Genomic DNA, 57,671 nt, shown 5'->3' with positions numbered 1-57,671 from the left:
AATGCCTCGTTTCCAAGTGACCACGCGACTGCCGCATTCGTAATCGCGACGGCCATTTGGATTTGGAAAAAACGTGACGGCTGGATGTGGTTGGTCTTAGCAGCAGGCATTGCTCTGTCCCGTGTTTGGACAGGAGTCCATTATCCGTTAGATGTGGTAGCAGGAATGCTCATAGGGACAAGTGTAGCTTTTGCCATCCATTTCTTACTAGTTCGATTCGAGGAAATAAACAAAGTAATCCTTTGGTTAATTGAGTACTATGAGAAAATTGAGAGTAATCTTTTAAAAAAGACCAATCTAGTCAGAAAAAGATAGGCAACTAAACGGACGGGAGGGAGTGATAAATGTTTCTCTCCTATTGCCTGTCTACCTTTCCAGGGAATTCAGGTGGGATTCTTTTTTGTAATAATTCACACATTTTGACATAAAATCTAAAGTTAGTTTCATTGGCTGTAAGGGTTATTTTCTGAAGTCTAAGTGTCCTGAGTGGAAGGAGGATTTCATGTTTTATGCGATGTGGTTGGAAGGTCAATCGTTGTGGAATACCCCATTACTAGCTTGCCTCATTTGTATAGCGGTTGTATATGTAGTCTTAGTACTTTCTTTTACAAAAATAAAGCTTCATCAAAAAAAAACCCTGCTTTTTTTCCTCAGTTTAATCATTATGTACGGAACTTTTGGCAGTCCATTTGAAACCATAAGTCACTTGTCGTATAGTTTGCACATGCTGCAAATGAGCATTTTATACTTTATCATCCCACCTCTATTTTTACTAGGAATTCCAGATGCATTTCTACAGCAAATTCGTCATCTCTCCCTCTTTGTAAGAGTAAGCAAGTTTTTCTTACCGCCAATTGCTGCGCTTTATGCTTTTGGAGCAATGTTCTTGATGTACCATTTTCCAGTTGTTTTAACGACTCTCTCTCAAAATTCGTTTGTCCATAATGGGTACCTATTTGTGCTGTTTGTCCTATCTTTTAGGATGTGGGGGCCAATAGCAACTCCTGACTCGAAGAAGTATGGTTCAAAGGAGAAGAATAAACGTTATCTATTTTTGAGCGGGCTTGTATTAATGCCTGCCTGTTTGCTTTTCATATTAACTGCCTTTATTGGTGGAATGAATAATCCTCTTCTTACACAACTAACCGCAAACCTTTGTATCTCACCTTCCCAATTAAGTTCTCTCAATATACTGCCATCACCATTTAATACAAGACTTGATCAATTGTTTGCGGGAATCCTAATGTTGGGAATGCATAAATTTGGATTAACCTTGACCGTTCGTCTTGGTAAAAAAATGAATAGTGGGAATGTGGTGGGGATTGTTGACTGACCACCACTTCTCACTATTTTTTCTGTGTGCGGATACTTTCCAGTGCAGTTAAATATATTCCGCCATAATTTTGGGAATGGTATGTAAGAAGTGTGCTTAATTAATTAAATTAGCCAAAAGTTAGGTGGGGTTTTTATTTACAAAAAACAAGAGCGAAAGCTCATTTGGCTGGCTTTTATTGTTGCATCCATAATGGGACTGTCAATCATTGGACGGCTTTTTTCAGGATAAGAAAGGGGGGAGTTAAATGGGTAATGAGGAAGCAGTATTTTTTAGTCGTGTCCTAACAGAATTGACCTTGTCTTTTCACATCATTTACGCAACCATTGGTGTTGGGATTCCACTAATGATTATGATTGCTCAATGGGTTGGGATAAAGAAACAGGATGAACACTATATTTTATTAGCTCGAAGGTGGACAAGGGGATTTGTGATTACCGTGGCAGTTGGCGTTGTGACCGGAACCGCGATAGGGTTACAACTCTCACTCCTATGGCCCAATTTTATGCAGTTAGCGGGAAATGTGATTGCCCTGCCGTTATTTATGGAGACATTTGCGTTTTTCTTTGAAGCGATTTTTTTAGGTATTTACATATATACTTGGGATCGGTTTAAGGACCAGAAAAAACATCTGCTCCTGCTGATTCCAGTTGCGTTGGGAGCCTCTTTTTCAGCCGTTTTTATTACCATTGTCAATGCATTTATGAATGCGCCCCAGGGCTTTGATGTCGTTAATGGCCAATTAGTGAATGTCAGTCCAATTGTAGCCATGTTTAATCCGGCGATGCCGACAAAGGTAGCCCATGTGGTTGTCACCGCCTATATGACGTCAGCGTTTGTCCTGGCTGCGATTGGTGCCTTTCGTTTACTTAAAGGGTCAAACCATGCGTATCATAAAAAAGCTTTGTTTTTAACAATGAAACTTGGATTCGTCTTTTCCGTAGCAACCGCTCTTTTAGGAGATTTCTCAGGAAAGTATTTGGCCGAATATCAACCAGAAAAATTAGCTGCTGCTGAGTGGCACTTTGAAACAGGGAAAGGTGTACCGCTTGTCTTATACGGTGTCCTTGATAATGGCGAAGTAAAATATGCACTGAAAATTCCCTTTGCACTCAGCATTCTGGCTCATGAAGTTCCTAATGCAGAAGTGATAGGACTTGATCAGTTTCCGAAGGATGAAGTGCCGCCCCTGTATATCCACTATTTATTCGATACGATGGTGACGATTGGGATGTGGATGACCGTTTTGTCCTTGGTATATGTAATAGGTACCTGGCGCCACTGGCGTTTCGTTTTATCCAAATGGTTTCGTTGGCTGCTTGTGCTCGGCGGCCCTCTCTCCATTCTTGCGATTGAGGCGGGGTGGTGGTTGGACGAGGTCGGCCGTCAGCCATGGGTTCTGCGTGGAATTTTACGAACTAAAGATGCAGCGACGACAAGCGGTCAAGTGGATATCATGTTGGTTTTATTTGCGGGGCTTTATCTTGTCCTCGGGGTTGGCAGTGCAGTTGTACTCTGGCGAATGTTCCGGAAGAACACAGTGGAACAGGAATTGGCCGATAGAGCCTCCGAGAAAGCGGGTGATGTGCTATGACACTGGAAATCGTCGGAATAAGCGCATTGGGGGTGTTTCTCTTTGGATATATTATCATTGCGTCCATTGATTTTGGGGCAGGATTTTTTAACGCGTTTAGTACATTAACCGGGAAACAGCATATTTTGACGAAGATTATTCAACGCTATTTATCGCCAGTTTGGGAAGTCACCAATGTCTTTTTAGTATTTTTCTTCGTCGGGATGGTTGGTTTTTTTCCAAAAACGGCTTATTACTTCGGCACAACTTTACTTGTGCCGGCAAGCATTGCGATTATTTTGCTAGCGATTCGGGGAGCTTATTATGCCTTTACAACCTACGGAGGACTCAAACATAAGCGCTATACTATCTTGTATGGGTTGACGGGATTATTTATTCCAGCATCGCTGTCGAGTGTCTTGACGATTTCAGAAGGCGGCTTTGTGTCAATGGAAAGTTCTGCGCCTGTGCTTGATTATTGGGCTTTGTTTACCAGTCCTTTATCGTGGAGTATTGTGGTCCTTAGTCTGACTGCCGTATTATATATCTCCGCTGTTTTCTTGACATGGTATGCCCATCATGCAAAGGATGAAGCTGCAACGAACCTTCTACGTAAATATGCGCTTAGTTGGGCAGGACCTGCCATTATCACAGCTGCGGGTATTATCATAGAAATGAGGACGCACAATCCGGAACATTATCAGCGCTTACTCGACCTTTGGTGGTTGTTCGGATTGTCCGTCGTTTTCTTTGTTGGAACCGTTTATTTGATCTGGAAGCGGCGTTCATACGGTCTTGCTTTCTGGTTATTAGTCGGGCAATTTGCGGTTGCCTTTTTGGCCTATGGTGCTTCCCATTATCCCTATTTGTTGTATCCCTATCTCACCTTATATGATAGTTTTACAAATCAATCGATGGCGATTGCCCTGATTGTTGCCTTCATTGCAGGGTTAGGATTACTCCTGCCATCGCTGTATCTACTGCTAAAATTGTTTCTGTTTAACAAGGAATATGTACAAGGGAATCGAAATGATGAACATGCATAGGGGGGATGAACGTGGATGATTTCTTACTCTTTTATGCCCCGTTTCTTGTGATGATTGTGACGATTGTAGTGGCGTTCTGGATAGCTCCGAAAGATGATTCTGTGGATAAATAACAACTGACTGCAAGATCGGTATGGAGTGTTCATAAGGACAATACTAAGGATGAAAAAGTAAAAACTGTCCTCATGGAGTGTTCATGAGGACAAAACTCAGCATGGAAAAGTGAAGATTGTCCTCATGAAGCTTCGATGAACTCCGAAACCCGCATTTATTATCCAATCATACTCTTATAAGCTACGCTTCAAGAAAGCCTTCGTTCGTTCATTCTTAGGGTTTGTAAACAACTCGGCGGGCGAACCAGATTCCACAATCTCCCCATTGTCCATAAAAATAACCCGGTTTGCTACTTCCTTGGCGAAGCCCATCTCATGTGTCACAACAATCATCGTCATGTGTTCTTCGGCCAGATCCTTCATCACTTGTAATACCTCACCAGTTAATTCGGGGTCCAATGCAGAAGTAGGCTCATCAAAAAGCAGAATTTCTGGGTTTAACATGAGCGCTCTGGCAATGGCGACTCGTTGTTTTTGCCCGCCTGAGAGATTGGCTGGATAGGCTGATGCCCGGTCAGTAAGCCCGATTTTCTCGAGTAGTTCATTACTTCGTTGCTGAATTTTAGCGGGCGCTTCCTTCTTCAGCATTTTTGGAGCAAGTTCCAAATTTTCTTTCACCGTAAGATGCGGAAAGAGGTTAAAATGCTGAAAGACCATCCCCATTTTTGCATTGATCTCTTTTATCTCCAGGGGTTTTGCATAGACGCCGTCCTTTACTAAATGCTTACCGGAGACACAAATCGTGCCACCGTCTATTTTTTCAAGATGGACCAAACTGCGGAGCATCGTACTTTTCCCGGAACCAGAGGGACCAATGACGGCTACCACATCATTTTTATTTACATCAAAGCTAATCTGTTTTAGGACATCCAAATTCCCATACGATTTTTTGAGGTTAGCTATTTCCATGATAGGCATAGTTACCACTCCTTCTTATTCAAATTTGAACCGTTTTTCGAGCCATTTAAACACCATCGTTAAGAGGAGCGTCATGATCAAGTAAATAATACCGGCGACGAAGAAAGGAACGATGGTAAAGTCGCGGTTTACAGCTGTCTGCGCAAAATGTAACAATTCCGGTACGGCAACCGCATAGAGCAGTGCGGTATCTTTGACCAATGTCACGGATTCGTTCGCGACAGCGGGAAGGGCGATCCGGAACATCTGCGGAAGGATGACCTTTGTTAACGTCTGCCATTTATTCAGGCCGAGCACTTGCGATGCCTCAAATTGACCTTTATCAATCGCAAGAAGCCCGCCGCGAAAGATTTCTGCGAAATAGGCAGCATAGTTCAAGATAAAACCTAAACAGGCAGCGACAAAGCGGTCCAAAACTAAGTATTCTCCAACTACTGGTATCATCGGCAGCCCGAAACAGATAAATAACAGCTGAAGCAAGAGCGGTGTACCGCGCATCACGTAAATATATCCTTGTGCAAGCAGGGACACAGGCTTAAAACGGCTGCCGACAGCTAGCGTTAATATAAACCCAAGTGGAATCGAAACCACAATCGCAATGACAAACAAGAGGACTGTCATCTGGGCGCCTTCGAGCATTGGTTTAAGTATGGAAATCAGATAATCAAAAGACATATAAGTTCCTCCAAAAGCAAAACAGGGTTCCCAATGGAAATCCTGTTCGCCTTATATTCGGTATTAGTTTAATACTTTATTTTCGCCAAACCACTTTTCAGAGATACCTGCTGCTGTGCCATCCTCATTCATCTCATCGAGTGCTTTTTGCAGCTTTTCAAGTAATGCTTCATTCCCTTTTTTAACTCCAATTCCGTATTCTTCGGGAGCAAGTGATTCTTGAAGTACTTTAAAAGACTCTTTTTCCTTTTTCATATAATAATCGATAACAACTTCATCAATTACTACTGCATCCAAACGACCGCTTTTTAAGTCAGTTAAGGCCTGGACATTATCTGCAAATTCGGTAACCGTCTTAATTTTAGTTTTAATAGGTGCGGCATCCAAAGCATCAGCTGCAGAAGATAGTGTTTGCAGTCCAACAACCTTCCCGTTTAAATCATCTAATTTAGTAAGCTGTGAATCAGCCAATGTAACAACCACTTGTGCATTTTTTAAATATGGCTTCGTGAAAAGAACTTTCTTTTTACGTTCATCCGTAATAGTGTATCCGTTCCAAATTAGGTCAATCCGTCCACTGCTTAATTCCGCTTCTTTTGTGCTCCAATCAATTGGTTGAAACTTGACCTTTTTCCCCATCTTTTTAGCAGCAGCATTCGCGTAGTCAATGTCAAAACCAACAATTTTATTGTTCTCATCGCGAAAACCCATCGGGGCAAATTTATCATCAATCCCAATCACGAGCGTGTTGTCCTTTGCTCCTGATGATTTAGACGAACATCCTGTAAGGATCGAGAATAGTGCTGCTATTACTAGAATCATAGGTATTAACCGTTTCATAATAGAACTACCACCTTAGCAATTTATTTTAATTCCCTTTAGTACGTTAACGAATTATCACACTGCCATATTATAACGCTATAATATTATTTAATACAATAGCATTATAAATAATATGAAAATTGAAATTCCTTTTAATTGAGGAAATTCCTTGAATAGACTAAAAAACATTCAAATAATCATTTGACCATTTTTTTGAACCAACATATACTAATAATCAAATAGACATTTGAATAATGGGCGGTGAAAAAATGAAGCACGATGATGTATGTGAAGTAACCTGCGTGGATGAAGACAAAGTAAAACGTTTAAAAGGTTCTATTTCACAGCAAGATACTCTGTCTGTATCACAAATATTCAAAGCCTTATCTGATGATACTAGAATTAAAATTGCCTTTGCCTTAAGTGAAGAAGATGAATTATGTGTATGTGACGTGGCAAACATTGTAGGAAGTTCAACGGCTACTGCTTCCCACCATTTACGACTTCTTCGAAATTTAGGATTAGCGAAATATCGAAAAGAGGGCAAATTAGTTTTCTATTCATTGGATGATGATCATGTAAAACAATTGATTAAGACTGCATTTGAACATCAACAGGAGGTGAAATCTCATGAGTAACGCTTTAGAACAAACCAATGAAAAAACCGTTTACCGTGTACAGGGATTCACCTGAGCGGGCTGTGCGACAAAGTTCGAAAAGAACGTACAACACCTGGATGGTGTTGCTAATGCAAGTGTAAATTTCGGTGCTTCTAAACTTACAGTTTATGGTGAAACGACTATAGAGGAAATAGAGAAAGCAGGGGCCTTTGAAAAGATAAAAGTCATACCTGAAAAACAAAAATTTGAAGAGAAAAAAGAGCCGTTTTTGAAAAAACATTCATCTGTTATCGCCTCATTGGTTTTCTTGATCATTGGCTGGATGTCAGGACAAATGTATGGTGAAGAGAGTACCTCATCGATTTTAGCGTTTGGGGCTTCTATTTTAGTAGGCGGTCATCGACTGTTTACGACAGGATTGAAGAACTTATTCCAATTAGAGTTTGATATGAGAACCTTGATGACGATCGCCGTTATTGGAGCAGCAATTATCGGTGAGTGGGGAGAAGGAGCAACGGTTGTCATCCTGTTTGCCATTAGTGAGGTTCTAGAATCCTATTCAATGGATAAAGCCAGACAATCGATACGTTCCCTAATGGATATTGCTCCAAAAGAGGCCTTAATACGAAGAGGTAATCAAGAATTTACAGTAGAAGTGGACGATATTCGGATTGGGGATATTTTAATTGTAAAACCAGGACAAAAAATTGCCATGGATGGAAAAGTAGTTAAAGGATTATCCGCTGTGAATCAAGCTGCGATTACAGGTGAATCTGTTCCAGTTTCGAAAACCATAGATGATGAAGTGTTCGCAGGAACACTAAATGAAGAAGGATTGCTTGAAGTAAAAGTTACTAAACATGTGGACGATACGACTATTGCAAAAATTATTCACCTTGTAGAGGAAGCTCAAGCAGAAAGGGCTCCATCTCAAGCATTTGTCGATCGCTTTGCTAAGTATTATACACCTGTAATCATGTTCATATCGCTGTTAGTGGCCGTACTTCCACCACTTTTATTTGATGGGGACTGGAGCAAATGGGTTTATCAGGGTCTTGCTGTATTAGTGGTTGGTTGTCCTTGTGCTCTTGTCATTTCCACTCCAGTGTCCATAGTTACTGCGATCGGTAATGCTGCACGAAACGGTGTTCTGATCAAAGGTGGGATTCATTTAGAGGAAATGGGAGCCATTAAAGCCATTGCCTTTGACAAAACGGGTACCTTAACAGAAGGAATACCTGTTGTAACGGATTATCTACCTCAACCAAATGCAAATTCGAATGAACTTCTTTCCATTATCGCAGCTTTAGAAAAGGGTTCTCAGCATCCTTTGGCTTCAGCAATCATGAAGAAAGCAGAGTCGGTAAACTTACCTTATCAAGATTTAGTGATTGAAGACTTTACTTCCATTACAGGTAAAGGCATCAAAGGTAGGGTCAGCGGTAAAATGTATTATGTAGGAAGCCCTAATTTATTCGATGAAATCCTATCAAATAAAATTCCATCGAATCTAAAAGCAACCATTTCTGACTTGCAAAATAAAGGTAAAACAGTGATGGTTGCAGGTACTTCAACTGAAATATTGGGACTACTCGCAGTTGCAGACGGAGTGAGAGGGAACAGTAAATCAGTGATACAGAAACTTCACTCATTAGGTATTCAAAAAACCATCATGTTAACGGGTGATAACAAAGGGACCGCCAATGCGATAGGAAAGCAGGTAGGGGTTTCTGATATACAAGCGGATCTTTTACCTCAAGATAAATTAACACTTATTAAAGAACTCAGAACCAAATTTGACCGTGTGGCAATGGTCGGAGACGGTGTAAATGATGCACCAGCTTTAGCTGCATCGACAGTCGGAATAGCGATGGGTGGGGCTGGAACGGATACAGCTATAGAAACAGCTGATATAGCTTTAATGGCAGATGATTTAGGGAAACTACCATTTACGTTAAAACTAAGCAGGAAAGCATTATTTATCATCAAGCAAAATATCACTTTCTCATTAGGAATTAAACTTTTAGCATTATTATTAGTGATTCCAGGTTGGTTAACCCTGTGGATTGCGATATTTGCAGACATGGGAGCAACTCTTATTGTGACTCTTAATGGTTTACGACTTCTCCGAGTAAAAGACAAATAAAATTGGGCTTCCTCAAGTGGGAAGCCTCTTAATGGAAGGGTACAACAAGCAATTGAGCATGCTTGTCATAATAAAATTTAAGTAGGAGAGATCGGAATGGGACATAATCATAGCCATGGTCATAACCATGGTCACAGTCACGGTCATGGACATAGCCATAGTCATGCACCAGCCAACTATGGCTTTGCATTTGGATTTGGGATTATTTTAAATACCATTTTTATTATTGTTGAAATTATATACGGTATCCTAGGGGATTCTTTAGCACTGCTTGCGGATGCAGGACATAACATAAGTGACGTTCTAGGTTTAATTATTGCTTGGATTGCCGTTTGGTTAGGAAAAAAAGCACCTACTAAAAAGCGGACTTATGGATATAAAAGAAGTTCCATCTTAGCTGCGCTATTCAATGCTGTTTTTTTATTAGTAGCAATTGGTGCTATTGCCTGGGAGGCTATCCAACGATTTTCTTCTCCAGAACCAGTTGCTGGAAAAACGGTTATCATCGTAGCAATCATTGGCATTGTGATTAACACTATTACAGCTTTACTTTTTATGTCAGGAAGAAAAAACGATTTAAATATCCGTGGGGCTTTCATGCACATGGCTGCAGATGCATTAGTTTCACTTGGTGTAGTGATCGCAGGGTTTATAATTCTTTGGTCAGGATGGCAATGGCTTGACCCTCTAGTAAGTCTTTTAATTTCCATTGTCATTCTATTTGGAACTTGGGGATTATTAAAGGAATCCATTAACTTATCACTTGATGCCGTACCAGAAGGCATTGATATTAGTAAAATTAAGGATTACTTAAGGGGTTTACCAACGATTTTGGAAATTCATGACCTGCATGTTTGGGGAATGAGTACGACAGAGGCTGCCCTAACCGTTCATATAATTCGATCTGAAATAGATGATAATGATGAGCTGCTTCAAAAATTAACAAAGGAATTGCATGACCAATTCGGCATTGAACATGCCACTATTCAAATTGAAAAAGGAACTTATAGTTGTTCCTTGCAACCTGAAGGTACAATATAACGACTAAGCCAAAACAGCTGTGAAAATCCATTCGGTTCTTTTATGTTAGGATTTAGTTTTTCACTAGCATTCTGTCCGACTATGTTTCTACTATTCTTTGTTACATTAACTTATTGGTCTTTATAACCCTGATACAAAACAAAAAACAACGAATGAGAATCGTTGTTTTTTTGTTTTGTAAGTATTATTAAATAAAGAAGTTTATTACTATTTAGGATTGTTGCATCATTCCCAAATTTACCTATGGCATCCCTTATTTTCTAATAGGACGGAAACTTTACGCAAGGGGATAGATTATTATATGATATTTTGATTGTTTTCAATTGGTTATTTTTTCATTATTGGGTAAAATAACTTGATGATGTTAGAGAGAATTTTCACCCTGGAGGAATCAAATGAAAAAAAGCAGCAATCCACTGGACAAGCGTTTCAAGATCGCTCACAGAGAAGCCCTAATTGGAATTATTCTTGTTTTGATTAATTTTATCTGGTGGTACGGTTTTGCGTATGGGCTTGGTTCGGCCAAAGTAGAACAATATTCGTACATATATGGTTTGCCAGCATGGTTTTTTTACAGCTGTATTCTTGGCTTTATTGTTATGGTTATACTCGTTATTTTTGCCGTAAGAGTTTTATTCAAGGATGTTCCCTTTGAAGTGGAAGAGGGGGAAATCAAGTGAACTGGGCCGTCATTACACCATTACTTATTTTCTTATTGATTATCTTCGCTGTTGGGATGTGGTCAAACAAATTTGTTATTAAATCCAATTCTTTCTTGGAGGAGTACTTTTTAGGGGAACGTCAAATGGGCGGATTCATCCTGGCAATGACGATGGTTGCGACGTATGGAAGTGCCAGCAGCTTTATCGGAGGGCCCGGGGTTGCTTATACGCAAGGATTAGGCTGGGTCCTGCTTGCTATGGCCCAGTTAGCAACCGGTTATTTTACATTAATGGTATTGGGGAAGAAATTTGCGATTATATCCCGTCAGTACAAGGCAATCACCTTAATTGACTTTCTAAAAGAGCGCTATAAAAGTAAAGCGGTTGTGTTATTCTCAGCCGCAAGTATTATCATCTTTCTGTTTTCATCGATGACCGCCCAATGGATTGGCGGAGCACGTTTGGTAGAAAGTTTAACAGGTTTGCCATATACGACTGCTTTATTAATCTTTGCTTTTTCAGTCCTCGTCTTTGTTATTGTAGGCGGCTTTCGTGCGGTTGCGATCACAGACACCATCCAAGGTGTAGTCATGTTTGGGGGAACGTTAATCCTTCTCATTGCAACGATTAAAGCAGGCGGTGGAATTCCGAAGATCATATCAGATTTAGCAGCGGAAAATCCTAATTTAATCAGTCCCTATGGTGCAGAACGTAGTTTAACGCCATCCTTTGTCTCTTCTTTTTGGATTTTAGTAGGAATTGGCGTCGTCGGCTTGCCGCAAATTGCTGTCAGAGCGATGTCTTATAAAAATTCAAAGGCCATGCATAGTGCGATTATTATTGGAACTATTGTCGTCGGTTTTATCATGCTGGGTATGCATCTCATTGGCGTGTTCGCAAGACCGGTTCTGCCAGGTGTGAAAATCGGCGATACTGTTATGCCTTTGTTATCGATGAAAGTACTGCCGCCCTATGCTGCGGGCATCGTTCTCGCTGCACCGATGGCAGCCATCATGTCGACGGTGGACGCTCTATTAATTTTGGTTAGCTCTGCTATTGTAAAAGATGTCTATTTAAATTACATTAAGCCGGATGCAGGGAACGACCTTGTGAAAAAGGTTAGTTTCAGCGTGACGGCGATTATTGGAATTGTAGTCATTCTGTTCTCGTTAAGTCCACCTGATTTAATCGTTTGGTTGAATCTGTTTTCTTTTGGGGGACTCGAGTCGGTCTTTATTTGGCCGGTTATTTTAGGATTATATTGGAGTAAGGGCAATAAATATGGAGCAATCACTTCGATGGTTTTAGGGATGGGGTCTTATATTTTATTAGATCAATTTTATCCAAATGCATTTGGGTTTCATACGGTGGTCCTCCCTATTCTGCTTTCTCTCCTGGGATTCGTGGTAACTAGTTTATTTACACAGCAAAACGAAGGTATAATCAATGTTAGAATGGAAAAATAAGCCAATACGCTTCGGAAGGCAGTTCATGTATCATTTTTGTTGCAATTATGTGCAATAATTTCTAGAATGAATTAACAGAGATTAATGTATGAATGAGGTGTACTCATTGGAAACCGTTATTCGATATTTTTCAGCACTTATTCTTCCAGGGCTGCTGGTCTTGCTTTTTACAAGGGTTACTTACAACCGGGTCATCGGGCTAATTTTAACCGTTGCCCTGATTGCTACTTCTGTATATAAAGGGTATACCAATACATTTATGCTCATTGTAGTGGATGCCTTTTCGTTAACAGCAGGGTTTTGGATGGCTGAAAAAATGAAGCAGAGGGTCATTAATAAGAGTTAATACATTCGAAGTTTTAGTGAGTCTGTCAGGAAACTGGCAGGCTTTTTGTGTTGAAATTTTAAAAAAACGAATATTCGTTCGCATATTATTGGTTTGTTTTTAGGGGAATGTGGTAAAATGTTAATATGAATTTTATGGATACACTTGAAAGCAACCATCCCGGTCCATAACAAGGTACATATGCTGAAAAGTGATTGATATTTCGGGAGGGGGAATATTTGTGAAAGACCAATTTGAATTAGTTTCAAAGTACTCGCCACAAGGGGATCAGCCCGAGGCAATCAGACAATTAGTCGAGGGTATTCGAAACAATAAACGCCAGCAGACGCTGCTTGGCGCTACAGGTACGGGTAAAACATTTACGATTTCCAACGTGATTAAAGAAGTAAATAAACCTACCCTTGTCATCGCCCACAACAAAACACTAGCTGGACAGCTCTACAGTGAGTTTAAAGAATTTTTCCCAAACAACGCAGTCGAGTATTTTGTCAGTTATTATGATTACTTTCAGCCAGAGGCTTACGTCCCACAGACCGATACCTTCATTGAAAAAGATGCTAGTATCAACGATGAAATTGATAAACTGCGGCACTCAGCGACATCTTCCCTATTCGAACGGAAAGATGTGATTGTGATTGCGTCTGTTTCCTGTATTTATGGATTAGGTTCTCCTGAAGAATATAGTGAAATGGTGTTATCGCTCAGAACGGGAATGGAAGTGGAACGCAATCAACTATTGCGCCGATTAGTCGATATCCAATACGACCGAAACGATATCGATTTCAAGCGCGGAACTTTCCGTGTCCGTGGCGATGTTGTTGAGATTTTCCCTGTTTCTCGTGATGAGCACTGCATGCGTGTCGAGTTTTTTGGTGATGAAATTGATCGGATTCGAGAGGTCGATGCATTAACCGGAGAAATCATTGGGGAACGAGAACATGTAGCGATTTTTCCAGCATCCCACTTCGTTACAAGGGAAGAAAAGCTGAAAATTGCGATTGAAAATATTGAAAAAGAACTGGAAGGTCGTCTGGAAGAACTGCGAGATGATAATAAATTGCTCGAAGCACAGCGACTTGAACAGCGCACCCGCTATGACCTGGAAATGATGCGTGAAATGGGTTTTTGCTCTGGGATTGAAAATTACTCGCGCCATTTAACCTTAAGGGATGCGGGCTCGACACCTTATACACTGCTTGATTATTTTCCAAAGGACTTTTTGATGGTGATTGATGAGTCGCATGTTACCTTACCGCAAGTGAGAGGGATGTTTAACGGGGATAAAGCGCGGAAACAAGTGCTTGTTGATCATGGCTTCCGTCTGCCATCGGCGCTTGATAACCGGCCGTTAATGTTTGATGAGTTTGAAAAGCATATCGAGAATATCATTTTTGTTTCGGCTACACCTGGACCATACGAGCTTGAGCATACGCCGGAAATGGTTTCGCAGATTATCCGCCCGACAGGACTTTTGGATCCAACACTTGAGGTCCGTCCAATTGAGGGGCAAATCGATGACTTGATTGGTGAAATTCACGAACGGGTTAGGAAAAATGAACGTGTCCTGGTTACCACTTTGACGAAAAAAATGTCCGAGGACCTAACCGATTATCTAAAGGAAATCGGTATCAAAGTTCAATATTTACATTCGGAGGTTAAGACACTCGAACGAATTGAAATTATCCGAGAACTACGTCTCGGCAAATATGACGTTCTCATCGGAATTAACCTGCTCCGAGAAGGACTGGATATACCAGAGGTTTCGCTCATCGCGATTCTGGATGCCGACAAGGAAGGATTCCTTCGTTCCGAACGGTCGTTAATCCAAACGATTGGCCGTGCCGCCCGGAATGCCCATGGACACGTCATAATGTATGCAGACAAAATCACAAACTCGATGGAATTAGCAATAAGTGAAACGAAACGCCGTCGTGCCATCCAGGAAGAATATAATCGCAAGCATGGAATCACGCCAATGACGATTCAGAAAGATATTCGCGATGTCATCCGTGCCACCCATGCAGCAGAAGATCAGGAAGATTACAAACCAGCGGCATCATTTAGTAAAATGTCGAAGAAAGAAAAAGAAAAACTAATTGCCACGATGGAAAAAGAAATGAAGGTCGAAGCCAAGGCGCTAAATTTTGAACGCGCAGCTGAGCTTCGTGATTTAATATTGGAACTTAAGGCGGAAGGATGACGTTACAATGGCAATGGAAAAACTGATTGTGAAAGGCGCCAGAGCCCACAATTTGAAAAATATAGATGTCACCATTCCGAGAGATAAGCTTGTTGTACTGACGGGACTTTCCGGCTCAGGAAAGTCCTCGCTTGCCTTTGATACGATTTATGCAGAAGGACAAAGGCGCTATGTCGAATCCCTGTCTGCCTATGCGCGGCAATTCCTTGGACAGTTGGATAAACCGGATGTGGATGCGATTGAGGGTCTCTCTCCGGCCATCTCCATCGATCAAAAAACAACAAGCCGGAACCCTCGTTCAACGGTCGGTACGGTGACAGAAATCTATGATTATTTACGGTTATTATTTGCGAGGGTCGGACACCCAACCTGTCCAATTCATGGAATTGAAATTTCCTCGCAAACGATTGAGCAAATGGTCGACCGTATTTTAGAATACCCGGAACGGACCAAAATGCAAATCCTTGCCCCTGTTATTTCAGGCCGTAAAGGATCACATGTGAAGGTGTTCGAGGATATCAAGAAACAAGGATTTGTCCGTGTCCGTGTGGATGGGGAAATGATTGACCTTGGTGATGACATCGAACTTGAAAAAAACAAAAAGCATTCGATTGAGGTTATTATCGACCGGATCGTTGTCAAGGAAGGGGTATCGGCAAGGATTGCCGATTCACTCGAGACAGCGCTGAAACTGGGCGAAGGTAAGGTTATTGTTGACGTTATCGGACAAGAAGAACTGTTATTTAGTGAAAATCATGCCTGTCCGCACTGTGGTTTTTCAATTGGAGAACTAGAACCTCGGATGTTTTCCTTCAACAGTCCGTTTGGCGCCTGCTCAGAATGTGATGGGCTTGGCTCTAAGCTTGAAGTCGATCTCGATCTGGTTATTCCTAATCGTGATTTGACACTAAAAGAGCATGCGATTGCCCCGTGGGAGCCAACAAGTTCTCAATATTATCCGCAGTTGCTTGAGGCCGTATGCAATCATTTCGGTGTGGATATGAATACCCCTGTTAAGGAAATCCCTGAACACTTGTTGGAAAAAGTCCTCTATGGGGGTGGTCGTGAAAAGATTTATTTCCGCTATGAAAATGATTTTGGCCAGATTCGTGAGGGCAATATTGAATTTGAAGGTGTCATCCGAAATGTTGAGCGCCGATACAAAGAGACAAGCTCAGATTACATCCGTGAGCAAATGGAAAAATACATGGGCGAGCAGGCATGTCCAACTTGTAAAGGATATCGTTTAAAAAAGGAAACCTTGGCTGTCCTAATTAATGGACGTCATATTGCCCATGTTACCGACCTTTCGATTGAAGAAGCGAATCAATTTTTTGCAGAATTGAAGCTATCAGAAAAAGAAATGCAAATTGCCAAATTAATTTTCCGTGAAATTAGTGAACGGCTAGGTTTCTTAATTAATGTCGGTCTCGATTATTTAACACTGAGCCGGACAGCTGGTACGCTTTCAGGCGGGGAAGCCCAGCGGATTCGCTTGGCCACACAAATCGGTTCGCGTTTAACGGGTGTCCTATATATCTTGGATGAACCGTCAATCGGACTGCATCAGCGGGATAATGACCGCTTAATCGGAGCATTGCAAAACATGCGGGATATCGGCAACACCTTGATTGTCGTCGAGCATGATGAGGACACCATGCTTGCTGCCGATTATTTGATTGATATCGGCCCAGGTGCCGGGGTGCATGGCGGTGAAATCATCTCGGCTGGTACACCTGCTGAGGTGATGGCTGACCCGAATTCACTGACAGGTCAATATCTATCAGGGAAGAAGTTTATTCCACTGCCACTCGAGCGCCGCAAACCGGATGGACGTTTTATTGAAATCAAGGGTGCTTCTGAAAATAACTTAAAAAATGTCAATGTGAAGCTTCCGCTTGGTATGTTTATTGCAGTAACAGGTGTATCGGGTTCGGGGAAAAGTACCCTTATCAACGAGATTCTCCATAAATCACTTTCACAAAAGCTGCACCGTGCAAAAACAAAACCTGGTGAACATAAAAGCATTAAAGGAATTGAGTATCTAGAAAAAGTCATCGATATCGATCAGTCGCCAATCGGCCGAACACCCCGTTCGAATCCTGCCACCTATACCGGGGTTTTCGATGACGTCCGTGATGTGTTTTCGAACACAAATGAAGCGAAAGTCCGTGGTTATAAAAAGGGCCGCTTCAGCTTTAATGTGAAGGGCGGACGCTGCGAAGCGTGCCGCGGTGATGGGATTATCAAAATTGAAATGCACTTTTTACCCGATGTGTATGTACCTTGCGAAGTCTGCCACGGCAAGCGATATAATCGTGAAACCTTAGAAGTAAAGTACAAAGGAAAAAACATTTCAGATATCCTCGATATGACCGTGGAAGCTGGAGTTGAATTTTTTGAAAATATTCCAAAAATCAGCCGCAAGCTGCAAACCATTTATGATGTTGGCCTCGGATACATTAAATTAGGGCAGCCGGCGACAACTTTATCTGGAGGAGAAGCGCAGCGCGTCAAGCTCGCTTCTGAACTGCACCGTCGCTCGCAAGGGAAATCCTTTTACATTTTAGATGAGCCGACAACAGGTCTTCATGTCGATGACATTTCACGTTTGCTCGTTGTGCTGCAGCGCTTGGTTGATAATGGCGATACTGTGTTAGTGATCGAGCACAATCTCGATGTCATTAAGGCAGCCGATTACCTTGTCGATCTTGGACCTGAGGGCGGCGACAAGGGCGGAACGATTGTGGCAACCGGAACACCTGAAAAGATAGCCGAAGTTCCTGAATCATATACGGGCAAGTACTTAAAACCAATTCTTGAACGTGACCGGTTACGAATGAAACAGGAAATTCAAGATAAGAGTACCATAAAAGCATAGGTAGTATAGAAGAGCCGAAATTCGGAGGGGATGCCTTCTTAATTCGGTTCTTTTTTATAAACTTATTTAGAAGCTGGAGCCGTAAATGTGGGTTTGGCGGAATCATCGCTGGAATCGGCGGAATAAGTTTGAGAGTTCGCGGAATAAATAGTGAGGTGGGCGGAATAAATTCAAAGTTTGGCAGAAATCCGGATCAAGTTGGCAGATTCCAAACCAAAAAGCTGCCTAATTCAAACGCCAACCAAGAAGGCACCCACTTTTTCTAAAAATATACGAAACTTTCTCCTCTCCCATTTCGTAAATAAACGATAAAGGAGTTGGGCTCAAAAATGGAAACGAGAAAGGTTCTTTCAAGCTTGTGCTATTTTAGTATTTTTTTCGCTGGGTTTATTTTTCCGCTGATCGTGTTTATCGCGACGGGAGATGAAGTCACAAAAAGACATGCCAAAAAGTCACTACTATCTCATTTAATTCCACTTATTCCAACACCATTTATTGTTTTCGGTATCTACTATGATTTCGCCACTATTCAAGACAGAGTGCCTGCTTTTACCATTATAAGTATGGTTGTCCTTTTGATTATCTGGCTTGTTGTCGTCATATGGAACATTATCAAAGGCGTAAAGGTCTTAGTTTCTGAATAAGTATAAAGTGAGACAAATTTATGATTCTGGGGTGGAAAAGATGAAAGAAGAAAAAAAGCGGATCTTAAAAATGGTTGAAGAAGGCAAGTTGACCGTTGATGAAGCTGTAACATTGCTTGATGAACTCGAACAGGCCCAGCAGACGATGGAGCAGAAGCAAGAGCAAATAGTGAATGAACTCTCGACAGCTGTGAATTTTGAAGAAACGAAAAAGGAAGACCCCTTACAGGCGAAATACCAATCGACAAAGGAGAAGATTTTTGATTTTGTCGATTCAGCATTAAAAAAAATCAAAGATTTTGATTTTGATTTGAACTTTGGCCAATCCATTGAAATCTCTCATATTTTCCACCAAGGTGATGTCGACCTGACAAATATGGACATTGATGTAGCTAATGGGTCCATAAAGATTGCTGCATGGGACCAGCCGGATGTACGAATTGAGTGCCAGGCGAAGGTATTTAGGGTTGAAAACTCAGACCAAGCGAGGCAGAACTTTTTAAGAGATGTCGTTTTTTCTGTTGAGAATCAGAGATTACGTTTTATGACACAGCAAAAGTGGATGAAAGTTGATTCCGTTATTTATGTGCCAAAATCTGAGTATGAGCGCGTGCGTATTAGGATGTTTAATGGCACAATATTAGGGGAAGAAATGAATGTAGCTGACCTAAGGGTGAAAACCGCAAATGGGAAAATAAACCTTGAACGGATAAAAGGAAAAAAAGCAGAGGTTGAAACAGCGAACGGAAAAATCAAGATTATCAACAGTCAAATTGATGATCTTGAGGCAGAGACCATTCACGGGGGAATCAAACTTGATGGTGATTTCAAAAAAGTTGAAACGCAATCCTTTAATGGAAACATCAGCTATAATGTAAACGGAAATCGCGCAGAAGTAATACAAGTAAAAGCGACCACTGGCGGGATCGACCTATTCGTTCCTGAAGGGTTGCCAGTAAATGGAGAGCTAAAGACCAATCTTGGCGGTTTTAATTTGCACCTAGTCGGTGTGCAGGTACTGGAGGAGAAAAGCGAGATGATTCAGAAATTGCTCCGCTTCCAATCTATTAATCATCCTGATAAAATGGTGAAAATCTATGCTGACACAAAAACTGGTTCCATCGCGATTCATAAATCACAAGATGTATAACTAGGAGAGCCGAAAATGAGATGGCTGATTGGATGTTTAATTAATGCGGTTTTATTTATGGCACTTGCGGGTTATTTTCACGAAAGCTTTCAATTAACTGGATTTAGCGCCGCACTTCAGGCAAGCATTTTATTGTCTATATTAAATGTTTTGGTGCGCCCGCTCCTGGTTTTATTTACTTTGCCAGTAACAGTTTTAACCTTAGGGTTGTTTCTATTTGTCATCAATGCCATTACGCTTGAACTGACGGATTATTTGATGGGTGATGCCTTTGAGATTTCTAGTTTTGGCATGGCATTCTTTTTCGCTCTACTTATGTCACTTGTAAACTTGATTATTCAAAAAACGCTTCTGCAACCATCAAGAAAATCGAAGGATTAATGGGAAGGGTGTTCACCTAATTAATAGGTGTGCACTCTTTTTTTGAAAAAAATATCCAAATCAATTTTTTAGACAGGAAAGTATGGTTATTCATTAAAAAATGCTAAAATGAATGGAAATGGAATTTTTATGTTTTCAAAATTTATTGCTGTCTAGCTCCAGGCGCCATCGGCTCGAGGTCATACGCCAATCCGTCAAGAAGGTTAAAGAGCAACCTTCATGCCGGCTCGTCTTATGCTTGGCTACATAAAGCTAACGCTTTATGTACGCAGTAAGGGAGACTAATTCTCTGGCAACGCTATGCTTGCCATCGAAAAGTCTCCCTATATCGCCGATAGGCAGGCGCCTTACGCTTTTCTAGTAAAGGAGGATGTTTCCATGCCGAAAGTTCGTACCAAAGATATAGTAGAGAAATTTAATCTTGAATTGGTCAGCGGTGAAGAAGGAATTAACCGCCCGATTACTATGAGTGACATCTCCCGTCCAGGAATTGAAATTGCTGGATATTTTGAATTTTATCCCGCGGAACGTATTCAACTCTTAGGAAAAACAGAACTATCATTTTTTGAAATGCTTTCCGAAAACGAACGGATTTCAAGAATGGAACGTTTATGTACCGATATCACTCCAGCGATTATTGTCACCCGAGATATTGAGGTACCCAAAGAGCTGATTGAAGCATCAGAGCGTGAATCAGTTCCTGTTCTACGTGTGGGCATGAAAACGACCCGTTTCTCCAGCCGCCTAACCAATTACTTAGAGAGCAAGCTGGCGCCAACGACGGCTGTCCATGGTGTCTTAGTGGATGTTTATGGGATTGGTGTGTTAATTACAGGAAAAAGCGGTGTTGGTAAAAGTGAAACCGCATTAGAATTAGTCAAGCGCGGTCATCGTCTCATCGCGGACGATTGCGTGGAAATTCGTCAGGAAGACCAGGATACCTTAGTTGGAACGTCTCCGGATTTAATCGAGCATTTACTAGAAATCCGCGGTTTAGGGATTATCAATGTGATGACTCTGTTCGGTGCAGGTGCAGTCCGCAGTAATAAACGCATCACGCTCGTTATGAATTTAGAAATTTGGGACTCCAAAAAACAGTATGACCGTCTTGGTTTGGATGAAGAGACAATGAAAATTATCGACACGGATGTACCTAAGTTAACCATCCCCGTTCGTCCGGGACGAAATCTCGCGGTTATTATTGAAGTAGCGGCCATGAATTTCCGTCTGAAACGAATGGGCGTGAATGCTGCGCAACAATTTACCGAGCGCTTGTCTGATGTCATTGAAGACGGTGACCATGAAGAGATTTAAAGGGGAAGAGGAGATAGACAGATGAACGAAACAATTCAACCGCTAAATCCGATTGCCTTTACACTTGGGCCTATATCGGTGCATTGGTATGGGATTATTATTGGATCAGGTCTGGCACTTGCCTTGTACCTTGCCATAAGGGAAGGTAATCTGCGGGGACTTGATAAAGACACGTTTGCAGATTTAATGCTATGGGCCATTCCGATTGCGATTATTTCGGCCCGAATTTATTACGTTATTTTTGAATGGGATTATTATGTCAAACATCCGGCGGATATCCCGCAAATTTGGAATGGAGGCATCGCCATTCACGGTGCATTAATTGGCTCCGTCCTGACCGCCTATGTGTTTTCCAAAAAACGCGGCCTTTCTTTCTGGAAGATTGCTGACATTGCCGCACCAAGTATTATTCTCGGACAGGCAATTGGCCGCTGGGGTAATTTCATGAACCAGGAAGCCCATGGCGGAGAAGTAACAAGAACCTTCCTAGAAAACTTACACTTGCCTACATTTATTATTGATCAAATGTATATTAACGGAACCTACTATCATCCAACGTTCCTTTATGAATCTCTCTGGGACTTTGCAGGCTTTTTCCTATTAATTTTCTTACGTCGAGTCAATTTCCGGCGCGGGGAACTGTTCCTAACCTATGTGATTTGGTATTCGATCGGCCGCTTTTTTATCGAAGGTTTACGGACCGATAGTTTAATGCTTGGAAGTCTTCGGATGGCGCAAACGATTTCGATTGCATTAGTGATTGGTGCACTAGCCATTCTCATTTATCGTCGAACAAAGCAAATTTCGGGGAGACGTTATTTAGATCAAGAGAATCTCTAACAGGAATTCTTAAAGGAGAGTATGGGGGAAATGCTATTTAATTCATTGAAAAAGGGGTTGCTGGTTGGCTTTAAGACAACATGGACATTGGGAAAAGTTATCTTTCCTGTGACCCTGATCGTGGCCGTACTGCAGTATACACCCGTACTGCCATGGATCATTAAAGTGATTTCCCCGCTTATGAAGCTGATCGGCTTGTCAGGGGATGCGGCCATTCCGCTTGTACTTGGGAATTTTCTCAACCTTTATGCGGCGATTGGAGCAATTTTAACGCTTGATTTTTCGGTAAAAGAAGTGTTTATTTTAGCAGTAATGCTGTCATTTTCACATAATTTATTTATTGAATCAGGCGTTGCCATGAAAGCCGGTGTAAAGCTGTGGATTGTTCTCGTCACAAGACCAGGTCTTGCCTTGCTTTCCGCAGCAGTGATTAATCTTGTCTGGCATGGCGGCGGAGAAACTGCTAAATATGGATTTATTGAGCAGAGTGCTGAACCTGCAGTGGGAGTCGGCGGAATTCTCCTTGAAGCCATTCAAAAAGCAGGGCTGGGTATATTGCAGTTGGCCATGATTGTCATTCCGCTTATGATCGTGATTCAAATCTTAAAAGACTTACAATGGTTAAATAAGTTTTCAAAAACGATGGCTCCGGTTACCAAAACCTTGGGCATGCAGGAGAACACTTCGACCACGATGGCAGCCGGCCTATTGTTCGGCTTAGCCTATGGTGCGGGTGTGATGATTCAGGCAGTTAAAGAAGATGGAGTCAGCAAAAAGGATATTACCTTGGCGTTTATTTTTCTAATGGCCTGCCATGCGGTTGTTGAGGATACGTTAATCTTTATTCCGCTTGGTATTCCGGTATTGCCGTTGTTTCTCATCCGGATCGGGGTTGCAATTGTGTTAACCTTAATTGTCGGTACGATTTGGAAACGCTCGGGGCTTGTGAAAAGAAAGGAAGCAACCTATGACTAACAAAATTACCACGATTCTATTTGATTTAGACGGAACATTAATTGACACGAATGAATTAATTATTACGACCTACCTGCATACACTGGAAAAATACTACCCAAGCAAGTACCAGCGTGAGGATGTGCTGCCATTTCTCGGACCTACGCTGCACGAGGCGTTTGGCAGTATCGACCCTGATCAGGTCGAGGAAATGATTTTGGAATACCGCACCTTTAACATTGCTAATCATGATAGGCTAGTGAAGGAATTTATCGGTGTCTCGGAAACGGTTCGATCCTTAAAAGAAAAAGGGTATAAGCTCGGAGTTGTAACGACGAAACGTCATGATGTGACATTGAAGGGTCTGCGTCTGATGAACCTTGAATCATTTTTTGAGGTAATTGTTGCTTACGAACATGTCAGCAAGACCAAGCCTGATCCAGAACCGATAGTTAAAGCATTAGAACAGCTGGATTCTTCGCCTGAAGAGACGATGATGGTCGGCGATAATTACCACGATATTTTAGCAGGCAAAAATGCTGGGACTGTAACGGCTGGCTGTGCGTGGTCGATTAAAGGTAGAGAGTATATTGCAAAGTACGAACCAGATTATATTCTAGAGAACATGGCCGACTTATTAACCATTCTCGGGGAGTGAAATGAGTGAGAAATACGATCCGCTATCCCGTTGAAGGGGCAAATTCCTTATGGCACGTCTACAAGACTGTGCCTTTTTGGAAGGTTGTCAGAAATTTTATTGTGATCCAACTGGCACGCTATACGCCATTCTTGGGGATGAAGAATTGGCTCTATCGTGTTTTTCTGGGCCTTAAAGTGGGTGAGCAGACCTCCTTTGCCTTAATGGTTATGCTGGATGTCATGTTCCCAGAAAAAATCAGCGTCGGCCGCAATACCGTCATCGGCTATAACACGACCATTCTTGCGCATGAGTATTTAATTAAAGAATACCGGCTGGGTCCGGTAGTTATTGGCAGTGAAGTGATGATCGGTGCAAATTCGACAATACTTCCAGGCGTGACGATTGGTGATGGGGCGATTGTCTCGGCGGGAACTTTAGTTCATAAGGATGTTCCTCCTGGATGTTTTGTTGGTGGAAATCCGATGCGACTTATTTACACGAAAGAAGAACTAGAAAAGCGTTGGGCAGAAGACCCGATTTATAGAAAGTAGATGAACCTGGTCAATTTTGACTAGGTTTTTTTTGATATTTTTAAAATACTTCAAAAAAACAGTTTTTAAGGCACATTTTTGTTCTTGATGCAGAACCTTATAATAGTAGTGCATCTATACGAAAAGATTCAGTCCCGTTTCATAGAATAGGTATCGGCAATTTTTTAATAGTTTACATTTCTATTAAAAATTTGCCGTTTTTTGTCGGGATCTTTTGAAAAGGGGAGGATTACCTTTACATAATCTCGTGGTCTGTGTTCTTAGTAGAAAGAATAATCCAAAGGGATAGGTGATAAAGCATATGAAGAAAAAGAAATATATTAGTAGATTAAGCAAATTGGCTGCCACAGCTTTGATACTTAGTACTATTGTCTCACCCGCATTACCTTATAATGTAAAGGCTGCTTCCGGAAACAAAGCTACTCTACGAATCTTAGAAACTACTGACCTACATTCTAATGTTTTACCATATGATTATTTCAAAGATGCACCAGTTACGAATTATGGATTAGCTAAAACAGCGACATTAATCCAACAAGCTAGAACTGAAGTTGACAACTCCATGCTATTCGATGCGGGTGATACGATTCAAGGAAATCCACTAGCAAGTTATGTAGCAAAAGTAAATAAACTTGGACCAAATGATACCCATCCTATTTACAAGGCAATGAACTATTTAAAATATGATGCGGGTATTGTGGGTAACCATGAATTTAATTATGGTTTAGATTACTTAAAAGATGTTCAGGAAGAAGTACAATTTCCGATTGTAAACGCAAATATCTATGAAGATGATCATGATTCCAACCCTGATAATGATGTAAACTATTTTACTCCATATCAAATTATTGATAAAACGATTAAGGATAGCGCTGGTAATGTATCAACCATTAAGGTTGGGGTCATCGGTTTCGCTCCACCGCAAATCATGCAGTGGGATAAAGATAACCTAACAGGTCATGTCATTACAAAAGATATTGTTGCCCAAGCTAATAAATTTATCCCGCAAATGAAGGCGGATGGAGCAGATGTAATTGTTGCCATAGCACACTCTGGCTGTGATATCGCTGCGGAAGGCCAAGAAGCAGCAGAGAATGCCGTGTACGATTTAACAAAAGTACCTGGCATTGATGCCATGCTGTTCGGACACGCTCACGTAAACTTCCCTGGCGATGCATCATTTAACGGCAAGACTGGAATCGATAACACAAATGGAACAATTAATGGTGTTCAAGCTGTTGAAGCAGGCTTCTGGGGCAATAACCTTGGTGTGCTTGACTTAGCGCTTGTACAGGATCCAAATGGCAAGTGGACTGTTGATAAGGCTAATTCTAAATCGGTTAACCGTGCCGTTACGGCTGATACTGCTTCAGACGCGACAATTGTTAGGGATACACAAGCTATTCATGACCAAACACTTGCGTATGTACGTGGAAAAATCGGTACGACGGAGATTCCAATGCACAGCTTCTTCACACGTGTAATGGATGATGCTTCCACACAAATTGTTAACAATGCGCAAATGGATTACGTGAAAAAAGCGATTGCGAATACAGAATATAAGAATTATCCAGTCTTATCTGCGGCAGCACCGTTTAAGGGCGGCCGCGGCGGTGTAGCTGACTACACAAACATTGCAAAAGGCGATGTAACTATCAAAAGTGCAGCTGATTTGTACTTATTCGATAACACCTTAAAAGCGGTTGAAGTAACAGGTGATCAAGTAAAAAGATGGCTTGAAGAATCAGCTAAACAATTCAATACGATTGATCCTAATAAAGCAGGAAATCAAGATTTACTTGATTACGATTTCCGTCCATACAATTATGATGTCATTGACGGTGTTAAGTATCAAATTGATGTAACCAAGCCAAAAGGAGAGCGCGTTGTTAATTTAACAATGATGGATGGGACACCTGTTCAGATGGACCAAAAATTCATCGTTGCGACGAATAACTACCGTGCGGGTGGAAGCGGCGGTCTAGCTGAATTGAAGAATGCTAAAGTGGTAGTTGATTCTCCATTCGAAAACCGTCAAATTTTAATGGACTATATTTCGACTAAAGGTACAATTAACCCTGTTGCAGACAACAACTGGAAGATCGCACCGGTTGGCGGTATTGCCAAAGTAGTATTCCACTCTGCTCCGGATGCTACGGCATACCTTGGGCAACAACCGGAGGTAAAAGACCTCGGAGCATCAACAACTAAAGCAGGATACGAGTTATTTGAATTAGACCAAAACGTTCATGTTCAATTATTAGGAATCAATGACTTCCACGGTCAATTGGACTATTCCACTAAGGTTTCTGGCCGTGATGTCGGCGGAATTGAATACTTAGCTGCTTACCTAAAACAAAGAGAAGCAACTAACCCCGCTAATACCTTAATGGTACAAGCTGGAGACTTAGTAGGGGCAAGCCGTCCAGTTTCTGCGCTATTACAAGATGAGCCAACCATCCGTTTTATGAACGAAATCGGGATGGACATTGGTACCATCGGTAACCATGAATTTGATGAAGGCGTAACAGAAATGAAGCGTTTAATCAATGGTGGTGCCCATCCAAAAACGGTTGAAAAGTATGGTGAATTTGAAGGAGCCGACTTCCAATATGTTGTTGCCAACGTGGAGGATGAAAAAACAGGCGAATTAATTTTACCTCCATATGCAATCAAAGAAGTGGATGGGGTAAAGATTGGCTTCATCGGTGTCGTTACAACAGAAACACCAAGTATCGTTACGGCAAGCGGTGTCGCAGGCGTTAAATTCACAGATGAAGTTGAAGCAGTCAATAAATATGCGGCTGAGTTAAAAGGCAAAGGTGTAGAATCTATCGTGGTTCTTGCCCATGATCCTGGAACTTCAGCAACAAATGGGGACAATCCAACAGGTAAAGTTGTCGATATGGCCAAAGCAATTGATGATGAAGTTGACGTTATCTATGGTGCCCACGACCATAAGTATTTGAATTCAACAGTTGATGGTAAATTGTTAGTTCAATCCTATTCTTATGGTACAGCTTTTTCTGATGTTGATTTGACCATTGACCCAGTCACACAAGACATTGTCGAGAAACATGCTGAGGTTGCATCCACCTTCAGAGATGCCATTACTCCTGATGCACAAATCAAAGCAGAACTTAATGAATACCAGGCAGATATTGCCCCAATCACAGGCCAAGTAGTTGGGGAAGCGGCTGCTCCGATTTCTCGGACTGCAAATGCAGACGGAGAAACGGCACTTGGTAACCTGATTGCTGATGGAATGAAAGCAGCTACAAACACCGATTTTGCCTTTATGAACGTTGGCGGTATCCGTGATGAAATTAAAAAGGCGGGTCCAATCACTTGGGGCGATCTATTCGCCATCCAGCCATTCGGAAATGATATCGTGACAATGAACCTTACTGGTGAGCAAGTAAGAACATTATTAAATCAACAGTTTGCAGCAGACAGAAACCGTATCATGCAAATTTCAGGCTTAAAGTATACTTGGACCAATAATTTACCGCTTGGGCAAAAGGTGCTCGATATTTACCTGCCAAATGGTTCGAAAATTGATCCAAATAAAGTTTATTCTGTTACGGTTAATAACTTCATGGCTGACGGCGGCGATGGCTTTGTTGTTCTGAAACAAGGAACAGAGCGCGTTACTAGGATGACTGATATAGACGCGTTTATTGATTACGTAAAATCCTTTACCGGATCAATTTCAGCAAAAATTGAAGGTAGAATTATGATTGATAATGTGGCACCTAACGCGCCGCAGGTTGGACAAATCATTGCCCCTGCTAAGAACGTTACAGGAAAAGCAGAGGCTGGTTCAACGGTTAAAGTTTTTGAAGGAGAAACAATGCTAGGCAGTGCGGTAGCTGATAAAAACGGAGTATTCACTATTTCATTTAAATCAGCACAAACACATGGGAAAGTCCTAACCTTCACAGCAACGGATGCAGCTGTGAATACAAGCAACGCTACTTCCGTTACTCTTGTTAAAAGCAATTCAAAGTTTTGGTAAAAAACTAGCGTAGTAATCTGAAGCGCCTCTGAAACTTGTCAGAGGCGCTTCTTTATTATGGTCGAAAAATAAATAGGATGAAATATTGAAGTCTGGTTTTCGCAACCAGGCTTTTTTTGTAGTAAACTTACTATTAAATTACTCTTTCGCGGAATAAATCAGGAAATTGGCGGAATTCATGGTCTTGTTGGCGGAAATCCACTAAAGTTTGGCGGAATCCTATCCAAGTTTGGCGGAAATCCCTCAAACTTTGGCGGGAATCTCCTCCGAGTCAAATCAAATTCCAAAGCTATAGCAATAATTTTCTGAGTTTTGGCGGAATTCAATCAGAGTTTGGCGGAAAACTATCTAGATTTGGTCCATTCCTTCAAAATTTCATTGACGAATAGTTTCACTAAGGGTAAACTAAAAATACTTTAATTCATTATCACATTAGCAGACTAAAGCATTTAGAAAATATGCAATATGCAATATAAAAACAAAGTAATCTAACGATAAAGGATGAGCAGGATGAGTCGCTTGTTTATGTTTGAAAAGCCTTTAGGCATGAGAGACACGCTGCCGGAGTTATATGAAAAGAAACATCGTGTTCGGACCTTAATGGAGGATACGATCAAACTTTGGGGCTGCCAATTTATTGAAACACCTACACTGGAATACTATGAAACCGTTGGAACCGCATCAGCCATTCAGGATGCCCAGCTTTTTAGATTGCTTGACAAAGAGGGGCATACGCTCGTTTTGAGGCCTGACATGACAGCACCGATTGCCAGAGTAGCAGCATCGAAACTATTGCAGGATGACATGCCGCTTCGGTTAGCATACTCTGCGAACGTTTTCCGGGCGCAGCAACGTGAAGGCGGCCGCCCTGCTGAGTTTGAGCAAATCGGTGTAGAATGCTTGAATGACGAAACGGTTTCTTGTGATGGAGAGGTCATATCATTACTTATTTCTTCATTGAAAAAAGCAGGATTATCGGAGTTCCAAGTATCTATCGGCCATATTGGCTTTGCCCAGGAATTATTTTTACAAATCCTCGGCACAGATGAGCGAGCCGATTCGTTAAGAAGATTTCTCTATGAAAAAAATTATGTCGGCTACCGCGAGCATGTGAACTCCCTATCGCTATCATCGATTGATAAGCAAAGACTTCTGCAGTTCCTTGATCTTAGGGGCGGGGTAGAAATAATTGGAACAGCACTCGACCTAATAGAAAATGAAAAAGGCAAGCAAGCTATTTTACAACTAAAGGAATTATGGGATTGTATAAATGATTATGGTGTACAGGATCAAGTCAAATTTGATTTAACCATCGTCAGCCATATGAGCTACTATTCTGGTATTTTATTTGAAGTTTACGCAGGGAATGTTGGCTTTCCAATTGGGAATGGCGGTCGATACAGCTTAATGGAGAAATTTGGAAAAAAAGCAAGTGCAACCGGGTTTGGGGTTCACCTTGATCGGCTTTTAGAGGCACTCGGAAGCTATGATATCGAAAACACAGTGACCTGCATCTTTTTCAGCCAGGAGCAACGAAGAGAAGCCTTTCAATTAGCCGAAAAAATGCATCAACAAGGTAAGAGGACAGTGCTTCAGGATATCAATGGTGTCAAAAATCTGGATGCCTATACAAAGAAATTTGCGGATACTACCTACTTATTAGGAGGGCGTGCCGATGAATAATATACTAACGATTGCGATGCCGAAGGGGCGGATTTTTGAAGAAGCGGCCGAACTGCTTAGAAAAGCTGGTTATCAGCTTCCACCGGAATTCGATGATTCACGAAAATTAATTATAGAGGTTGAAAATGAGGGTCTAAGGTTTATCTTAGCGAAACCGACAGATGTTCCTACCTATGTCGAGCATGGCGTTGCTGATATTGGTATTGCTGGCAAGGATGTATTGCTTGAGGAAGAGCGCGATGTTTACGAACTCCTCGATTTACGTATCAGCGCCTGCTATTTGGCAGTAGCGGGTCTTCCCGGTACGAAAATGAATGATGTTGCACCGAGAGTGGCCACTAAATATCCGAATGTGGCCGAGGCTTATTTTCGTGAGCAGGGGGAGCAGGTCGAGATTATTAAATTAAATGGTTCGATCGAACTGGCCCCAATCATTGGTTTATCAGATCGAATCGTCGATATTGTGTCGACTGGACGGACGATGAGGGAAAACGGTCTCGTCGAGTACGAGAGAATTGTCGATGTAACATCGCGACTGATTGTCAATCCTGTCAGCTATCGGATCAAAGACAATCAGATCGACGATTTAGTGACACGACTTAGTGAAGTAGTTTCAGTGGGGGATTATTAACATGAAAATACTAAAAGTGAGTGAACTGATTTCGATTAAACGTTCGATTGAAGCGGGTACCTCAGAACAGCAGGATGTTGTCAAAAAAATTATTGCGGAGATTCGCACTCGCGGTGACGAAGCGTTAAGAGAGTATACCGAAAAGTTCGACCGTGTGAACTTATCTTCTTTTTCCGTAACAGATAAAGAAATCGAGGCAGCCTATCAGCGGATCGATCAGCATTTTATCTCGATCGTCCAGGAAGCAGCGGAAAATATTCGAGCATTTCATGAAAAGCAGCTCCGGCCATCATGGATGACCACCGAAGAAAATGGAACCGTTCTTGGTCAAAAAATAACGCCGCTTGATTCGGTTGGCGTGTATGTGCCAGGTGGAACGGCTGCCTATCCATCATCCGTCCTAATGAATGTGATTCCGGCAAAAGTGGCTGGTGTGAAACGGATTGTGATGGTGTCACCTCCAGACGACCAAGGTCAATTGCCAGCAGCGGTACTTGTGGCTGCAAAGGAAGCAGGCGTCGAAGAAATCTATAAGGTTGGCGGGGCTCAGGCGATTGCGGCACTCGCCTATGGAACAGAATCGATTCGCTCCGTCGATAAAATTACCGGTCCGGGAAATATCTTTGTGGCGCTGGCAAAACGAGAGGTTTTCGGGGATGTGGACATCGACATGATCGCCGGTCCAAGTGAGATTGCCATTTTGGCAGATGAAACGGCAAGAGCGGACGAATTGGCGGCTGACCTGCTATCACAAGCGGAGCACGACCCGCGGGCCTGCAGTGTTCTCGTGACTCCATCGATAACTCTAGCCGAAGCAGTTGCTTTGGAAGTCGAAAAGCAGCTGGAACTTCTGCCGCGAAAAGACATCGCCGCCCGCTCGATTGCCGACTATGGTGCGATTTACGTAACATCAGATATGGACGAAGCGGTCGAAACCGTAAACCAGTTAGCACCCGAACACTTAGAAGTCATCACAGAAAATGCGATTGAGTTGCTTGGGAAAATTCGTCACGCAGGAGCAATCTTTATTGGTCGTTACAGCTCTGAACCCGTGGGAGACTATTTTGCAGGTCCCAACCATGTCCTGCCGACAAACGGAACCGCTCGCTTTTCCAGTCCACTGAATGTGGACGATTTTCAAAAGAAATCGAGCGTGATTATCTATAGTGAAAAGGCTTTAACCGAGAATGGCGCAAAAATTGCCGAGTTTGCCCGGATGGAAGGGCTCGAGGCCCATGCCAGAGCAGTGGAAATTCGTTTAAAAAATGACGGAAAGTTATAGCTTTCATAAAATAAGGAGGTCCCGTTCGTGGAAAGAATCGCAAGTGTTGAACGAAATACAAATGAAACGCAAATACAATTGAAATTAGAAGTAGATGGTGACGGACAGTCCAATCTTGAAACGGGTGTCCCATTCATGACGCATATGCTTGATTTATTCACAAAGCACGGGCAATTCAACCTTACCGTGGATGCCAAAGGTGATACCGAAGTGGATGACCACCATACAACAGAAGATATTGGCATTTGTTTAGGGCAGGCGCTTCGTGAAGCACTAGGGGACAAGCGCGGCATTAAGCGCTACGGGAATGCCTTTGTACCGATGGATGAAGCTTTGGCACAGGTAGTCGTCGATCTCAGTAATCGTCCGCATCTCGAAATGCGTGCCGAGTTTCCAGGACAAAAAGTTGGCACCTTTGACACCGAGCTTGTTCATGAATTTTTATGGAAGCTGGCATTAGAGGCTCGGATGAATCTTCATGTTATCGTACATTACGGACAAAATACACACCATATGATCGAAGCCGTCTTTAAAGCACTCGGACGTGCCCTAGACGAAGCAACGACCATCGACCCGCGCATCAAAGGCGTGCCATCGACAAAAGGGATGTTATAAAAACCTTGGTGTCAGGCACCATGTGGATGACAAAATTGGTTGGTGTCAGGCACCATGAAAAGGCACCAGGAAAGGGATGTTTTCGATGATTGGCATTGTTGATTATGGGATGGGGAATTTGTTTAGCGTGAGTAAAGCACTTGAGCGACTGGGCGCTGATTATTTCATTTCCGCCAATAAGAAGGAATTGCTTCAAGCTGATGGATTGATTCTTCCTGGGGTTGGTTCCTTTCGTGATGCGATGGAACGCTTGCCAGTGAAGACGATCAAGGAATTTGTGGCAACGGGGAAACCGCTCCTCGGTATCTGCCTTGGGATGCAGCTGTTGTTTGAGCAAAGTGAGGAAAATGGCCCAACGAAAGGTTTAGGATTGTTACCAGGAAGTGTTCGCCGTTTTCCAGGCAGAACACCAGAGGGAGCGACTTACAAGGTTCCTCACATGGGTTGGAACCGGCTTGAATTTGTTAACAACTCACCTCTTTTGAAAAATGTAGAAGAGGATTATGTGTATTTCGTCCATTCCTATTATGTGGATGCAAAAAACAGCGATGTTTTACTGGCAAAGGCGGATTACCACGAACAAGTTTCGGCGGTTGTTGGCAGAGACAATGTGATGGGGATGCAATTTCATCCTGAAAAAAGCAGCAAGCTTGGGATGTCCCTTCTTGATAACTTTTTACAAATGGTGGAGGAAAGGAAGGCAGTCCGATGAGTTTAACAATATATCCGGCAATTGATATGCGTGGCGGCAATTGCGTCCGTCTCCTCCAAGGGGACTATGATCAAGAAACGATTTACGGGAACTCACCGTTTGATATGGCCAAGAGTTTTGCCGCTGACGGCGCAGATTGGATCCACATGGTGGACCTTGACGGGGCAAAGGATGGCAAGCGGGTCAATGACCGGTTTGTGATTGAAGCGGCCAACAAACTTGATGTAAAAATTCAAATTGGCGGCGGGATTCGTTCGGAAGAGGACATCGTTCACTACCTTGAAAATGGGGTGGATCGTGTCATCATTGGAAGCATTGCTGTATCGAATCCGGAGTTTGCAATTGAGATGATTAAGAAATACGGTGGAAAAATTGCGGTTGGCATTGATGCGAAAAATGGCTATGTCGCCACACACGGATGGCTGGATACCTCAGAACTAAAGGCGGTCGATCTTGGCAAGCGCTTTGCAGAAGCAGGTGCTGAGACGTTTATTTTTACCGATATTGCCACTGATGGGACACTTGCAGGTCCTAATATTGCTGCAGTTTGTGAAATGGCAAAAGTGACTGGAAAAAATGTTATTGCCTCTGGCGGAGTAAGCAGTCTTGCAGATTTAAAGGCGATAGCAAAAAACGGGATAAGCGGTGCAATTGTAGGTAAGGCGCTATACGAAAATCGTTTTACCCTGAAGGAAGCATTGGAACTGGCAGTAGTATAACACAGGAGTTTACATAGTATTCCCTGCAAAAAGAGGCATTGGAAGGTGAGAGTATATGACATTAACAAAACGAATCATTCCCTGCCTTGATGTAAAGGACGGTCGAGTGGTAAAAGGCATTCAATTTGTCCAGCTGCGGGACGCGGGGGACCCGGTTGAATTGGCACGATTTTACGATGAGCAAGGTGCAGACGAGCTCGTTTTCCTAGATATCTCAGCATCAGTTGAAGGCAGAAAAACGATGGTGGAAGTAGTCAAGGCTGTCGCTTCCGAGCTGGCGATTCCGTTTACGGTTGGCGGGGGAATCAATGCCTTGGAAGATATGAAGAGAATTCTTCGAGCCGGGGCAGATAAAGTGTCACTGAACACAGCTGCCGTCTTGAATCCGGAGGTCATTAAGGAAGGCGCCAGTTACTTCGGTTCGCAATGTATCGTCGTTGCGATTGATGCAAAATTTGATGAAGAAATCGGGACTTGGCGTGTGTTTACGCACGGCGGCCGGACTCCTACAGACAAACTAGTGGTTGAGTGGGCAAAGGAAGCAGCCGAGCTTGGAGCAGGTGAAATTCTATTAACCAGTATGGACAGTGACGGCGAGAAAAATGGATTTGATCTAGAACTAACGAAAGCAGTTAGTGAAGCCGTTCCGATTCCGGTCATCGCTTCGGGAGGAGCAGGGAATTCGGAACACTTCGAAGAAGCATTTTTAGCAGGAAAGGCAGATGCTGCCCTTGCTGCATCTATCTTTCACTATAAAGAGACATCAGTTCATGAAGTGAAAAGCTATTTACGGGAAAAAGGAGTGACGGTTCGATGAATGTACGGTTTGATGAAAAAGGGTTAGTGCCGGCCATTATCCAGGATGCTGGAACGAAAGAAGTATTAACGCTCGCATATATGAACGAGGAATCACTCGCGAAAACAATTGAAACGGGAGAAACCTGGTTTTTCAGCCGTTCTCGTCAAGAATTATGGCATAAAGGAGCGACAAGCGGCAATACGCAAACGGTTGTCAGCATTAACTATGACTGTGATCAAGATGCATTATTAGTGCTTGTCTATCCCAAAGGTCCTGCCTGCCATACGGGTGCGGTGAGTTGTTTTTCTGAACGGGGCTTTAAGGGGACTTCGAGCTTGGCCGACTATCAGATCCTACAATCGCTTGAAAAAGTGATCGTTGAACGTGAACGTGAGCGTCCAGAAGGGGCATACACAACCTATCTTTTTGAAAAAGGCGTCGATAAGATTTTGAAGAAAGTCGGCGAAGAAGCGGCTGAAGTGATTATCGCTGCTAAAAACCGTGACCCCGAGGAGCTAAGGTGGGAAGCGGCTGATTTGCTTTATCACTTGCAGGTATTACTGGTGGAACAAGGCCTCCCATTCAAAGATATTTTGAGAACATTAGAGGAAAGACACAAGGACCGGTCGTAAAAAGACCGGTTTTTTGCGTTGATTTATAGATAAAGTTAAATTTTTGTATATATCTTAGTCAAAAACCTCAATCCCTTCTCGAACAACTCCATGATGTGGTATACTACCTTAGTTATGTTAAAAATGTGGAGGACTTCATGGGTAAAGACGCGAAAGCAAGAATGCATATGGGAAAATTACTTTCATTTGTTCCTACGGGGGAATATTATTTCACGAAGGGTTTAAAGGCATTCCATCGACGTGATTTTATAAAAGCAAAAAAATATCTTGGGCGAGCGATGCAGCTTGAGCCGGGTGAACCGATGATTATATGCCAGTTGGCGATCGTGTCAACAGAACTTGGCGAGTTTGAAAATTCCAACCGGCTCTTGCACCTCATCCTTGAAGAACTAGATCAAGAAATGGTGGAATGCCATTACTTTTTGGCGAATAATTATGCCCATTTGGGATTTTTTAAAGATGCTTATCACCACGCCAAGCTGTATTTACAGCTAGATCCGGATGGTGATTTTAGCGAAGATACAGAGGATTTGCTTGATGTACTAACATTTGAGTCAGAGGATCTTGAGGATGAACTCTATCCGCAGGATGACCTGATAGTCAAACAAGAACAAGCTCGTGACCTGCTGGAGTCAGGTTACTTTCCAAAAGCAATTGAGCTGTTAAATGATGTGGTCAAAGATTATCCAGAGTACTGGTCGGCTTACAATAACTTGGCACTCGCTTATTTCTATCTAGGCAAAACAGAAAAGGCGGAATCCATCTTAGACGATGTATTGGAGCGAAATCCGGGAAATCTCCATGCTCTTTGTAACAGACTTGTATTTGCTCATTATCAGGGCCAATCAAAGAATGTGGCTGGGTTGAGTGCAACATTGAAGAAAATTCAACCGCTTCTTAGTGAACAGCAATTTAAGCTGGGTGCCTCGTTTGCTTTGGTTGGTGAATATGAACTTGCCTATTTATGGCTGAAAAAATTATATAAACATGGCTTTGATGGCGATGGCCCGTATTATTATTGGCTTTCTTATTCGGCCTATTACACAGGCCATGAAAATTTTGCAAAAAGCATTTGGAAAAAGGTGCTGGACCTTAATCCTGACAAAGAAGGCTCTGAACCATGGAATAAAGAAAACGCATCAGCTAATGGTTTTGAGGACCTTTCCGGATCTATTTTTCAAAAGCTTGAAAGTGACTATGTAGAAGAGCGCTTATTTGCCCTTTTCCTAACGACCGTTTCAAGCAAAAAAGAGGAAATTATCACCTCTAAACGGCTTTTTAAAAACCAAAAATTTACGGCCTTGGAAAAGGATTATATCTCGTTAATCAGATCCGGAAAACCATCCAAAACTTCAGATGCACAAGAAATTGCCGAGCTTTTTTATGAAACCCATCAACCAATTGGCACCATTGAGGCTGGTTTATACCTCATGTGGTTTTCCGTGTATGTCGAGGTTTCCAAAGCTAAGCTTCGTTTGAAAAATAAACGTGCCTGGGCTGGCGCAGTTGAGTATATGTGGCACAAGCTGCGCAGTGAAAAGGTATCCCAGCAGGAAGTTGCTGAGCGCTATGGGATTTCCTCAGCAACGATTGGCAAATATGTAAAAATAGTGAACAACTATTTGAATTAAGCATATTGGTGGACGATAAAACGATTGTTATATACGATTAAGTAAGGGAACAATATACTTAATCGTATTTTTTTTATTACTGTCTAGCTGCAGCGCCTAGGGGCTCGAGGTCATAAGCCAATCCGACGGGAAGGTAAAGAACAACCTTCCCGCCGGCTCGTCTTATGCTTGTCGCCCCTGACCAAGGCGCTTCCGCTTTTCTATTAAGGAGTGACAAAATATGTCTGAAGAAAAAATTTATGACGTCATTATTGCTGGGGCTGGCCCTGCGGGGATGACAGCGGCTGTTTATACATCTCGTGCAAACCTTTCGACACTAATGATTGAGCGCGGGATGCCGGGCGGCCAAATGGCCAATACCGAGGACGTTGAAAATTATCCTGGCTTTGAAAGTATTTTAGGTCCGGATTTATCAACAAAGATGTTCGAGCATGCTAAAAAGTTTGGCGCTGAATACGCTTATGGCGATATTAAGGAAATCATTGATCACGGTGACTATAAAATCGTCGTTGCTGGGTCAAAACAATATAAAGCTTACGCGGTTATCATTACAACGGGTGCAGAGTATAAGAAAATTGGTGTTCCAGGTGAAAAAGAACTGGGCGGCCGCGGTGTATCGTATTGTGCTGTATGTGATGGGGCCTTCTTTAAAGGAAAAGAGCTTTATGTGATTGGCGGCGGGGACTCTGCCGTTGAAGAAGGGGTTTATTTAACCCGTTTCGCTTCCAAAGTAACTATCGTTCATCGCCGTGCTGAGCTTCGTGCTCAAAAAATTCTTCAAGACCGAGCTTTTGCCAATGAGAAAGTGGATTTTATTTGGAATCACACGATTAAGTCGATTAATGACAAAGATGGCAAAGTTGGAAGTGTGACATTGGTTTCCACAGAAAATGGCGAAGAGCAAGTATTACCGGCTGACGGAGTCTTTATTTATATCGGCATGGTGCCATTATCCAAACCATTTACTAGCCTAGGAATTACCAATGAAAATGGTTATATCGAAACAAATGACCGCATGGAAACGAAGGTACCGGGAATTTATGCAGCTGGTGATATTCGGGAAAAAACGTTACGCCAGATTGTGACTGCAACGGGAGATGGCAGTATTGCCGCACAAAGTGCCCAGCATTTTGTTGAGGAGCTTAAAGAAGAATTAAAACAAAAAAGCAGAAGCTAAAAAATCTTCCGTTATTTTTTACAAAACCGTAACTCTGTTTTAATTCTCTTGTAACAGTAGTGAAATATTGTTAGGGTATGATAAAAGCAGTAATTGACCCCCTTTAAAAATATATACCTTTCATGCACAGGCCCGTAGCCTGTGCTATTTTTTTAGTCTGATCTGCACGTAAGTATATTTATAAAAAGTATGTTAGCAATAGTGACAAACTATAATAATAATTATAGAAATATCAAATTTGTATTCATTGTGACTGTATCCTAAAAATAGTATAATAAAAGGAATGAATTTAAAGTTATAGAGGGTTCTTTGGTATTTCGAGTAAACTTTGAAAGGTCCTTTTTCAAAAGGGACAAGCGAATGCTTTTTCGAAGACTGCTAAAAACATGTATGCTTTATTAAGAGGGTGAGTGTTGTGCAGCGTGTCACCAATTGTGTATTGATAAGAGACGAAAAAATATTGCTGCTGCAAAAACCACGCCGTGGCTGGTGGGTTGCTCCTGGTGGGAAAATGGAGCCGGGCGAATCGGTTCGAGACTCTTGCATCAGGGAATATCGTGAAGAAACGGGAATCTATTTGAAAAATCCACAGCTAAAAGGGATTTTTACAATGATTATGAAGGAAAACGACCAGCTTCTTTCCGAGTGGATGATGTTTACGTTTGTAGCAACTGATGCGGACGGCATCGATTTAGACGAATCTGAGGAAGGTAAGCTTGAATGGCAAATGATTGATCAATTGAAAAATTTGCCAATGGCTGCTGGCGATTATCATATTCTTGATTATATGATTCATGGAAAAGGAATTATTTACGGTACTTTTACTTATACAAAAGACTTTCAACTAATCAGTTATCGATTAGATCCAAGCTAACTAATAGGGGGAATTAATAATGAGTACCGGTGCTGCAAGTGACATTCAAATGGTGATTATTACAGGAATGTCTGGTGCAGGAAAAACTGTAGCCATTCAAAGTTTTGAAGATTTAGGTTTCTTTTGTGTCGATAATTTGCCTCCAACATTGCTTCCAAAATTCCTCGAACTTATGAAGGAATCCGGGAATAAGATGAATAAAGTTGCCCTTGTTATGGACCTGCGAGGAAGAGAATTCTTTGATCATCTATTTAAAGCATTGGATGAACTGGCAGAAACTTCATGGGTGGCCCCGAAGATCTTATTTTTAGATGCGGATGATTCAACATTAGTGCGCAGATATAAAGAGACGAGGCGGTCGCATCCGTTAGCACCGACAGGTCTGCCACTTGAAGGAATTACACTTGAGCGTGAACTTCTTGAAGAACTTAAAGGCAGGGCCCAATTAATTTACAATACTTCCCAGATGAAACCGCGGGAACTTCGTGAGAAAATATTAACGGAATTTACGGCGAATAAACAATCACTCTTTACTGTCAATGTCATGTCATTTGGCTTTAAGTATGGAATTCCTATTGATGCGGACCTTGTGTTTGATGTGCGTTTCTTACCAAATCCTCATTATATTGAGCATATGAGACCTAAAACGGGGCTTGATGAGGATGTTTCCGGTTATGTATTAAAGTGGAATGAAACGCATAAGTTTTTGGAAAAAGTAACCGACCTGCTTTCTTTTATGCTGCCTCATTATAAAAGAGAAGGAAAAGCGCAGTTAGTGATTGCAATTGGCTGTACAGGCGGACAGCACCGTTCAGTGACGCTTGCTGAACATCTTGGTAAATTTTTCCAACAAGACTATAAGACATGTATATCCCATCGTGACATTGAGAGGAGAAAGGAAAAAACAACATGAGCATTTACGGACAGCCTCGAATTGTCGTCATTGGCGGGGGAACAGGATTGCCAGTTTTATTGCGTGGATTAAAACAGTTTCCTGTGGATATTACCGCCATTGTGACAGTCGCGGATGACGGCGGCAGTTCAGGACGCTTGCGTGAGGACTTGCATATTCCACCTCCTGGAGATATTCGCAATGTGTTAGCATCCTTATCAGACGTCGAACCGCTCGTTGAAGAAATGTTTCAACATCGGTTTAAAACATCGAATGAGCTTTCCGGACACTCGCTTGGAAATTTAATCTTGGCGGCAATGACCTCAATCACGGGTAATTTTGTTCACGCGATTCAGGAAATGAGTAAGATCTTAAATGTTCATGGTAAAGTCCTGCCTGCAGCAAATCAGAGTGTCGTCCTTCATGCTGAAATGGAAGACGGAACGATTGTCTCAGGGGAATCGAAAATTCCATACTCGGGTAAGAGAATTAAAAAAGTGTTTATGACGCCGGAAAATATTCGTCCCTTACCAGAGACCATTCAAGCCATCCGTCAGGCTGATTTAATCATCATTGGGCCAGGGAGCCTATATACAAGTATTCTGCCAAACCTCCTAGTTCCAAGAATCGGGGAGGAGTTGTGCCGGTCACACGCTAAAAAGGTGTATATTTGTAATTTGATGACCCAGGCTGGGGAAACCCATGGCTTTACTGCGAGTGATCATGTAAAGGCCTTATATGATCATATGAGCTGTGCTTTTATTAATACGATTCTTGTAAATAATGAAGAGATACCACAGGATATTCAGCTACGATATAATGAAGAACTGGCTGACCCTGTTCTATATGATCTGCCGCGCCTTTTTGAATTAGGACTAGAAGTCGTTCATGCAGACATCGCTTATCAGGAAAATGGTGCGCTAAGACATGATCCGAAAAAGGTTGCAAAAATTTTATATAATTTGCTTTTAATTGAAACCAAAAAGCGTTATGAAACGTAAATATAGTACTTACTAAAAACGCTTTGTTTTTTTTAGGGGGGTGAAGGGATGTCTTTCGCTTCGGAAACGAAAAAAGAATTAACTAACTTGGAAGTGAAAACATGCTGCATTCAAGCGGAACTATCCGCTTTAATCCGGATGAATGGTTCCCTTTCATTCTCAAATCGTAAGTTAGTTGTTGATATTCAAACCGAAAATGCTGCGATTGCCAGAAGAATCTACACATTATTAAAAAAGAGTTACGATGTCCAAGTAGAATTGCTTGTTCGGAAAAAGATGCGTCTGAAAAAGAACAACGTCTATATTGTCCGATTATCCCATCAGGCTAAAGAAATTCTCGAGGATACAAAAATTATTGGTGAGGGTTTTACCATCATCCATGATATTTCACCAGAACTTGTAAAAAAGAAATGTTGTAAGCGTTCTTATCTACGCGGTGCATTTCTAGCTGGCGGTTCCGTCAATAACCCGGAAACATCTTCGTATCATTTGGAAATTTTTTCGCTCTATAAAGAACATAATGACTCTTTATGCGAATTGATGAATACATTTGGACTAAATAGCAAAACTCTCGAGCGCAAAAAAGGGTATATCACCTATTTAAAAGAAGCGGAAAAGATTACCGAGTTTTTAAATGTTGCAGGTGCCCATAACGCCCTTCTCCGCTTCGAAGACGTAAGGATTGTTCGAGATATGCGGAATTCAGTCAATCGCCTTGTAAACTGTGAGACCGCCAATCTTAATAAAACGATCGGTGCTTCGATTCGGCAGGTAGAGAATATCCGCTATATTAATGCAACGGTCGGGCTGCAAATTTTACCAGAAAAGTTGAGAGAAATTGCCGAACTCCGTTTGAATTATACCGATGTGACCCTTAAGGAATTGGGGGAAATGGTTTCCGGTGGTGCGATCAGTAAATCAGGGATTAATCATCGCTTGAGAAAAATTGATGCGATTGCTGAGAAATTGCGCGCAGGGGATATGGTTACTCGAGGGTAGATAATCCTTTAGTACAATAACAAGATAACATGTGAAAAACATAACATGTATCGAGTAAAGACTAACCTGAAGATAATAATTATGTACAAAGCTCCAAGAAAAATAGAGTAAAAAACCTAGAGGAGGAATTGTGTAATGTTAGTGAAACAAGTGGAAGTAAAATTAAAAACGGGTCTTCAAGCACGACCTGCGGCTCTTTTTGTTCAGGAAGCCAACCGATTTTCTGCGGATATTTTCCTAGAGAAGGATGGCAAGAAAGTAAATGCAAAGAGCATAATGGGCTTAATGAGCTTGGCTGTTGGTTCAGGTGTCATGATTGATATTGTAGCAGATGGCGATGATGAAGCATCTGCTATTGAAGCGTTAGCTGATTTTATCCAAAAAGAACATTGATCTGAAAGAGGACCGGAGCCAATTGGAACCGGTCTTTTTTGTTTTTAATAAAAAAAACAACCGGCTGGATGCCGATTGCTTCTTTGTACTTATTTGTTTTTATTTTTCTCATCTTCGATTAAATTACGAGTGATGATATGGTCGATCAGACCGTATTCTTTTGCACGTTCTGCTGTCATGAAGTTGTCGCGGTCTGTATCTTTGCTGATTACTTCAAGCGACTGTCCAGTCCGTTCTGCTAAAATTCCATTTAATTTTTCGCGAAGGAAAAGGATACGCTTTGCAGCAATTTCGATTTCAGTTGCTTGTCCTTGTGCACCGCCTAGTGGCTGGTGAATCATGACTTCAGCATTTGGAAGCGCATAACGCTTGCCTTTTTCACCTGCTGCTAGCAAGAATGCACCCATGGATGCAGCCATACCGATACAAATAGTTTGTACCTTTGGTTTGATGAATTGCATTGTATCAAAAATAGCCATACCTGCGGTGATGCTGCCGCCTGGGCTGTTGATATATAAAGAAATATCTTTTTCAGGGTTATCCGCTTCAAGGAATAATAATTGTGCTACAATGCTGTTCGCCACATGGTCATCGATCGCACTACCAAGCATAATAATCCGGTCTTTTAACAGACGGGAATAAATGTCATAAGCACGCTCGCCCCGGTTTGTTTGTTCAATAACTGTAGGGATCAAATTCATTTTTCTTCCTCCTTTGATTGTAAAGATAAAAATAATATGTATAGTTATCATACACTGATGGTCAATAAAGGTCAAACAATACCTCTTTAAAAATGTTCGACAACTTTCCCTAATCCAGCATAACCATTTCTGACTATTTTAAACCAATTCTTTGCTTGCAATGTGAAGGAACCTGGCATATAATATGTAAGTCGCAACAATTTAGCGCTCGTGGTGCAACGGATAGCACGTAAGCCTCCGAAGCTTAAAATGTGAGTTCGATTCTCGCCGAGCGCATCATGAAAGCCTCCTGTTTTTTTAAACAGGGGGTTTTTTATTTTGAAAAAAGGTTCTGATTTTCCAATAAAAGGTTAAATGCACAAAACACTTCCAAAATGGCACAAAACCTTTCAAAAATGACACATAAAACGGAAAATCGGCACAAAACCACCGGAAATCGACACAAAACCAAAACTTCATCCCAAAACCACTTCGCTTTATGCCTCAAAAAGGGTTACTTCCATCCTCGAATATCATTTTTCATTCCCGAAATTCCCTCTATCGTGTAAAATAGAAAACAGGGGGGATACGAATGAACTTGAAGGCCGGTTTATGGCAGCAGCAAACATTAAAATTGGCGATGACACAGGAGCTATCACAGGCCATTGCATTGTTGCAGTACTCTGCCCATGAGTTAACTGCTTTTTTAGAAGATAAGGCACTTGAAAATCCCCTATTGCAGGTTGAAAATGGCAATATCAAGCCAATGAATCCGCTCATTGACCGTAATCGTCGCAAACACCAAAAAGCGGAAAAGGACTGGATTGATCAAATAGCTGACAAACCATTTTCGCTTGAAGATTATTTACTGTCTCAATTAAAAATAACGAACTTATCGGTGGAACAATTAAGTGTGATACGCCATCTTATCCAAAATTTAGATGAAAACGGTTACTTTATGGGAGACCTTAGTGAAATCGCCAAAAACCTAAGGGTAATGGAAGATTCAGTTGAAGAATGCTTGGCCATTATCCAAACACTGGAGCCAGCAGGCATCGGGGCAAGAAACCTTCAAGAGTGCCTATTGATGCAAATATATTATCTAAATCCAGATAACGAACTCGCGCAAAACATAATCGGCGATCATTTCATTCCATTCGCCGAAAAGAAGTGGAAGAAAATTGCTAAAGAACTGAAGGTAACCCTTAAGGATATACAAGATGTTTACGATCAAATTCAAACATTGAATCCTAAGCCTGGGGCCATTTTAGGAAAAGAAGCAACCACGTATATTATCCCAGATGCAATCGTTGAGCAATCAAGCGAGGGACTAACCGTACGGATGTCTGATGAATCGCTGCCAAGGATTAGCCTCAATGAGCAGTATTATCATAAATTCAAAGACCAAGACCAACAGGTAAGCCGCTTTCTACAGGATAAACTCCAAGATTACCAGTGGATCCAAAAAAGCATTGAACAGCGTAAAGAGACGCTGACAAGGGTTGTAGCAAAAATCATTGAAAAACAGGCTTCATTTTTCCAAAAAGGGTCACAATACTTAGTGCCGATGACGATGAAGGAAGTTGCTGGAGAACTTGATATCCATGAATCCACCGTCAGCAGAGCAGTCAGGGAAAAGTATGTGCAAACACCGATTGGGACGTTCGCGTTGAAAACATTTTTTACAAGTACCATACAAACCGTTTCAGATGATGAAAATACATCTTCCACACAGGTAAAGAAGAAAATTGCGACTTTAATAGAAAAAGAGAATAAACAAAAACCGCTATCTGATCAAGAAATTGTCGAACATTTAAAAATAGAGGAAGGTATGGTGGTTTCAAGAAGGACGATCGCGAAGTACCGGGATCAATTGGGAATTCCCTCCTCTTCGAAAAGAAAAAGGTTTGAATGAAAGGAACAAAAACGATGGAGCAAACAACAATCACATTATATACAAGGAAAAGCTGCCCGCTATGTGACAAGGCAAAGTCTACTCTTCTAGAGCTAAACAAAGACTGGGAGTTTGCCTTAGAAGAAATTGATATTGAATCCAGTGATGAATTAACCGAACAATACGGTTTAATGATTCCAGTTGTTTATATTGACGGAGTAGAAGCAGGATTCGGTGTAATTAACAAATTTGACATAAGTAACCGTTTGCATGAAAAAAAAACCAATTTTAATAGTTGAAATAGATTTTCACTCCTGTTACAATAAAAAACGTAGCAGGGGTGATTTTTTTTGAATGTAGTGGGACATAATTTGTCTATGGTGGACATTTTGAGACCAACTACATATAATAAAGGAGCATGAGATTCATGCAGTCATTAATCGATATCCAAAAAAGATTATTACCCGACCTCCTGCAGGTCCTACAGAAGAGATATTCTATCCTAAGGTACATTGGTTTTATGCAGCCGGTAGGAAGACGGAGTTTAGCAGTCAGTCTCGGGTATACCGAAAGAGTCCTTCGTGGTGAAGTTGATTTCCTAAGGGAGCAAGATTTAATTTACACGAATAATGTGGGAATGAGTTTAACACCTGAAGGGAAAAATTTGCTTGAAGACTTGGAAGGCTTTATGCGTGAGTTAAAGGGTATTGATGTGATGGAGTTGGAATTGAAGCACAAGCTGGGCATTAAAAAGGTCATCATTGTACCTGGCAATAGTGATGAATCGCCGATGGTAAAAGGTGAGCTTGGCAAGGCAAGTGCTATTTGCATGAAAAAGCTTCTCAGCGGAAAAAATATCATTGCTGTAACTGGCGGTTCAACGATGGCTGCTGTCGCAGAAAGACTATCACCAGAGCTTACCCAAAAGGAATTACTGTTTGTACCAGCAAGAGGCGGAGTAGGCGAGGATGTTCAAAATCAGGCAAATACGATTTGTTCGATTATGTCCAGAAACACCCAATCCAAACATCGAGTGTTCTATGTTCCTGATCAGGTCAGTACAGATATCTACGAATCGCTTATCAGAGAACCTGACATCCATGAAGTATTAAAACTAATTAAATCAGCTAGCATGGTTCTTCATGGAATTGGAGATGCTATCACAATGGCTGAACGGCGAAAAACCAACCCTGAGATTCTAAGTATGCTTGAAAGCAGCAAGGCTGTGGGTGAAGCTTTTGGTTATTATTTTAATGAACAAGGCGAAATTGTTCACAAGGTATTAACGATTGGCCTGCAGTTAGAAGATCTAGTTGGCATTCCAAATGTCATCGCGGTTGCAGGCGGGACTTCCAAGGCTAAGGCCATCAAGGCATACTTAAAACAAGCACCAGCATCGACGATTTTAATCACAGATGAAGGTGCAGCGAGAAAGTTATTAAAAGGGTAAATCCTTTTTAAAAATAAAAAACATCCTTACCCAATTAAAGGAGGAAATTTATCATGTCAGTAAAAGTTGGTATTAATGGATTTGGACGTATCGGTCGTAACGTATTTCGTGCGGCTTTAGGAAATAGCAATGTGGAAATCGTTGCAATTAATGACTTAACTGATGCAAATATGCTTGCACATCTTCTAAAATATGACACTGTTCACGGGACTCTACAAGAAGATGTTACTGTTGATGGCGAATACCTAGTAGTTGGCGGGCACAAAGTGAAAGTTCTTGCAGAACGCGATCCTGCACAATTAGGCTGGGGCGATCTTGGCGTGGACGTAGTTGTTGAATCAACTGGTCGTTTCACAAAACGTGAAGATGCTGCGAAACATCTTGAAGCAGGCGCTAAAAAAGTAATTATCTCTGCACCAGCATCTAACGAAGATATCACAATCGTTATGGGTGTTAATGAAGACAAATATGATGCAAATAACCACCATGTTATTTCAAACGCTTCTTGTACTACAAACTGTCTTGCTCCGTTTGCAAAAGTATTAAATGATACTTTTGGAATCAAACGCGGTATGATGACAACTATTCACTCATACACAAATGACCAACAGATTCTTGACTTGCCGCACAAAGACTACCGTCGTGCACGTGCAGCAGCTGAAAACATGATTCCAACTTCAACTGGTGCTGCAAAAGCAGTTGCTCTTGTTTTACCAGAGCTTAAGGGTAAATTAAACGGTATGGCTATTCGCGTTCCAACACCGAACGTTTCTGTCGTTGACTTAGTAGCAGAATTAGACAGAGAAGTAACAGCTGATGAAGTTAACTCTGCATTAAAAGCAGCTGCTGAAGGCCCATTAAAAGGTATTCTAGCATACAGCGAACTTCCATTAGTTTCAACTGATTACAACGGAGCTAAAGTTTCTTCGACAATCGATGCATTATCAACAATGGTTCTTGAAGGCAACATGGTAAAAGTATTATCTTGGTACGATAACGAAGTTGGTTACTCTAACCGCGTTGTTGACCTTGTTGACTACCTTGCACAAAAAGGACTTTAATATATTGGAACGGACGATGATTGGTTTTCAATCATAAGAAGTTGATCATTACAAAGGTTTTCCAAAGGGGAGCGGGGAGTATATGCCCCCCTCCCCTTTTTTTACTGATTTTAGATAATTCATTTTCTTCATACCAAACTTTCGGAGGTCCTTTATGAATAAGAAAACTCTCAAAGATGTCGATGTAAAAGGTAAACGCGTATTTTGCCGAGTGGATTTTAACGTTCCTATGCAGGATGGTGAAATTACGGACGACACGCGGATTCGTGCGGCATTGCCAACGATTCAATACTTAGTGGAACAAGGTGCGAAAGTGATTTTAGCCAGCCACTTCGGCCGTCCAAAAGGAAAAGTAGTCGAAGAAATGCGCTTAACTCCAGCCGGTGTCAGACTATCTGAACTGCTTGGTAAAGACGTAAAGAAGGCAGATGAAGCCTATGGTGATTCTGTAAACGCGTTGATTGAAACAATGACGGAAGGCGATGTCCTACTGCTTGAAAATGTCCGTTTCTATCCTGGCGAGGAAAAGAATGATCCTGAGTTGGCGAAATCATTTGCCGAGTTAGCTGATGTTTATGTAAACGATGCATTTGGTGCAGCACACCGTGCCCATGCTTCAACTGAAGGTATTGCTCATATTCTGCCAGCTGTTTCAGGTCTTTTGATGGAAAAAGAACTCGATGTACTTGGTAAAGCACTTTCTAATCCTGAACGCCCATTTACAGCGATTATCGGTGGAGCCAAAGTAAAGGATAAGATTGGTGTTATTGAAAATCTTTTAGAATTAGTCGATAACTTAATTATTGGCGGCGGTCTTGCTTATACATTTGTCAAAGCACAGGGCCATGAAGTGGGTAAATCACTGCTTGAAGCAGACAAAATTGATCTGGCAAAATCGTTTATTGAAAAAGCTAAGGCAAAAGGTGTTAATTTCTATATGCCTGTAGATGCTATCGTTGCAGATGATTTCTCAGCAGACGCTAATTCCAAAGTAGTTGCAATTGAGGAAATTCCTGCTGATTGGGAAGCACTTGACATTGGACCGAAAACAGCCGAGATTTATCGTGACGTCATTCAAAAATCAAAACTAGTCATTTGGAATGGACCAATGGGTGTATTTGAAATTGATAAATTTGCTAACGGCACAAAAGCCGTTGCCGAAGCACTTGCTGAAGCAGAAGGTACATATTCAGTTATTGGCGGCGGAGACTCAGCAGCAGCTGTTGAAAAATTCAATTTAGCAGACAAAATGAGCCACATCTCCACAGGAGGCGGCGCTTCCCTTGAATTTATGGAAGGTAAAGCACTGCCAGGAGTCGTAGCTTTAAACGATAAATAATTTTTTTAGAAAGAAAGTATAAGTTTTTGAACGAAGAATACTATCTAGCTCCAGCACCGAGTGTCTAGTGGACTTCGCTCTTCTTCCTACGATAAGTCAACATCGGATCGCAGTCGCTCTCCGTGTTTCTTTATCTCAGTCGAAGCGCTCCAGTCCATACGCCGCTAAACGGGCGCTTGCGCTTTAATTATGAAAGGATGTGCCAGTATGCGTAAACCAATCATTGCAGGTAACTGGAAAATGAACAAAACACTTGCTGAAGCAAAAACCTTTGCAGAGGAAGTAAAAGGACTTGTACCTGCTCCAGAAAAAATGGAATCCGTTATTTGTGCGCCTGCTTTATTTTTACAAAGTCTTGTCGAAGTCACACAAGGCAGCAATGTGAAAATTGGAGCTCAAAACATGCACTTTGAAGAAAGCGGAGCATTTACAGGTGAAATCAGCCCGAAAGCACTTGCTGACCTTGAAGTTCAATATATTATTATCGGACACTCAGAACGCCGGGAAATGTTCAATGAAACAGATGAATCTGTAAACAAGAAAGCTCTCGCAGCCTTTAAATATAATTTAACTCCGATCGTATGCTGTGGTGAAACACTAGAACAGCGTGAAAAAGGTGAAACGAACCAATTAGTTGGAGACCAAGTTGCGAAAGCATTAACTGGTTTAACAGATGATCAAGTGAAGCAAACGGTTATTGCCTACGAACCGATTTGGGCGATTGGAACTGGTAAATCTTCCACTTCAGCCGATGCAAATGAAGTTTGTGCCCATATCCGTCAAGTAGTTGCACAACAATTCTCACAAGACGTTGCCGATGCGGTAAGAATTCAATATGGCGGCAGTGTCAAACCAGAAAATATTAAAGAATACATGGCACAACCAGATATTGATGGTGCATTAGTAGGCGGAGCCAGCCTTGAAGCACAATCCTTCTTACAATTACTGGAGGCAGGCAGCTATGAGTAAATCTCCAGTTGCTCTCATCATCCTTGATGGTTTTGGATGCAGAGGCGAAACAAAAGGGAATGCGGTCGCACAATCGAAAAAACCTAATTTTGATCGGTTTTGGAGCGAGTATCCACATTCTCATTTAACAGCTTCAGGTGAGGCAGTCGGTCTTCCAGAAGGTCAAATGGGTAACTCAGAGGTTGGTCACTTGAACATTGGTGCCGGTCGAATTGTTTACCAAAGCTTAACACGAGTGAATATTGCCATTCGTGAAGGTGAATTTGAAAAAAATGAAACCTTTACAGGTGCTATGGAGCACGTGAAGAAAAATGGAACAGCCCTTCATTTATTCGGTTTATTGTCAGACGGCGGTGTTCACAGCCATATTCAACATATGTTTGCTCTGCTGAAACTGGCAAAAGAAGAAGGCGTCGAAAAGGTATACGTGCATGCATTCCTTGACGGCCGCGATGTCGGTCAGAAAACAGCAGCTAAATTTATTCAACAGACACTGGATAAAATGAAGGAATACGGTGTGGGTGAATTTGCTACGATTTCAGGGAGATACTACTCTATGGACCGTGATAAGCGCTGGGAGCGTGTCGAGAAATCTTACCGTTCCATGGTCTACGGTGATGGCCCTACCTATACGAATCCATTAGAAGTGGTTGAGGATTCTTATTCTCATGGAATTTTTGACGAATTCGTCATCCCATCTGTCATCACAAAAGAAGATGGCCAGCCGGTTGCAACGATTAAGGACAATGATGCTGTTATTTTCTATAACTTCCGTCCGGACCGGGCAATTCAGATATCTAATACATTTACAAATGAAGACTTCCGCTCCTTTGACCGTGGGCCGAAGCATCCGAAAGATTTATTCTTCGTGTGCTTAACCCACTTCAGTGAATCAGTGGATGGCTATGTCGCCTTTAAACCGACGAACTTAGACAACACCATTGGTGAAGTCTTATCGCAAAATAATATGAAGCAATTAAGAATTGCCGAAACCGAGAAATACCCGCATGTCACGTTCTTTATGAGCGGCGGACGTGAAGAAAAGTTCCCTGGTGAAGAGCGGATCTTAATCAACTCTCCGAAGGTGGCTACCTATGATCTTCAACCTGAAATGAGTGCTTACGAAGTGACTGACGCACTCCTAAAAGAAATTCAGGCGGACAAGTTTGATGCTATTTTACTTAATTTCGCGAATCCAGACATGGTGGGGCATTCAGGCATGCTTGAGCCAACGATTAAAGCGATTGAAACCGTCGATGAATGTTTAGGAAAAATCGTTGATTTAATTCTTGAAAAAGGCGGATCTGTGATTATCACTGCTGACCATGGGAATGCTGATGAAGTGATCACACCTGAAGGCGAGCCAATGACAGCACATACGACAAATCCAGTGCCGGTAATTGTGACAAAACAAGGAATTCAATTGCGAGATGGCGGTATCCTTGGGGATTTGGCGCCAACTATGTTAGACTTATTAGGTCTTGAAAAGCCAGCCGAAATGACTGGGACATCATTAATAAAGTAAACGAAAAAACAATTTTATTTTTAAGGAGAGATTTTTAAATGCCATTTATTGCAGACGTATACGCTCGTGAAGTATTAGATTCCCGTGGTAACCCTACTGTTGAGGTTGAAGTATTTACTGAATCAGGTGCGTTTGGACGCGCGATGGTTCCAAGTGGAGCTTCTACTGGTGAATATGAAGCCGTCGAACTACGTGACGGAGACAAAGAACGTTACCTTGGTAAAGGTGTACTAAAGGCAGTGGACAACGTAAACGAAATTATCGCTCCACATCTTGTTGGCGAAGAATTCAGCGTTCTTGACCAAGTTTCTGTTGACCAAGCTTTAATCGAACTTGATGGAACAGAAAATAAAGGTAAACTAGGCGCCAACGCAATCCTAGGTGTATCCATGGCGGTTGCTCATGCAGCAGCTAATTACTTAGACATTCCTTTATATCAATACCTTGGCGGATTCAATTCTAAGCAGCTTCCAGTGCCAATGATGAACATCGTTAACGGCGGAGAGCATGCTGATAACAACGTAGATATTCAAGAATTCATGATTATGCCTGTTGGTGCTCCAAACTTTAAAGAAGCACTTCGTATGGGTGCAGAAATTTTTCATACGTTAAAGTCTGTTCTTAAAGGCAAAGGCCTTAACACTGCTGTTGGTGACGAAGGCGGTTTTGCTCCAAACCTAGGATCAAACGAAGAAGCTCTTCAAACCATTGTTGAAGCAATCGAAAAAGCTGGCTACAAGCCAGGTGAAGAAGTTATGCTTGCTATGGATGCAGCATCTTCTGAGTTTTACAACAAGGAAGATGGAAAATACCATCTTGCTGGCGAAGGTGTTGTGAAGACTTCTGCAGAAATGGTTGATTGGTACGAAGAACTTTCATCTAAATACCCAATCGTTTCAATCGAAGACGGTTTAGATGAAAATGACTGGGAAGGTCACAAGCTATTAACTGAACGCCTTGGTAAAAAAGTTCAATTAGTTGGTGATGATTTATTTGTTACCAATACACGTAAACTTGCAGAAGGTATTGAAAAAGGAATCGGTAACTCCATCCTGATCAAAGTTAACCAAATTGGTACCCTTACTGAAACATTTGATGCGATTGAAATGGCAAAACGTGCTGGGTACACAGCTGTTATCTCCCACCGTTCTGGTGAAACAGAAGACAACACCATTGCTGACATCGCTGTTGCTACAAATGCTGGTCAAATCAAGACTGGTGCGCCATCTCGTACTGACCGTGTGGCTAAATACAACCAATTGCTTCGCATTGAAGACCAATTAGGTGAAACAGCTCAATACTTAGGGAAGAAAACATTCTATAACCTAAGCAAATAATTTTTCACGATATCAAAGGCGCACATTTTCGGATGTGTGCCTTTTTAATCATTCCATAAGACACAATAACGACTATTGTTTTAAGAGAGGAAATATGATAGATTTAATATACTGTGAATTGTACGTCTAACAGGAGGTGGCCTTTATGCATACATTAGTTGTAATCTTATTAGTAATTGTAAGTATCGGACTTATTGGTGTTGTTATACTTCAATCAGGTAAAAGCGCTGGATTATCAGGTGCCATTTCAGGTGGTGCTGAATCACTATTCGGCAAGCAAAAAGCAAGAGGACTTGACTTGATTCTACATCGTATTACGATTGTATTAGCAGTATTATTTATCCTGCTTTCTATCGCAGTAACTTACTTTAAAATCTAATTATTTACACTCAAACCTGGCCTCAAGCGCCAGGTTTTTTGTTTGTTTCATAAAAACATAAGCGTTTTTCTGGAATGTTCACCATAGCTTTGTTAAAACTAAACTAAATGAATTGATATTAAGGGAGTTTTTATCATGAAGGTTGCTACACCTAAGCCATTTACTTTCAAAGGAGGAAAAAGAGCTATACTCCTCTTACATGGCTTTACCGGAAATTCAGCGGATGTTCGCATGCTAGGACGTTTTTTAGAAAAAAAAGGCTACACTTGTCATGCACCACACTACAAAGGTCATGGAGTTCCACCCGAAGAGCTTGTTCACACAGGACCAACGGATTGGTGGCAGGATGTGATAAATGGATATGAGTTTTTAAAAAATCAAGGTCACTCAGAAATAGCCGTGGCGGGATTATCACTGGGTGGCGTATTTTCCTTGAAATTGGGTTACACTGTACCTATAAAAGCCATTATACCGATGTGCGCACCGATGCATATAAAAAGTGAAGAGGTCATGTACGAAGGAATTCTCGATTATGCCCGTGAATTTAAAAAACGTGAAGGAAAAACAGACGAGCAAATCGAAATGGAAATGAATGAGTTTAAGAAAACACCAATGAAAACGTTAAAGGCCTTACAGGCATTAATCGCTGATGTGCGTGAAAATGTGGATATGATTTATGCGCCCACGTTTGTCGTTCAGGCACGTCATGACAAAATGATAAACACAGAAAGTGCCAACATTATTTACAATGAAATCGAATCAGTTGTGAAGGAACTGAAATGGTATGAAGAATCCGGTCATGTGATCACGCTCGACAAAGAACGGGAACAATTGCATGAGGATGTCTATGCCTTTTTAGAAAAGCTCGACTGGCGCGATTAACAAAGCACCCACAAAGGAGGATTAGTTTGGAAGATAATATACAAAAGCATATTGATAAGGTTTTACAATATATGAAGGATGAAGCATACAAACCATTAACCGTGCAGGAACTTGAAACTGCCTTTGGCATCCAGGATTCTAGTGATTTTAAGGAGTTTGTGAAAGCACTCGTGCAAATGGAGGAAAAGGGCTTAGTTGTCAGAACACGGAGCAACCGTTACGGACTTCCGGAGAAAATGAACTTAATCCGCGGAAAGCTCATCGGTCATGCGAAAGGATTTGCCTTTGTCGCACCAGATGAGCCAGGAATGGATGATATTTTTATCCCGCCAAATGAAACGAACACGGCCATGCATGGTGATATCGTTTTAGCGCGTGTTTCCACTGAAAGCGCAGGGCAGCGCCGGGAAGGAAGTATTATCCGCATCATTGAACGCGGTGTGCAGCAAATTGTCGGAACGTATGTAGAAAGCAAAAGCTTTGGCTTTGTGATTCCGGATGATAAAAAATTTGCGAGTGATATTTTTATTCCAAAGGCAGCGTCCAAAGGGGCAGTCGAGGGACATAAAGTTGTTGTTAAGCTGGTTACGTATCCAGAAGGGCGAAAAAGTGCAGAGGGCGAAGTCATTACCATTCTCGGACACAAAAACGACCCGGGCGTGGACATCCTATCAGTCATACATAAGCACGGCTTACCAATGGCCTTCCCAGACGAGGTGTTAAAACAAGCCAACGAGGTGCCTGACACCATTGATGAAAGTGAATTGGCCAATCGCCGCGATCTTCGAAATGAAACGATTGTCACGATTGACGGGGCTGATGCTAAAGACCTTGATGATGCGGTAACTGTGACAAGGCTTGAGAACGGCAACTATAAGCTTGGCGTCCATATCGCAGACGTCAGCTATTATGTAAAAGAAGGCACGCCAATTGACTTGGAAGCGGAAGAACGGGCTACGAGTGTGTATTTAGTCGACCGAGTTATCCCGATGATTCCCCATCGTTTATCGAATGGAATCTGTTCCTTAAATCCGAAGGTAGACCGGTTGGTACTATCCTGCGAAATGGAAATTACCTCAGAGGGCGCCGTTGTTTCGCATGAGATTTTTCAAAGTGTGATTAAAACAACGGAGCGAATGACCTATCATGCTGTAAATATGATTCTTGCTGAACATGATGAAGAAACGCGAGCTAGATACGAACCGCTTGTACCCATGTTCGAAATGATGGAAGAGTTGGCTGCTATCTTACGAAACAAACGGATGAAGCGGGGAGCGATCGACTTTGATTTTAAGGAATCAAAGGTTCTGGTCGATGAGGAAGGAAAACCAACCGATGTCGTGCTTCGTGAGCGCTCGGTGGCTGAACGATTAATTGAAGAGTTTATGCTTGCCGCCAATGAAACCGTGGCGGAGCACTTTCACTGGATGGAAGTTCCGTTTATTTACCGTATTCACGAGGATCCGAAGGAGGATAAACTGCGTAGATTTTTCGAGTTTATCACCAATTTCGGCTACATTGTAAAAGGGACAGCAAATGATGTCCACCCTAAGGCGCTTCAAGAGATTATTGAAGAGGTTCAAGGAAAGCCTGAGGAAATGGTTGTTTCGAAGGTTATGCTTCGTTCGATGCAGCAGGCCAAATATGATCCAGAAAGTCTTGGACATTTTGGTTTATCAACTGAGTTCTATACCCATTTCACTTCGCCGATTCGCCGATATCCGGATACAATTGTTCATCGTTTAATCCGGACCTACTTAATCGAAGGAAAGCTTGATTCAACCACTCAGGAAAAATGGAATGCTCGCTTACCTGAAATTGCGGATCATTCTTCAAAAATGGAGCGACGCTCTGTGGATGCCGAGCGAGAAACGGACGATTTGAAGAAAGCAGAGTACATGGAGGACAAGATTGGCGAGGAGTATGACGGCATTATCAGCTCTGTCACCAATTTTGGAATGTTTGTGGAGCTGCCAAATACGATTGAAGGCCTCGTCCATGTCAGCTATATGACGGATGATTACTATCGTTACGATGAGCGCCACCTTGCAATGATTGGCGAACGAACCGGAAATGTGTTCCGGATTGGCGATGAAATTACCATTCGAGTAGTAAAAGTCAATAAAGAAGAACGGGCGATTGATTTTGAAATTGTGGGCATGAAGGGTACACCGCGTCGCGAACGATCGGAAACGCCAAAGGTTTTCAGTACGGGCAGCGATACTAAGAAGGCGCGGAGGAATAAACAGCAAGGCGGCGGCGGTCGTGGTCAAGGCGGCAATTCCAATGCCAAGTCTGAAGGCGGCAGCAGTCAAGGTAATAAAGCGAAGAAGAAACGTAAATTTTATGATAATGTGCCAAAAAACAAAAGTACGAAGCGTAAAAATAAATGACAGCGTTGAGGGAGCCTTCCATGTGGGGCTCTCTTTCAATTGTAGTAGCTTCTATATTCTGCTAAAATAAATTTTAAGACGAGGTGAGAAAAATGCCAAAAGGTGAAGGAAAAGTGGTTGCCCAAAACAAAAAGGCTTACCATGACTATTTTATTGAAGAAACCTACGAAGCTGGAATTGTCTTGCAGGGAACAGAAATCAAATCGATTCGGGCCGGAAAAGTAAATCTAAAGGATTCCTATGCACGGATCCAAAATGGAGAAGCCATTCTATTCGGGATGCACGTCAGCCCCTATGAGCAAGGAAATCGTTTTAACCATGACCCATTAAGAACACGGACACTGCTATTACATAAACGTGAAATTAGTAAGTTAATTGGTGAAACAAAGGAAGCAGGTTATTCGCTTGTTCCATTAAAACTCTATTTGAAAAATGGTTTTTGCAAAGTGTTAATTGGGCTCGCAAAAGGTAAGAAGAATTATGATAAGCGTGAATCCTTAAAGCAAAAAGAAGCGAAGCGTGAAATCGAACGGGCCTTCCGTGATCGTCAGAAGATGTAATCTGAATCGTCGGTTGCTTAATTGGAAAATATTTTACAGATACTTACAATTGAAAAATCCCTACAGTGTGTTATAATAAGTTTGTCGCCAAGAGAGCGACAGTAACATTTGCTCAAAGAACATTGTTGAGCTTCCTAACGTCTACAGCTTTAATCTTTAACTAGATTGCAGCTCCTTTTATCATGGGGACGCTACGGATTCGACAGGGGTAGTTTGAGCTTAGGTCGCGAGTCGAGGGGATCGGCCTCGTTAAAACGTCAAAGCCATAACTGGCAAAACTAACAACAACCTCGCTTTCGCAGCTTAATACTGCATAGCGGTTCCTCCCTCCATTGCCCATGTGGTAGGGTAAGGGACTCACTCTAAGTGGGCTACGCCGGATTCCACCGCCTGAGGATGAAGGAAGAGAACAACCAGGCTAGCTGACCGGACGCCGGTCGATAGGCAGAAGAATCAGCGAAACACCAATATATCGACTACACTCGTAGAAGCTTAAGTGGCGATATCTTTGGACGTGGGTTCGACTCCCACCGTCTCCACTACATAGTGGAAAGAAAGGCCAGCAGAGATGCTGGTCTTTTTTTATATCTGAAAAAAGCTATCCTTTCTTTCATTCAAAATGAAAAGGAAGGATAGCTTTTGTCTTATGCGGACTTCATTTTAGTGATTGATGTTGTTCATATTCATATTTGCATTCATGTTCATATTGTTAGTTTGCGGCATTCCTTGTGCAGGAGCGAAAGCATTAAGCAATTGATTCATATCCTGCTCGGCAAGCTGAGGTACTTGATAGTAATGATGTTTATTTTGATAAATTGAGATTTCATA

At 41.9% G+C, this 57,671-nt stretch carries 54 protein-coding genes, 1 tRNA gene, 1 other RNA gene and 1 pseudogene (2 of these 57 only partly in view); 52 read left to right on the top strand and 5 right to left on the bottom strand.

Features of this window, described 5'->3' with window-relative positions; translation table 11 throughout:
* From COE25_RS03615 to cydS, 5 genes are all read left to right on the top strand, one after another.
* Positions 1–315, top strand: partial view of an undecaprenyl-diphosphatase gene (locus tag COE25_RS03615; protein ID WP_088089592.1) — the 3' portion only. 288 nt of this gene lie to the left of the window's left edge; only the last 315 of its 603 coding nucleotides appear in the window; its start codon lies off the left edge, out of view; its stop codon occupies positions 313–315.
* Between the two features lie 187 nt (positions 316–502).
* Positions 503–1,333 carry a cytochrome c oxidase assembly protein gene (locus COE25_RS03610; protein WP_098931010.1) on the top strand — a complete coding sequence of 277 codons (831 nt, stop codon included), beginning with the start codon at positions 503–505 and terminating at the stop codon, positions 1,331–1,333.
* Between the two features lie 247 nt (positions 1,334–1,580).
* Positions 1,581–2,927 (top strand): cytochrome ubiquinol oxidase subunit I, encoded by a 1,347-nt coding sequence (locus COE25_RS03605; protein WP_098931008.1) that lies wholly within the window; start codon positions 1,581–1,583, stop codon positions 2,925–2,927.
* Positions 2,924–3,952: a cytochrome d ubiquinol oxidase subunit II gene (locus COE25_RS03600; protein WP_088089589.1), complete on the top strand. Its 1,029-nt coding sequence runs from the start codon at positions 2,924–2,926 to the stop codon at positions 3,950–3,952. The genes COE25_RS03605 and COE25_RS03600 overlap by 4 nt, the downstream gene beginning before the upstream one ends.
* A gap of 11 nt (positions 3,953–3,963) precedes the next feature.
* Entirely contained in the window at positions 3,964–4,065 is a 102-nt protein-coding gene (cydS, locus tag COE25_RS32180) for a cytochrome bd oxidase small subunit CydS family protein (protein WP_373408512.1), read from the top strand.
* Positions 4,066–4,239: 174 nt separating this feature from the next.
* Here cydS and COE25_RS03595 read toward each other — a convergent pair whose 3' ends face one another.
* The 3 genes from COE25_RS03595 to COE25_RS03585 all read right to left on the bottom strand — a co-directional run bounded on the left by COE25_RS03595 (position 4,240) and on the right by COE25_RS03585 (position 6,498).
* Positions 4,240–4,983, bottom strand: coding sequence for an amino acid ABC transporter ATP-binding protein (locus tag COE25_RS03595; protein ID WP_088089588.1), 744 nt, complete (start codon positions 4,981–4,983; stop codon positions 4,240–4,242).
* Between the two features lie 15 nt (positions 4,984–4,998).
* Positions 4,999–5,658: an amino acid ABC transporter permease gene (locus COE25_RS03590; protein ID WP_088089587.1), complete on the bottom strand. Its 660-nt coding sequence runs from the start codon at positions 5,656–5,658 to the stop codon at positions 4,999–5,001.
* Positions 5,659–5,721: 63 nt separating this feature from the next.
* Positions 5,722–6,498 (bottom strand): amino acid ABC transporter substrate-binding protein, encoded by a 777-nt coding sequence (locus COE25_RS03585; RefSeq protein WP_180247405.1) that lies wholly within the window; start codon positions 6,496–6,498, stop codon positions 5,722–5,724.
* 251 nt (positions 6,499–6,749) lie between these two features.
* On the opposite strand from COE25_RS03585, the gene COE25_RS03580 reads away from it, so the two are divergent.
* The 33 genes and pseudogenes from COE25_RS03580 (at position 6,750) to COE25_RS03420 (ending at position 42,374) form a co-directional block, all read left to right on the top strand.
* Complete coding sequence (locus COE25_RS03580) at positions 6,750–7,118, top strand: ArsR/SmtB family transcription factor (protein ID WP_088089585.1); 369 nt, start codon at positions 6,750–6,752, stop codon at positions 7,116–7,118.
* Positions 7,111–9,246, top strand: a complete 2,136-nt coding sequence (locus COE25_RS03575) for a heavy metal translocating P-type ATPase (protein WP_098931004.1) — start codon at positions 7,111–7,113, stop codon at positions 9,244–9,246. Before COE25_RS03580 ends, COE25_RS03575 begins: the two co-directional genes overlap by 8 nt.
* A 96-nt stretch (positions 9,247–9,342) precedes the next feature.
* A complete protein-coding gene (locus COE25_RS03570) occupies positions 9,343–10,287 on the top strand; it encodes a cation diffusion facilitator family transporter (protein ID WP_098931002.1) in 945 nt (314 codons plus the stop codon).
* Between the two features lie 21 nt (positions 10,288–10,308).
* Positions 10,309–10,395: pseudogene (locus tag COE25_RS03565) on the top strand (sulfite exporter TauE/SafE family protein); the annotation flags it as partial.
* A 287-nt stretch (positions 10,396–10,682) separates the two neighbouring features.
* Entirely contained in the window at positions 10,683–10,967 is a 285-nt protein-coding gene (locus COE25_RS03560; protein ID WP_098931000.1) for a YhdT family protein, read from the top strand.
* Positions 10,964–12,415 carry a sodium/pantothenate symporter gene (gene panF / locus COE25_RS03555; protein WP_098930998.1) on the top strand — a complete coding sequence of 484 codons (1,452 nt, stop codon included), beginning with the start codon at positions 10,964–10,966 and terminating at the stop codon, positions 12,413–12,415. The genes COE25_RS03560 and panF overlap by 4 nt, the downstream gene beginning before the upstream one ends.
* 106 nt (positions 12,416–12,521) lie before the next feature.
* Entirely contained in the window at positions 12,522–12,761 is a 240-nt protein-coding gene (locus tag COE25_RS03550; RefSeq protein WP_256942472.1) for a DUF2198 family protein, read from the top strand.
* A 220-nt stretch (positions 12,762–12,981) separates the two neighbouring features.
* On the top strand, positions 12,982–14,961 hold the full coding sequence (gene uvrB / locus COE25_RS03545; RefSeq protein ID WP_088089579.1) for an excinuclease ABC subunit UvrB: 1,980 nt from the start codon (positions 12,982–12,984) through the stop codon (positions 14,959–14,961).
* A 7-nt stretch (positions 14,962–14,968) separates the two neighbouring features.
* Entirely contained in the window at positions 14,969–17,842 is a 2,874-nt protein-coding gene (gene uvrA, locus COE25_RS03540; RefSeq protein ID WP_098930996.1) for an excinuclease ABC subunit UvrA, read from the top strand.
* Between the two features lie 329 nt (positions 17,843–18,171).
* Complete coding sequence (locus COE25_RS03535) at positions 18,172–18,486, top strand: magnetosome magnetite crystal formation protein family (RefSeq protein ID WP_088089577.1); 315 nt, start codon at positions 18,172–18,174, stop codon at positions 18,484–18,486.
* A gap of 40 nt (positions 18,487–18,526) precedes the next feature.
* Positions 18,527–19,636: a DUF4097 family beta strand repeat-containing protein gene (locus COE25_RS03530; protein ID WP_098930994.1), complete on the top strand. Its 1,110-nt coding sequence runs from the start codon at positions 18,527–18,529 to the stop codon at positions 19,634–19,636.
* Positions 19,637–19,651: 15 nt separating this feature from the next.
* A complete protein-coding gene (locus tag COE25_RS03525) occupies positions 19,652–20,017 on the top strand; it encodes a phage holin family protein (RefSeq protein WP_098930992.1) in 366 nt (121 codons plus the stop codon).
* A 378-nt stretch (positions 20,018–20,395) separates the two neighbouring features.
* Positions 20,396–21,331 (top strand): HPr(Ser) kinase/phosphatase, encoded by a 936-nt coding sequence (gene hprK, locus COE25_RS03520; RefSeq protein ID WP_088089574.1) that lies wholly within the window; start codon positions 20,396–20,398, stop codon positions 21,329–21,331.
* A 21-nt stretch (positions 21,332–21,352) separates the two neighbouring features.
* Positions 21,353–22,171, top strand: coding sequence for a prolipoprotein diacylglyceryl transferase (lgt, locus tag COE25_RS03515; protein WP_098930990.1), 819 nt, complete (start codon positions 21,353–21,355; stop codon positions 22,169–22,171).
* A gap of 30 nt (positions 22,172–22,201) precedes the next feature.
* On the top strand, positions 22,202–23,146 hold the full coding sequence (locus COE25_RS03510; protein WP_088090567.1) for a nucleoside recognition domain-containing protein: 945 nt from the start codon (positions 22,202–22,204) through the stop codon (positions 23,144–23,146).
* On the top strand, positions 23,139–23,783 hold the full coding sequence (gene ppaX, locus COE25_RS03505) for a pyrophosphatase PpaX (protein WP_088089572.1): 645 nt from the start codon (positions 23,139–23,141) through the stop codon (positions 23,781–23,783). The genes COE25_RS03510 and ppaX overlap by 8 nt, the downstream gene beginning before the upstream one ends.
* A gap of 5 nt (positions 23,784–23,788) precedes the next feature.
* Positions 23,789–24,316, top strand: a complete 528-nt coding sequence (locus COE25_RS03500; RefSeq protein ID WP_098930988.1) for an acyltransferase — start codon at positions 23,789–23,791, stop codon at positions 24,314–24,316.
* Positions 24,317–24,617: 301 nt separating this feature from the next.
* The gene (locus COE25_RS03495) at positions 24,618–28,334 is read left to right on the top strand and encodes a bifunctional 2',3'-cyclic-nucleotide 2'-phosphodiesterase/3'-nucleotidase (RefSeq protein WP_098930986.1); all 3,717 of its coding nucleotides are present in this window, start codon (positions 24,618–24,620) and stop codon (positions 28,332–28,334) included.
* A gap of 510 nt (positions 28,335–28,844) precedes the next feature.
* Entirely contained in the window at positions 28,845–30,017 is a 1,173-nt protein-coding gene (locus COE25_RS03490) for an ATP phosphoribosyltransferase regulatory subunit (protein WP_088089569.1), read from the top strand.
* Positions 30,010–30,648 carry an ATP phosphoribosyltransferase gene (hisG, locus tag COE25_RS03485; protein ID WP_098930984.1) on the top strand — a complete coding sequence of 213 codons (639 nt, stop codon included), beginning with the start codon at positions 30,010–30,012 and terminating at the stop codon, positions 30,646–30,648. Before COE25_RS03490 ends, hisG begins: the two co-directional genes overlap by 8 nt.
* A gap of 1 nt (position 30,649) precedes the next feature.
* Positions 30,650–31,930: a histidinol dehydrogenase gene (gene hisD / locus COE25_RS03480; RefSeq protein WP_098930982.1), complete on the top strand. Its 1,281-nt coding sequence runs from the start codon at positions 30,650–30,652 to the stop codon at positions 31,928–31,930.
* A gap of 27 nt (positions 31,931–31,957) precedes the next feature.
* Positions 31,958–32,545, top strand: coding sequence for an imidazoleglycerol-phosphate dehydratase HisB (hisB, locus tag COE25_RS03475; protein WP_088089566.1), 588 nt, complete (start codon positions 31,958–31,960; stop codon positions 32,543–32,545).
* Between the two features lie 85 nt (positions 32,546–32,630).
* The gene (gene hisH / locus COE25_RS03470; RefSeq protein WP_098930980.1) at positions 32,631–33,257 is read left to right on the top strand and encodes an imidazole glycerol phosphate synthase subunit HisH; all 627 of its coding nucleotides are present in this window, start codon (positions 32,631–32,633) and stop codon (positions 33,255–33,257) included.
* Complete coding sequence (hisA, locus tag COE25_RS03465) at positions 33,254–33,976, top strand: 1-(5-phosphoribosyl)-5-[(5-phosphoribosylamino)methylideneamino]imidazole-4-carboxamide isomerase (protein ID WP_088089564.1); 723 nt, start codon at positions 33,254–33,256, stop codon at positions 33,974–33,976. The genes hisH and hisA overlap by 4 nt, the downstream gene beginning before the upstream one ends.
* Before the next feature lie 55 nt (positions 33,977–34,031).
* A complete protein-coding gene (hisF, locus tag COE25_RS03460) occupies positions 34,032–34,793 on the top strand; it encodes an imidazole glycerol phosphate synthase subunit HisF (protein ID WP_088089563.1) in 762 nt (253 codons plus the stop codon).
* Positions 34,790–35,407, top strand: coding sequence for a bifunctional phosphoribosyl-AMP cyclohydrolase/phosphoribosyl-ATP diphosphatase HisIE (hisIE, locus tag COE25_RS03455; RefSeq protein ID WP_088089562.1), 618 nt, complete (start codon positions 34,790–34,792; stop codon positions 35,405–35,407). Before hisF ends, hisIE begins: the two co-directional genes overlap by 4 nt.
* A 137-nt stretch (positions 35,408–35,544) precedes the next feature.
* Positions 35,545–37,038: a tetratricopeptide repeat protein gene (locus tag COE25_RS03450; RefSeq protein ID WP_098930978.1), complete on the top strand. Its 1,494-nt coding sequence runs from the start codon at positions 35,545–35,547 to the stop codon at positions 37,036–37,038.
* A gap of 220 nt (positions 37,039–37,258) precedes the next feature.
* Positions 37,259–38,215 carry a thioredoxin-disulfide reductase gene (trxB, locus tag COE25_RS03445; protein ID WP_088089560.1) on the top strand — a complete coding sequence of 319 codons (957 nt, stop codon included), beginning with the start codon at positions 37,259–37,261 and terminating at the stop codon, positions 38,213–38,215.
* Between the two features lie 415 nt (positions 38,216–38,630).
* On the top strand, positions 38,631–39,089 hold the full coding sequence (locus tag COE25_RS03440) for an NUDIX hydrolase (protein WP_088089559.1): 459 nt from the start codon (positions 38,631–38,633) through the stop codon (positions 39,087–39,089).
* A gap of 19 nt (positions 39,090–39,108) precedes the next feature.
* Positions 39,109–40,002: an RNase adapter RapZ gene (gene rapZ / locus COE25_RS03435; protein ID WP_098930976.1), complete on the top strand. Its 894-nt coding sequence runs from the start codon at positions 39,109–39,111 to the stop codon at positions 40,000–40,002.
* Positions 39,999–40,982, top strand: a complete 984-nt coding sequence (locus COE25_RS03430) for a gluconeogenesis factor YvcK family protein (RefSeq protein ID WP_179195945.1) — start codon at positions 39,999–40,001, stop codon at positions 40,980–40,982. The genes rapZ and COE25_RS03430 overlap by 4 nt, the downstream gene beginning before the upstream one ends.
* Before the next feature lie 48 nt (positions 40,983–41,030).
* A complete protein-coding gene (gene whiA, locus COE25_RS03425) occupies positions 41,031–41,981 on the top strand; it encodes a DNA-binding protein WhiA (protein ID WP_088089557.1) in 951 nt (316 codons plus the stop codon).
* A 135-nt stretch (positions 41,982–42,116) separates the two neighbouring features.
* Positions 42,117–42,374 carry an HPr family phosphocarrier protein gene (locus COE25_RS03420; RefSeq protein ID WP_066258757.1) on the top strand — a complete coding sequence of 86 codons (258 nt, stop codon included), beginning with the start codon at positions 42,117–42,119 and terminating at the stop codon, positions 42,372–42,374.
* A gap of 89 nt (positions 42,375–42,463) precedes the next feature.
* Here the strand turns inward: COE25_RS03420 and clpP are convergent, their stop codons facing one another.
* A complete protein-coding gene (gene clpP / locus COE25_RS03415; protein WP_088089556.1) occupies positions 42,464–43,075 on the bottom strand; it encodes an ATP-dependent Clp endopeptidase proteolytic subunit ClpP in 612 nt (203 codons plus the stop codon).
* A gap of 204 nt (positions 43,076–43,279) precedes the next feature.
* Between clpP and COE25_RS03410 the strand changes: the two genes are divergently transcribed.
* From COE25_RS03410 to ssrA, 14 genes are all read left to right on the top strand, one after another.
* A tRNA-Arg gene (locus COE25_RS03410) sits at positions 43,280–43,351 on the top strand.
* A gap of 295 nt (positions 43,352–43,646) precedes the next feature.
* Positions 43,647–44,969 (top strand): RNA polymerase factor sigma-54, encoded by a 1,323-nt coding sequence (rpoN, locus tag COE25_RS03405; protein WP_088089555.1) that lies wholly within the window; start codon positions 43,647–43,649, stop codon positions 44,967–44,969.
* 14 nt (positions 44,970–44,983) lie between these two features.
* Positions 44,984–45,247, top strand: a complete 264-nt coding sequence (locus COE25_RS03400) for a glutaredoxin family protein (RefSeq protein ID WP_098931258.1) — start codon at positions 44,984–44,986, stop codon at positions 45,245–45,247.
* Between the two features lie 128 nt (positions 45,248–45,375).
* The gene (locus tag COE25_RS03395; protein ID WP_088089554.1) at positions 45,376–46,398 is read left to right on the top strand and encodes a sugar-binding transcriptional regulator; all 1,023 of its coding nucleotides are present in this window, start codon (positions 45,376–45,378) and stop codon (positions 46,396–46,398) included.
* A gap of 53 nt (positions 46,399–46,451) precedes the next feature.
* Positions 46,452–47,459 (top strand): type I glyceraldehyde-3-phosphate dehydrogenase, encoded by a 1,008-nt coding sequence (gap, locus tag COE25_RS03390; protein ID WP_088089553.1) that lies wholly within the window; start codon positions 46,452–46,454, stop codon positions 47,457–47,459.
* A 154-nt stretch (positions 47,460–47,613) separates the two neighbouring features.
* A complete protein-coding gene (locus COE25_RS03385) occupies positions 47,614–48,798 on the top strand; it encodes a phosphoglycerate kinase (RefSeq protein ID WP_088089552.1) in 1,185 nt (394 codons plus the stop codon).
* Positions 48,799–49,005: 207 nt separating this feature from the next.
* A complete protein-coding gene (tpiA, locus tag COE25_RS03380) occupies positions 49,006–49,767 on the top strand; it encodes a triose-phosphate isomerase (protein WP_098930974.1) in 762 nt (253 codons plus the stop codon).
* Complete coding sequence (gene gpmI, locus COE25_RS03375; RefSeq protein WP_098930972.1) at positions 49,760–51,292, top strand: 2,3-bisphosphoglycerate-independent phosphoglycerate mutase; 1,533 nt, start codon at positions 49,760–49,762, stop codon at positions 51,290–51,292. Before tpiA ends, gpmI begins: the two co-directional genes overlap by 8 nt.
* 38 nt (positions 51,293–51,330) lie before the next feature.
* A complete protein-coding gene (gene eno / locus COE25_RS03370; RefSeq protein WP_088089549.1) occupies positions 51,331–52,629 on the top strand; it encodes a phosphopyruvate hydratase in 1,299 nt (432 codons plus the stop codon).
* A 145-nt stretch (positions 52,630–52,774) separates the two neighbouring features.
* Positions 52,775–53,008, top strand: a complete 234-nt coding sequence (secG, locus tag COE25_RS03365) for a preprotein translocase subunit SecG (RefSeq protein WP_088089548.1) — start codon at positions 52,775–52,777, stop codon at positions 53,006–53,008.
* A 135-nt stretch (positions 53,009–53,143) separates the two neighbouring features.
* Complete coding sequence (locus COE25_RS03360) at positions 53,144–53,890, top strand: alpha/beta hydrolase (RefSeq protein ID WP_098930970.1); 747 nt, start codon at positions 53,144–53,146, stop codon at positions 53,888–53,890.
* Between the two features lie 26 nt (positions 53,891–53,916).
* Positions 53,917–56,283, top strand: coding sequence for a ribonuclease R (gene rnr, locus COE25_RS03355; RefSeq protein WP_098930968.1), 2,367 nt, complete (start codon positions 53,917–53,919; stop codon positions 56,281–56,283).
* A 92-nt stretch (positions 56,284–56,375) separates the two neighbouring features.
* Positions 56,376–56,843 (top strand): SsrA-binding protein SmpB, encoded by a 468-nt coding sequence (smpB, locus tag COE25_RS03350; RefSeq protein ID WP_088089545.1) that lies wholly within the window; start codon positions 56,376–56,378, stop codon positions 56,841–56,843.
* A gap of 184 nt (positions 56,844–57,027) precedes the next feature.
* Positions 57,028–57,385: a transfer-messenger RNA gene (gene ssrA, locus COE25_RS03345) on the top strand.
* 118 nt (positions 57,386–57,503) lie between these two features.
* On the opposite strand, the gene COE25_RS03340 is transcribed toward ssrA, so the two are convergent.
* Positions 57,504–57,671, bottom strand: the end of a protein-coding gene (locus COE25_RS03340; protein WP_098931256.1) for a spore coat protein. Its footprint extends 498 nt past the window's final position; only the last 168 of its 666 coding nucleotides appear in the window; the start codon falls outside the window, past its right edge; the stop codon is at positions 57,504–57,506.

The sequence above is a fragment of the Bacillus sp. AFS031507 genome, assembly GCF_002584635.1.
Classification (GTDB): Bacteria; Bacillota; Bacilli; order Bacillales; family Cytobacillaceae; genus Neobacillus.
This window is presented reverse-complemented; position numbering and strand designations above follow the sequence as displayed.

What these genes read in the sequence shown, in the direction of transcription:
- COE25_RS03610 (WP_098931010.1), top strand. Translation starts at nt 503, where the DNA reads ATGTTTTATGCGATGTGGTTGGAAGGTCAATCGTTGTGGAATACCCCA.
- COE25_RS03605 (WP_098931008.1), top strand. Translation starts at nt 1,581, where the DNA reads ATGGGTAATGAGGAAGCAGTATTTTTTAGTCGTGTCCTAACAGAATTG.
- COE25_RS03600 (WP_088089589.1), top strand. Translation starts at nt 2,924, where the DNA reads ATGACACTGGAAATCGTCGGAATAAGCGCATTGGGGGTGTTTCTCTTT.
- COE25_RS03595 (WP_088089588.1), bottom strand. Translation starts at nt 4,983, where the DNA reads ATGCCTATCATGGAAATAGCTAACCTCAAAAAATCGTATGGGAATTTG.
- COE25_RS03590 (WP_088089587.1), bottom strand. Translation starts at nt 5,658, where the DNA reads ATGTCTTTTGATTATCTGATTTCCATACTTAAACCAATGCTCGAAGGC.
- COE25_RS03585 (WP_180247405.1), bottom strand. Translation starts at nt 6,498, where the DNA reads ATGAAACGGTTAATACCTATGATTCTAGTAATAGCAGCACTATTCTCG.
- COE25_RS03580 (WP_088089585.1), top strand. Translation starts at nt 6,750, where the DNA reads ATGAAGCACGATGATGTATGTGAAGTAACCTGCGTGGATGAAGACAAA.
- COE25_RS03570 (WP_098931002.1), top strand. Translation starts at nt 9,343, where the DNA reads ATGGGACATAATCATAGCCATGGTCATAACCATGGTCACAGTCACGGT.
- COE25_RS03560 (WP_098931000.1), top strand. Translation starts at nt 10,683, where the DNA reads ATGAAAAAAAGCAGCAATCCACTGGACAAGCGTTTCAAGATCGCTCAC.
- uvrA (WP_098930996.1), top strand. Translation starts at nt 14,969, where the DNA reads ATGGCAATGGAAAAACTGATTGTGAAAGGCGCCAGAGCCCACAATTTG.
- COE25_RS03535 (WP_088089577.1), top strand. Translation starts at nt 18,172, where the DNA reads ATGGAAACGAGAAAGGTTCTTTCAAGCTTGTGCTATTTTAGTATTTTT.
- COE25_RS03530 (WP_098930994.1), top strand. Translation starts at nt 18,527, where the DNA reads ATGAAAGAAGAAAAAAAGCGGATCTTAAAAATGGTTGAAGAAGGCAAG.
- COE25_RS03525 (WP_098930992.1), top strand. Translation starts at nt 19,652, where the DNA reads ATGAGATGGCTGATTGGATGTTTAATTAATGCGGTTTTATTTATGGCA.
- hprK (WP_088089574.1), top strand. Translation starts at nt 20,396, where the DNA reads ATGCCGAAAGTTCGTACCAAAGATATAGTAGAGAAATTTAATCTTGAA.
- lgt (WP_098930990.1), top strand. Translation starts at nt 21,353, where the DNA reads ATGAACGAAACAATTCAACCGCTAAATCCGATTGCCTTTACACTTGGG.
- COE25_RS03510 (WP_088090567.1), top strand. Translation starts at nt 22,202, where the DNA reads ATGCTATTTAATTCATTGAAAAAGGGGTTGCTGGTTGGCTTTAAGACA.
- ppaX (WP_088089572.1), top strand. Translation starts at nt 23,139, where the DNA reads ATGACTAACAAAATTACCACGATTCTATTTGATTTAGACGGAACATTA.
- COE25_RS03495 (WP_098930986.1), top strand. Translation starts at nt 24,618, where the DNA reads ATGAAGAAAAAGAAATATATTAGTAGATTAAGCAAATTGGCTGCCACA.
- COE25_RS03490 (WP_088089569.1), top strand. Translation starts at nt 28,845, where the DNA reads ATGAGTCGCTTGTTTATGTTTGAAAAGCCTTTAGGCATGAGAGACACG.
- hisG (WP_098930984.1), top strand. Translation starts at nt 30,010, where the DNA reads ATGAATAATATACTAACGATTGCGATGCCGAAGGGGCGGATTTTTGAA.
- hisD (WP_098930982.1), top strand. Translation starts at nt 30,650, where the DNA reads ATGAAAATACTAAAAGTGAGTGAACTGATTTCGATTAAACGTTCGATT.
- hisH (WP_098930980.1), top strand. Translation starts at nt 32,631, where the DNA reads ATGATTGGCATTGTTGATTATGGGATGGGGAATTTGTTTAGCGTGAGT.
- hisA (WP_088089564.1), top strand. Translation starts at nt 33,254, where the DNA reads ATGAGTTTAACAATATATCCGGCAATTGATATGCGTGGCGGCAATTGC.
- hisF (WP_088089563.1), top strand. Translation starts at nt 34,032, where the DNA reads ATGACATTAACAAAACGAATCATTCCCTGCCTTGATGTAAAGGACGGT.
- hisIE (WP_088089562.1), top strand. Translation starts at nt 34,790, where the DNA reads ATGAATGTACGGTTTGATGAAAAAGGGTTAGTGCCGGCCATTATCCAG.
- COE25_RS03450 (WP_098930978.1), top strand. Translation starts at nt 35,545, where the DNA reads ATGGGTAAAGACGCGAAAGCAAGAATGCATATGGGAAAATTACTTTCA.
- trxB (WP_088089560.1), top strand. Translation starts at nt 37,259, where the DNA reads ATGTCTGAAGAAAAAATTTATGACGTCATTATTGCTGGGGCTGGCCCT.
- rapZ (WP_098930976.1), top strand. Translation starts at nt 39,109, where the DNA reads ATGAGTACCGGTGCTGCAAGTGACATTCAAATGGTGATTATTACAGGA.
- COE25_RS03430 (WP_179195945.1), top strand. Translation starts at nt 39,999, where the DNA reads ATGAGCATTTACGGACAGCCTCGAATTGTCGTCATTGGCGGGGGAACA.
- whiA (WP_088089557.1), top strand. Translation starts at nt 41,031, where the DNA reads ATGTCTTTCGCTTCGGAAACGAAAAAAGAATTAACTAACTTGGAAGTG.
- COE25_RS03420 (WP_066258757.1), top strand. Translation starts at nt 42,117, where the DNA reads ATGTTAGTGAAACAAGTGGAAGTAAAATTAAAAACGGGTCTTCAAGCA.
- clpP (WP_088089556.1), bottom strand. Translation starts at nt 43,075, where the DNA reads ATGAATTTGATCCCTACAGTTATTGAACAAACAAACCGGGGCGAGCGT.
- rpoN (WP_088089555.1), top strand. Translation starts at nt 43,647, where the DNA reads ATGAACTTGAAGGCCGGTTTATGGCAGCAGCAAACATTAAAATTGGCG.
- COE25_RS03400 (WP_098931258.1), top strand. Translation starts at nt 44,984, where the DNA reads ATGGAGCAAACAACAATCACATTATATACAAGGAAAAGCTGCCCGCTA.
- COE25_RS03395 (WP_088089554.1), top strand. Translation starts at nt 45,376, where the DNA reads ATGCAGTCATTAATCGATATCCAAAAAAGATTATTACCCGACCTCCTG.
- gap (WP_088089553.1), top strand. Translation starts at nt 46,452, where the DNA reads ATGTCAGTAAAAGTTGGTATTAATGGATTTGGACGTATCGGTCGTAAC.
- COE25_RS03385 (WP_088089552.1), top strand. Translation starts at nt 47,614, where the DNA reads ATGAATAAGAAAACTCTCAAAGATGTCGATGTAAAAGGTAAACGCGTA.
- tpiA (WP_098930974.1), top strand. Translation starts at nt 49,006, where the DNA reads ATGCGTAAACCAATCATTGCAGGTAACTGGAAAATGAACAAAACACTT.
- gpmI (WP_098930972.1), top strand. Translation starts at nt 49,760, where the DNA reads ATGAGTAAATCTCCAGTTGCTCTCATCATCCTTGATGGTTTTGGATGC.
- eno (WP_088089549.1), top strand. Translation starts at nt 51,331, where the DNA reads ATGCCATTTATTGCAGACGTATACGCTCGTGAAGTATTAGATTCCCGT.
- secG (WP_088089548.1), top strand. Translation starts at nt 52,775, where the DNA reads ATGCATACATTAGTTGTAATCTTATTAGTAATTGTAAGTATCGGACTT.
- COE25_RS03360 (WP_098930970.1), top strand. Translation starts at nt 53,144, where the DNA reads ATGAAGGTTGCTACACCTAAGCCATTTACTTTCAAAGGAGGAAAAAGA.
- smpB (WP_088089545.1), top strand. Translation starts at nt 56,376, where the DNA reads ATGCCAAAAGGTGAAGGAAAAGTGGTTGCCCAAAACAAAAAGGCTTAC.